General features: G+C 70.0%; 17 protein-coding genes (2 of these 17 cut by a window edge). 4 read left to right on the top strand and 13 right to left on the bottom strand.

Annotated features, from left to right (window positions below; translation table 11 throughout):
• The 7 genes in view from F0U60_RS24315 to F0U60_RS24285 are tightly spaced (at most 37 nt apart) and all read right to left on the bottom strand, a layout consistent with a single transcriptional unit that may run on beyond the window.
• Nucleotides 1-7052, bottom strand: partial view of a type I polyketide synthase gene (locus F0U60_RS24315; RefSeq protein ID WP_395823785.1) — the 5' portion only. It extends 1663 nt beyond the left edge of the window; only the first 7052 of its 8715 coding nucleotides appear in the window; the start codon lies at nucleotides 7050-7052; the stop codon falls past the left edge of the window.
• A 6-nt stretch (nucleotides 7053-7058) separates the two neighbouring features.
• Nucleotides 7059-11711, bottom strand: a complete 4653-nt coding sequence (locus F0U60_RS24310) for a type I polyketide synthase (protein ID WP_395823783.1) — start codon at nucleotides 11709-11711, stop codon at nucleotides 7059-7061.
• Between the two features lie 9 nt (nucleotides 11712-11720).
• Nucleotides 11721-18218, bottom strand: coding sequence for an SDR family NAD(P)-dependent oxidoreductase (locus F0U60_RS24305; protein WP_395823781.1), 6498 nt, complete (start codon nucleotides 18216-18218; stop codon nucleotides 11721-11723).
• 37 nt (nucleotides 18219-18255) lie between these two features.
• A complete protein-coding gene (locus tag F0U60_RS24300; protein WP_395823779.1) occupies nucleotides 18256-22467 on the bottom strand; it encodes an amino acid adenylation domain-containing protein in 4212 nt (1403 codons plus the stop codon).
• On the bottom strand, nucleotides 22464-29066 hold the full coding sequence (locus tag F0U60_RS24295) for an SDR family NAD(P)-dependent oxidoreductase (RefSeq protein WP_395823777.1): 6603 nt from the start codon (nucleotides 29064-29066) through the stop codon (nucleotides 22464-22466). The genes F0U60_RS24300 and F0U60_RS24295 overlap by 4 nt, the downstream gene beginning before the upstream one ends.
• A gap of 15 nt (nucleotides 29067-29081) precedes the next feature.
• Nucleotides 29082-39209 (bottom strand): SDR family NAD(P)-dependent oxidoreductase, encoded by a 10128-nt coding sequence (locus tag F0U60_RS24290; protein ID WP_395823775.1) that lies wholly within the window; start codon nucleotides 39207-39209, stop codon nucleotides 29082-29084.
• A gap of 31 nt (nucleotides 39210-39240) precedes the next feature.
• Nucleotides 39241-45717, bottom strand: a complete 6477-nt coding sequence (locus F0U60_RS24285; protein ID WP_395823773.1) for an SDR family NAD(P)-dependent oxidoreductase — start codon at nucleotides 45715-45717, stop codon at nucleotides 39241-39243.
• Between the two features lie 205 nt (nucleotides 45718-45922).
• Between F0U60_RS24285 and F0U60_RS24280 the strand changes: the two genes are divergently transcribed.
• Nucleotides 45923-47290 carry a cytochrome P450 gene (locus F0U60_RS24280; protein ID WP_395823771.1) on the top strand — a complete coding sequence of 456 codons (1368 nt, stop codon included), beginning with the start codon at nucleotides 45923-45925 and terminating at the stop codon, nucleotides 47288-47290.
• Nucleotides 47291-47300: 10 nt separating this feature from the next.
• Here the strand turns inward: F0U60_RS24280 and F0U60_RS24275 are convergent, their stop codons facing one another.
• Nucleotides 47301-48410 carry a hypothetical protein gene (locus F0U60_RS24275; protein ID WP_395823769.1) on the bottom strand — a complete coding sequence of 370 codons (1110 nt, stop codon included), beginning with the start codon at nucleotides 48408-48410 and terminating at the stop codon, nucleotides 47301-47303.
• Between the two features lie 393 nt (nucleotides 48411-48803).
• On the opposite strand from F0U60_RS24275, the gene F0U60_RS24270 reads away from it, so the two are divergent.
• The 3 genes from F0U60_RS24270 to F0U60_RS24260 are packed head-to-tail and all read left to right on the top strand — an operon-like array spanning nucleotide 48804 to nucleotide 51332.
• The gene (locus F0U60_RS24270) at nucleotides 48804-49646 is read left to right on the top strand and encodes a hypothetical protein (protein ID WP_395823767.1); all 843 of its coding nucleotides are present in this window, start codon (nucleotides 48804-48806) and stop codon (nucleotides 49644-49646) included.
• 6 nt (nucleotides 49647-49652) lie between these two features.
• Nucleotides 49653-50564, top strand: a complete 912-nt coding sequence (locus tag F0U60_RS24265) for a type VI immunity family protein (RefSeq protein ID WP_395823765.1) — start codon at nucleotides 49653-49655, stop codon at nucleotides 50562-50564.
• A 6-nt stretch (nucleotides 50565-50570) separates the two neighbouring features.
• Nucleotides 50571-51332, top strand: coding sequence for an alpha/beta fold hydrolase (locus tag F0U60_RS24260; protein ID WP_395823763.1), 762 nt, complete (start codon nucleotides 50571-50573; stop codon nucleotides 51330-51332).
• Nucleotides 51333-51344: 12 nt separating this feature from the next.
• Here the strand turns inward: F0U60_RS24260 and F0U60_RS24255 are convergent, their stop codons facing one another.
• The 5 genes from F0U60_RS24255 to F0U60_RS24235 all read right to left on the bottom strand — a co-directional run.
• Nucleotides 51345-51806, bottom strand: coding sequence for a hypothetical protein (locus tag F0U60_RS24255; protein ID WP_395823761.1), 462 nt, complete (start codon nucleotides 51804-51806; stop codon nucleotides 51345-51347).
• A gap of 92 nt (nucleotides 51807-51898) precedes the next feature.
• The gene (locus F0U60_RS24250; RefSeq protein WP_395823759.1) at nucleotides 51899-53050 is read right to left on the bottom strand and encodes a VWA domain-containing protein; all 1152 of its coding nucleotides are present in this window, start codon (nucleotides 53048-53050) and stop codon (nucleotides 51899-51901) included.
• On the bottom strand, nucleotides 53037-55298 hold the full coding sequence (locus F0U60_RS24245; RefSeq protein WP_395823757.1) for a DUF5682 family protein: 2262 nt from the start codon (nucleotides 55296-55298) through the stop codon (nucleotides 53037-53039). Before F0U60_RS24245 ends, F0U60_RS24250 begins: the two co-directional genes overlap by 14 nt.
• Nucleotides 55295-56380, bottom strand: coding sequence for an AAA family ATPase (locus tag F0U60_RS24240; protein WP_395823755.1), 1086 nt, complete (start codon nucleotides 56378-56380; stop codon nucleotides 55295-55297). Before F0U60_RS24240 ends, F0U60_RS24245 begins: the two co-directional genes overlap by 4 nt.
• On the bottom strand, nucleotides 56377-57671 hold the 3' portion of the coding sequence (locus tag F0U60_RS24235; protein ID WP_395823753.1) for a DUF5691 domain-containing protein. 214 nt of this gene lie beyond the right edge of the window; only the last 1295 of its 1509 coding nucleotides appear in the window; its start codon lies off the right edge, out of view; its stop codon occupies nucleotides 56377-56379. Before F0U60_RS24235 ends, F0U60_RS24240 begins: the two co-directional genes overlap by 4 nt.

Genomic DNA, 57671 nt, shown 5'->3' with positions numbered 1-57671 from the left:
GTGGCTCCATCCGCCTCGGGCGCATCCAGGCTCCACAGGTGCACGATGCCGCGCAGCTCCGGCCCTGCCTGAGACAACAACCACTCGAGGTCCTCCCGCTTCGTGGGCGATACCGCCCACCGACCTTCGCCTCGTACCTCGCGCTCCGCGGAGGTCCAGGCCCACAACACCTGCTCGCCCCGTGCCTCCAACCGCGCCGCCAGCGCCTCGGCGGTGCCGCCCTTGTCCGCCAGCAGCAGCCACCGGCCCCGTCCGGACACGCGCGGCACTGCCACCGAGCGCGGCTTCGACTGCCAGGCCAGCTCGTACATCCACCCGTCCAGCCGCTGGCGCACGGCCAGCCGCAGCAGCCCGCGATCCACAGGGAGCAGGTGCACCCCCGCGATCTCCACCAGCACCCGGCCGGACTCGTCCAGCAGGCGCACGTCGCCCACCACTTCCTCGTTGCCACCCCGCAGCACCGCGTGAGCCCACACCGCCTCGCTCGGCTTCGAGAGGACGCGGACGGTATCGACCCGCTCCGGCAGCAAGGGCACCTCCTGCACTCCCGGCAGCGCCAGGGACAGCAGCCGCAGGGCCTGCTCCAGCAGGGCCGGGTGCACGTGGAAGGCTCCAGCTCCGGCCACCTCCGCCTCGGGGAGACGGATCAGCCCGAGCACCTCGCCCACCCGCCGCCAGAGGGACACCACCCCTCCGAGCTGCACGCCCGACTGGCGCAGCCGCTCCTCGTGCTCTCGGGCACTCAGCTCCTCCCGGCAACGCGCGCGAATGGCGGTGAGCGAGGCGGCCTCGTTCGGCGAACCACCCCGAGGCGCCTTGATGAGCCGCCCGGCGGCATGCCGCTTCCAGGGTCCCTCTTCCGCCCCGGCACTGAGGAGCTGGAAGGAGAGCCGCCCCTCGCCCTCCGGCGTGAGCACGAGCTGCGTCGGATGGCGGCCTTCCTCGGGGAGGACCCAAGGCTCGTAGAGCGTCCCCGCCTCCAGCACACTCGCCGCCCCCTTCCACAGCGAGGTCGCGGCGGAGAGGGCCAGCTCGAACCCGACGGACGCCGGCACGAGCCGCAGGCCGCGCACCGCCGACTCCTTCAGCAGCGGAAGCTCCTCCGGCTCCATCACCACGTCCCAGATGTGCTCCCGGCTCCGAGCCACCGTGAGGTGCACCCCCAGCAGCGGATGCTCCGCGCGTCCCCGGCTCCGGCCCGAGTCGGACCGAGTCGTGGACACGGCTCGCCGAGGAGGATCCGCCCAGTAGCGCTGACGCTGCCATGGGTACGAAGGCAGCTCGACGAACCGTCCTCCCTCCGGGTGCAGCCGCGGCCAGTCCACGTCGCCGCCCAGCGCGTACAGCGCGCCGAGTGACTCGAGGAGGTTCTCCCTCTCGCCCTCGTTGGAGCGCAGGGACGGAAGCGTGGTGGCCTCGCGGCCCAGGTGGGCCAGCCCCTGCTCCAGCGGGTGCAGCAACACCGGGTGAGGGCTCACCTCCAGGAAGACGTCATGGCCCTCGGCGACCAGCCGCTCGACGGTGGGCCAGAAGAGCACCGGCGCACGGAGGTTCCTCGACCAGTACACCGCGTCGAAACTCGCGCCATCACAGGGCTCGGCCGTCACCGTGGAGTAGAAGGGCACCGACGCCGGCTTCGGCGAGACGCCCTCCAGCAGCCGCAGCAGCTCGGGCTCTAGCGCGTCCATGTGCGGGCTGTGCGAGGCGTAGTCCACCTTCACCCAACGGCAGAAGATGCCCCGGGCCTCCAGCTCCGCGAGGATCCGCGCAAGCGGCTCCCGGTCTCCCGACAGCACCGTCGAGCGCGGGCCATTGCTGGCGCCCACCGCCACGCGCCCCTCGAGGCCTCGCAGCAGCGCCTCCGCCTCGTCGCGCGGCAGGTCCACGACCACCATGCCTCCGCTCTGGCTCGAGCGCGCCACCAGCCGGCTGCGCTCGCAGATGATCCTCGCCGCATCCTCCAACCCGAGTGCGCCCGCCACGTGCGCCGCGGCCACCTCGCCCATGCTGTGCCCGATGACAGCATCCGGCTCCACGCCCCAGCTCCGCCACAGCGCCGCCAGCGACACCTGCATGGCGAACAGCGTGGGCTGCACCACGTCCACGCGCTGGAGCAGCTCGGCGTCCGCCTTCTCCAGCACCTCCTTCAGCGACCACTCCACGTGCCGCCGCAGCGCCGCCTCGCAGGCCTCGATAGACGCGCGGAACACCGGCTCCGTCGCCATCAGCTCGCGGCCCATGCCCGGCCACTGCGAACCCTGTCCCGGGAAGACGAAGACGCGCCTGCGCGGGCCTGCATTGCCCTCCGGGCGCCGCACGGACAGGAAGTCCTCCAGCTTCCCGGCGAGCTCCTCGCGCGTCCGGCCCACCACCGCCGTCCGGTGTGCATGGTGCGTGCGGCGGGTGGCCGCGGAGAAGCAGAGGTCCACGACCGAGCCCGCTTGCTCGTCCGACAGGAAGGAGCGCCACGAGGTGGCCAGCTCGCGCAGCGCCTCGGGGCTTCTTGCCGAGAGCGGCAGCAGGTGGGGACGGGGTGTCTCCTCGCGTTGACTCGCGGGGCGCTCGGCAGGCGGAGGCGCCTCCTCCACCACGAGGTGCGCGTTGGTGCCGCTCATGCCAAAGGAGCTCAGTCCGGCGATACGCGGGCCTTCTGTCTCCCAGGGAGTCAACGCGGTGGGCACCTTCACCGGCAGCCGCTCCCACGGAATGTGAGGGCTGGGGGTCTTCAGGTGGAGGTGCGGCGGAATCTCCCGGTGCCGCAGCGCCAGCACCACCTTCATCAACCCCGCCACTCCCGCGGCGGCCTCCAGGTGGCCGATGTTCGTCTTCGCCGAGCCCACCCATACCGGAGCCTCAGCCGGGCGAGCCTCACCCAACACCGCCCCGAGCGCCTGCAGTTCGATCGGATCTCCCAGCGGCGTGCCCGTGCCGTGCGCCTCCACGTACCCCACTCGCGAGGGCTCCACCCCCGCGCTGGCCAGAGCCTGACGGATGACGGCCTGCTGCGACTGCCCATTGGGCACCGTGAGCCCGCTGCTCCGCCCGTCGTGGTTCACCGCTGAGCCCCGGATGACGGCGAGCACCTCGTCACCGTCCCGCAGCGCGTCCGACAGGCGCTTGAGCACCACCACGCCACAGCCCTCGCCCCGAGCGTAGCCATCCGCCGACGCGTCGAACGTCTTGCACCGCCCGTCTGCCGACAGTGCCCTCGCCTTGGAGAAGAGGACGTGCGCGTCCGGCGTGAGCATCAGGTTGACGCCTCCGGCCAGCGCCAGATCGGCTTCGCCCTCGTGCAGCGCCTGACAGGCCAGGTGCGTGGCAACCAGTGACGACGAGCACGCCGTGTCCACCGGCAGGCAGGGGCCCTGCAACCCCAACACGAAGGACAGGCGACCCGCGGCCACGCTGAAGGCGTTGCCGGTGACGAAGTAGATGTCCGCCTGCTCGATGCCTCCCGCTTTGTTCAGCACCTGGGCGTAGTCGTTGCTCGCGAGCCCCACCATCACCGCCGTCCGGCTGTCGGTGAGCCGCTCCAGGGGCTGCCCGGCCCGCTCCAGCGCCTCCCAGCCCACCTCCAGCAGCAAGCGCTGCTGTGGGTCCATGCTCGTGGCCTCGCGCGCGGAGACGCCAAAGAACCCGGCATCGAAGCGATCCACCGCCACTCCGCGCAGGAAGCCGCCTCGCCGCGTGTTCATCTTCCCGGGCGCGTCCGGATCCGCGTCGTAGTACGCGTCCGCATCCCACCGCTCCCGAGGCACCTCCGCCGTCGCGTCCACGCCGTCGTGCAGCAGCTTCCAGTAGGTCTCCGGATCGTTCGCGCCGCCAGGGAAGCGGCAAGCCATGCCGATGATGGCGATGGGCTCGCCCGGCGCGGCCTTGGATGGCGCCGCACGGCGCTGCTGGCTCGCGGGTCCCTCCAACTGGAGCACGTCCCGGATGAGGTGCTCGACCAGTGCGCCGATGTTCGGGTGATCGAACGCCAGCGTCGTCGACAGCGTCCGCCCCAGCCCCGTCTCCAGGCGCTTGCGCAGCTCCACCGCCATGAGGGAGTCCATCCCCATGTCGAAGAAACCCTGCGAGGGATCGGAGAGCTGCGCGGCCTCCATCTCCATGATTCGGGAGATGGAGCCCCGGACGTAGTCCATCAACAGAGTTCGGCGCCGCGAAGGCGCGGCCTGGTGCAGCTGGCGGACGAGCTCCGGCTCATCCTCCCTTGGCGCGGAGTTCGTCCGAGAAGGCATGGACTCGGAGGGCACGGGCGCTCGGGCCTCGTTCTCCACGGGGACGTCCTGTTGCTGCCGGACATCCACCCAGTGACGCTGACGCTGCCATGGATAGGTGGGCAGCTCGACGCGGCGCCGTGCCACTCCGGACTCCAGTGTGGCCCAGTCCACTTCCGCGCCCTGGACCCAGAGGGCCCCGAGCGCCGAGAGCAGTTGCTTCCACTCGCCCTGCCCCTCCCTCAGCGAGGCCACCCACTCCGGGCCTCCCTCCGCCACGCACTGCTTACCCATCCCCAGCAGCGTCGCCTTCGGGCCCACCTCCACCACCACGTCCACCCCGGCTTCCACCAGGGCCTTCACTCCTTGAGCGAAGCGCACCGGCTCCCTCACGTGCCGTCGCCAGTACTCCCCTCTCGTCACCTCCCCGGCCTCCGCCACCCTCCCCGTCACGTTCGCCACCAGCTTCAGCTTCGGCTCCGCGTACGCCACGCCTCCCGCCACTCTCCCGAAGGCCTCCAGCACCGGCTCCATCAGCGGCGAGTGGAACGCGTGCGACACCACCAGCCGCTTCGCCTTCACTCCCTCCGCTGACAGCTTCGCCAGTACCGCCTCCACGCCCTCGGCACTTCCGGAGACGACTGTCTCTCCGGGACCGTTGAAGGCCGCCAGCGACACCCGCGTCTCCTGGCCCGCGAGCGCCTCCCTCACCTTCTCCTCGGACGCGAACACCGCCGCCATGGCTCCACCTGCTGGCAGCGACTGCATCAGCCGTCCGCGCTCGGCGATCAGCTTCAGCCCATCCTCCAGGCTGAACACTCCCGCCACGCATGCCGCCGCCACCTCTCCGACGCTGTGGCCCAGCACCACCTGCGGCTCCACGCCCCAGGCCTTCCACTGTTGCGTCAGCGCGTACTCCAGCGCGAACAGCGCCGGCTGCGTGTATTGCGTCCGCGACAGCAGCTCGCCGTCTCCTGCCTCCAGCCCGAACATCACCGACAGCAGCGGCCGGGGCAGCAGCGGGCGCAGGATTTCCTGGCACCTCTCCAGCGCCTCTCGGAACACGGGCGCCGTCTCATACAGCTCGCGGCCCATGCCCACGTACTGGCTGCCCTGTCCCGTGAACAAGAACCCCACGCGTGGCTTCTTTCCCCTCGCCGCCTGCCCTCGCACCACTCCAGCGCGCTCTTCCCCTCCCGCCACCGCGGCCAGCTTCTCGCGCAGCTCCTCGGCCGAGCCCGCTACCACCGCGGCCCGCTGCGTGAGCTGCGTGCGCGCCACCGCCGCCGTGAAGCACACGTCCGCCAGGGACTCGGAGGGGTTTGCTTCCAGGTGCTTCCCGTGGCGCTCGGCCTGCGCGGCCAACGCCTCCGAGCTCCGCGCCGACAGCGGCAGCAGGAACACCGAACGCTTGCTCGTCTCCGAGCGGCGAGCATCCGCCGGAGCCTCCTCCAGCACCACGTGCGCGTTCGTCCCGCTCAGGCCAAAGGAGCTCACCCCCGCCACGCGCGGGCCTTCTCCCACCGGCCAGGGGGTCAGCTCGGTGGGCACCTTCACCGGCAGCTCGGCCCACGGAATGAGCGGATTGGGGCGCTTCAGGTGCAGCGTCGCGGGCACCTCGCGGTAGCGCAGCATCTGCACCGTCTTGATGAGCCCCGCCACACCGGCCCCCGCCTCCAGGTGACCGACGTTCGTCTTCACCGCGCCGATGAGCAGCGGCCGATCCTTGGGCCGTCCCTCGCCCATCACCTCCGCCAGGGCCTCTACCTCGATCGGGTCTCCCAGCGAGGTGCCCGTGCCGTGCGCCTCCACGTAGCCCACCTGCGCGGGCGTCACCTCCGCGTTGGCCAGCGCGGCGCGGATGACCGTCTTCTGTGCCAGACCGTTGGGCACCGTGAAGCCGCTGCTCGCGCCGTCGTGGTTCACCGCCGAGCCCCGGACCACCGCGTAGATGGTGTTCCCGTCCGCGAGCGCGTCCGACAGGCGCTTGAGCACCACCACGCCACAGCCCTCGCCCCGGGCATAGCCATCCGCCGACGCATCGAACGTCTTGCACCGCCCGTCCGGCGCCAGCGCGCGCGTGCGACTCAGGAAGATGTACGGCAGCGGGGAGATCATCAGCTGCACGCCCGCCGCGAGCGCCAGCCGGCACTCGCCCGCGCGCAGGCTCATGGCGGCCAGGTGCACCGCCACCAGCGAGGACGAGCACGCCGTGTCCAGCGACAGCGACGGGCCCTGCAAGCCGAGCAGGTATGACAGGCGCCCGGCGGCGAAGCAGAAGCCGTTGCCCGTGCCCGAGTAGGCGTCAATCCGCTCCAGCGCGCCAGGGTCCATCTGGAGTTGCGCGTAGTCGTTGACGCCGATGCCCACGTAGACGCCCGTCCGGGTGCCCAGGAGCTTCTCCGCCGGCTCGCCCGCTCGCTCCAGCGCTTCCCAGCTCACCTCCAGCAACAGGCGCTGCTGGGGATCCATCCTCGCCGCCTCGCGCGGAGAGATGCCGAAGAAGCGCGCGTCGAAGCGGTCCACCTCCGGCAGAAAGCTCCCGTGCCGCGTGTACATCCGCCCCGGCCTGTCCGGGTCCGGGTCGTAGTACGCGTCCACGTCGAAGCGATCCTTCGGAATCTCCCGGACGGCCTCACGGCCCTCGCGCAGCAGCCGCCAATAGGCCTCCGGATCCTCGCCACCCGGGAAGCGGCAGGACATGCCGACGATCGCGATGGGCTCCTTCTGCGCGCGCTCGAGCGAGCTCACCTTGGCCTGCAACTTCTTGAGGGCCAGCAGCGCGCGTTTCTCGGCGGAGAGGTCCGCCAACCGTTCGTTGATGTCGGTCATCGCGGATCACTCCTCGAGGAGCTGGTTGGCGAGTTCCGCCAGCTCGGACGAGACCTCGTCGTCGGACAGGCCCTCCACCTCGGCGAGGAGGGCGGCGTCCCGAGCCACCTCCTCGGCGGGCGTGGCGGCGGGTTGTGGCTCCGGAGCCAGCAGTGCGGCCAGATGCCGGGAGAGGGACTCCACGGTCGGGTAGTTGAAAACGAGCGTGGCTGGCAGTGTGCGGCCGAGCGAGGCCTGGAGCCGCTTACGCAGCTCGATGGCCATGAGCGAGTCCATGCCCATCTCGAAGAAGCCCTGCCGGGGCTGAGGCGCGCGCGATGCGTCCAGACCGAGCACCGTGGACACCTCCGTGCGCACGTGCGTGGCCAGCAGTTCCTCGCGCTCGGCTGCTGCGGCGGCCATCAGCCCCTGGAGCAACACCGAGGGCCCGGCCTCCTTCGCCGAGGCCTCCCCGGAGGACCTCGAACCGCCTGCGAGCTCGGACAACAGCGGGGGCACGGAAGGCATCGTGCCGAGGAACACCGGCCAGTTGATGGGGAACACCCCCACCTCCGCGGCCTCGGACGCGAGCCACCGGCCCAACGCCTTCACGCCCTGCTCGGGTGACAAGGGCGACACGCCCATCGAGGTCCACCGGCCCGCCGCGGTCCGCTCGGCCATGCCACCTTCGGACCACGGACCCCAGTGAATGCTCAGCGCCGGTTGTCCGAGCGCCCGCCGGTGATGTGCCAGCGCGTCCAGGAAGGCGTTGGCCGCCGCGTAGTTGCCCTGCCCCGGACCTCCCAGCAACGACACGCTCGACGAGAAGAGGACGAAGAAGTCCAGCGACAGGCCCGTCGTCAGCGCGTGAAGGTTCCAAGCCCCCGCCACCTTGGGCGCCATCACGCGAGCCAGCCGCTCCGGGTCCAGGCGCAGCAGGATGCCGTCATCCAGGGCACCCGCGGAGTGAACGATGCCCTTCAGCGGAGGCATTCCCGTCCGAATCCGCTCCAGCACCCGCTCCACGTCCGCGCGCACTGAGACGTCGCCAGCCACCACCTCCACCCGAGCACCCGCGGACTCCAGTGAGCGCAGGGCCGCCTGGGCCTCGACCGTGGCGCCACGACGCCCCATCAGCACCAGGTGTCGGGCACCCCGAGTCACCAGCCACCGCGCCACGTGCAGGCCGATGGCTCCCAGTCCACCCGTGACGAGGTACGTGGCGTCCGCCTTCGGAGCCAGCTCCTTCGCCGGAGCCTCCGCGGTGGGAACAAGGCGAGCCGCGAGCCGCTGTCCACGCAGCGCCACCTGCTCCTCTCCATCTGGCTCCAACAGCTCCGCCGCGAGCCGCTCCTCCTCCCCGGCGGGCGAGGACGGATCGAGATCGATCAATCCACCCCACACCTCCGGCTGCTCCAGTGCGAGGACCCGGCCCAGGCCCCACAGCGGCGCCTGAGCCACGGAAGGAGCCTCGGACTTCCCGGTAGCCTGCGCTCCACGCGTCACCAGCCACAGCCGAGGAGGCGTCCCCTGCGCCGCCGCCTCCATCGCTTGGAGGATCGTGATGACACTGCCGCAGCCCACCGTCCGGGCCTGCTCCAGCACCGAGGCATCCTCGGAAGTGGGCGCCGAAAGATCCAGGCTCCACAGGTGCACGATGCCGCGCACCGGTCCACCCGCGAGCACCTCGCGCACGAGCCGCCGCACGCCCTCCGAGTCCGCGCTCACGCTCCCCAGCGGGGCCCGCACCACCTTGCCGCCGCGCGCCTCCAGCAGTGACGCCAGCCGCTCGCCCACGCCTCGCGCATCCGTCAGGACCAACCACCGACCCTCGGCCCTCGCACCCGAGACCTGTCGCTCGCGAGGACGCCACTCCAGCGAGTGGAAGCCCTCATCGCGGGCCTCGGGCTCTCTGGCCGTGCCGTCCACGGTCGGGCGTCTCACGCCATCGAGCCAGTAGCGCTGCCGCTGGAAGGGGTACGTCGGCACCGGCACCCGGCGCCTCGGACCCTGGTTGAAGACCACCGGGTCGATGCCCACTCCGCGCGTGTACAGCGTGCCCACCGCCGCGAGCACCTGCCGCACGTCGTCACGCCCCTTGCGCAACGACGGCACCCAGGCGGAAGCGTCCTCGGGCACACAGCGCTGACCCAGGCCCAGCAGCGTCGGAGAGGGACCCACCTCCACGAAGAGGCGCACCCCACGCGCGTGCAGCGCCCGCATTCCCGCCTCGAAGCGCACGGGCTCGCGCGCATGTCGGCGCCAGTACGCGGCCGACACAGACCGCTGCGTATCGCCCGTGAGATTGGAGATGAGCTCGAGCTTCGGAGCTTGATACGAGAACCGCGCCGCGAAGCCCTCGAAGGCATCCATCGCGGGATCCATCAGCGCCGAGTGGAAGGCGTGCGAGACCGGCAGCTCGCGGGTCTTCACGCCCTCGGACTGGAGACGTTCCAGCAGCGCCAGCACTGCCTCACGCCGGCCGGACACGGTGGTGTCCGTGGGTCCGTTGATGGCGGCGATGGAGACCTCCGAGCCCGTGCCCAACATCGCGGCCACGCGCTCCGGCTCCGCGAAGACGGCGGCCATGGCCCCGCCCCTCGGGAGCGACTGCATCAGCCTCGCGCGCTCGGCGGTCAGCTTCAACCCGTCCTCCAGGCTGAGCACCCCCGCCACGCAGGCCGCGGCCAGCTCACCCACGCTGTGCCCCATCACCACCCGAGGCACCACGCCCCACGAGCGCCACAGCTCAGTCAGCGCGTACTCCAGCGCGAACAGCGCCGGCTGCGTGTATTGAGTCTCGTCCAGCAGCGCGGCCTCGGGGCTCCCCTCCTTCGCGTGCATCACGGAGAGCAGGGGCCGCTCCAGCAACGGGCGCAGCACCTCAGCACACCGGTCCAGTGCCTGACGGAACACAGGCTGCGACTCGTACAGGCCGCGCCCCATGCCCACGTACTGACTGCCCTGGCCCGTGAAGAGGAATGCCACCGCGGGCGCGCCGCCCTCCTCCACCTGTCCCCGGCTCAGCCCCACGGCCTCGCCACCCTCCGCGAGCGCGGTGAGGCTCTCGCGCAACTCCGCGACGGTGGCGCCCACCACGGCAGCACGGTGCTCGAAGTGCGCCCGGCCCGTGTACGCGCTGAAGCACACGTCCGCCACGGACGGCTCGGGAGCGCGCGCGAGGTGCTCCGCGTACCGGCCCGCCAGTGCTCGCAGCGACTCCGGACGCCGGGCCGACAGGGTGAGCACGTGAGTGGGACGCTCGACACCGGTCGCCGCGGGCTGCGGCAACACCGGGGCCTCCTCCAGCACAACGTGCGCGTTGGTGCCCCCGAAACCAAACGAGCTCACCGCCGCGAGGCGCCGCCCCACCGGGCCCGGCTCCCACGCTCTCGGCGCGGTGGGGATGTAGAAGGACGAGCCCGCCAGCGGGACATTCGGGTTCAGCTCACGGAAGTGCAGGTGCGGAGGGATCGTCTGGTGCCGCAGGCTGAGCACCGTCTTGATGAACCCCGCGATGCCAGCCGCCGCCTCCAGGTGGCCGATGTTCGTCTTCACCGAGCCCAGCGCGCACGTCGCCTCGGACCGCGTGCCGCCGTACACCTGCCGGAGCGCGTCCACCTCGATGGGGTCTCCCAGCGAGGTGCCAGTGCCATGGGCCTCGATGAGGGACACCTCCTCGGGTCGCACCTGGGCATTGGCCAAGGCCTGACGGAGCAGCGCCTGCTGCGCGAGCAGGTTGGGCGCGGTCAGCCCGTTGCTGCGTCCATCCTGGTTCACCGCCGAGCCACGGATGACGGCGAGGATGCGGTCCTTGTCCGTCAGCGCATCGGAGAGCAGCTTGAGCACCACCACGCCGCAGCCCTCGCCGCGCACGTAGCCATCCGCCCGGGCGTCGAACGTCTTGCAGCGCCCGTCCGCCGAGAGCATCCGCGACCGGCACAGGGCGACGGTGATCTCCGGGGACAGCATCACGTTCACGCCGCCCGCGAGGGCCACGCGGCACTCGCCACTGCGCAGGCTCTGCACCGCCGAGTGCACGGCCACCAGTGACGACGAGCACGCGGTGTCCAGCGCCATGCTGGGGCCACGCAGGTCCAACAGATACGAGAGCCGGTTGGCGACGATGCAGTTGGCCGAGCCGGAGCCGGCATAGGCGCTGAGCTGGCGCGGGTCCGCGAACTGGAGGCTCGAGTAGTCATTGAGGCTGACGCCCACGAAGACGCCCGTGGCGCTCCCGGCGAGCGAGGGCGCCGGCATGCCTGCGTCCTCCAGAGCCTCCCAGGCCACCTCCAGCAGCAGGCGCTGCTGCGGGTCCATGTGCTGGGCCTCGCGCGGCGAGATGCCGAAGAACTCGGGATCGAAGCGATCCACCTGGTCCAGGAAGCCGCCCCAGCGCGTGTACATGCGGCCGGGCGTCTCCGGATCCGGATCAAACCAGGCGTCGATGTCCCAGCGATCGCGAGGCACCTCAACGATGGCATCGCGGCCCTCGGACAGCAGGCGCCAGAAGTCCTCGGGCGAGCCGGCGCCGCCGGGCAGGCGGCAGCCGAGCCCCACCACGGCGACGGGCTCGGAGCGCAGCAGCTCCACGCCTTCGATCTTCGAGCGCATCTGACGCGCCAGCAGCGCGAGCTTGACGGCGGAGAGGGATTCCCTGGGAGGGGTGGATTGGCTCATGGGTCGGCTTCAGCCCTGACCGGCGAGCAGCGCCTGGAGGGCATCGTCCTCGGAGAGTGTGGAGACCTCGCGCATCGCCTCGTCGAGGGCGCCCCGATCCTTCTGCTCCTGGGGCGCGGCCTCGGCGGCCGGGGCGAGCGGCACCTGCATGCGGACCGCCAGATGGGGCGCGAGCGCGGCGATCGTCGGGTAGCCCCAGACGACCGTCACGGACAGGGTGAGGCCCAGGCTCTCCTCCAAGCGGTTGCGCAGCGCGAGCGCCATGAGGGAGTCCAGACCCAGGGTGTTGAACGGTGTCTGCCGGTCGATCCGCGATGGATCCAACCGGAGCACGCGGGCGATCTGCTCGCGCAGGTGGGACTCGAGCAGGGGCAGACGCGCAGGAGGCTCGGCGGCGAGCAGCGCCGCACGGAAGGCGCCGGCTTGGGCTCCAGCGGAGGCACCCTGCTCCGCCACCAGCTCGGCGAGCAGCGGTGAGGCGGCAGCGCGTGGGAAGGACTGAATCCAACGCCGCAGGTGGAAGGGCATCACCACTGGCCTCGGAGCCCCACCGAGCAGAGTGCGCAGGAAGGCCTCGGCACCGGCCTCGGGAGGGATGCTGGACATGCCGTGCGAGGCCGCTCGGGCACCGCGGTTCTCCTGCGCAGCGGCGAGGCCCACCTCGGCCCACGGGCCCCAGTTGATGCTCTGTCCTGGCAGCCCACGGGAACGCCGCTCGGAGACGAGCGTGTCCAGGAAGGCGTTGGCCGCCGCGTAGTTGGCCTGGCCCGGAGAGCCCAGCACCGACACCACCGAGGAGAGCATCACGAAGAAGTCCAGCGGCTCGTTCCGGGTGAGCCGGTGCAGGTTCCACGCACCGTCCACCTTGGGCGCCAGGGCCGTGCGGAAGCGCTCCGGCGTCTGCTGGAGCACAACGCCGTCATCCAGCACCACCGCGCCATGGAGGATGCCTCGCAGAGGAGGCAGCTCCGCTCGGATGCGAGCCAGGGCCTCGCCAAGCTGCGCGGCATCCGCCACGTCCGCGCGCAGCACGAGCACCCGCGCCCCCGCCGCTTCCATCGAGGCCACCGCCTCACGCGCCGCCGGAGTGGTGGCTCCCCCGCGCCCCAGCAGGGCCAGGTGCTTCGCGCCGCGGGCCACCAGCGCTCGGGCCAGCACCGAACCCACGCCGCCCAAGCCACCGGTAATGAGGTAGCTGGCATCCGGCCGGATCCGCACGGCCTCGGCAGGAGGGGCGATCCGCACGTCTGGCACGTCCAGCGACAACACCAGCTTGCCGATGTGCTTTGCCTGCGCCATGCGCCGGAAGGCCTCGGCGGCCTCGGTGATGGGCAGACACGTCACCGGCAGCGGCTCCAGCTCGCGTCGCGCGAAGCGCTCCATCACCTCGCGCAGCAGTCCGGAGAAGCGCTCGGGACGGTCCAACGCCATCCGAGACAGATCGATGGCGTGGTAGGCGAGGTTGCGCCGGAAGGGCAGCAACCCCACCCGCGAGTTCTCGTAGATGGGGCGCTTGCCGATCTCCAGAAAGCGGCCATAGGGCGCGAGTGACTCCAAGCCCTTCTGGATGGCCGCGCCCGCGAGCGAGTTGAGCACCACGTCCACGCCCGCGCCGCCCGTGAGGCCTTGAATCTCCTCGGCGAAGGCGAGCGAGCGCGAGTCCATCACGTGCCGGATGCCCAGCGAGCGTAGGTACGCGCGCTTCTCCTCGCTGCCCGCGGTGGCGAAGACCTCGGCGCCGGCCCGCTGAGCAATCCGTACCGCGGCGAGACCCGTACCACCGGAAGCCGCGTGGATGAGCACCCGCTCACCTGGCTCGACGTGGCCTAGACGGTGAAGCGCGTAGTGCGCCGTCATGAAGGCCACGGGCAACCCCGCGGCCTCTTCGAAGGACAGGTGCGCTGGCTTGCGCACCGCGAAAGCCGCGAGCGTCGTCACGTGCGTGCCGAAACAGTGGCTCGCGATGGCGACAACCTCGTCCCCTGGCTTCAGAGCCGAGACACCCTCGCCCACCGACACCACCACGCCCGCGCACTCGCCACCGAGCCTCGGAGACTCACCCGGCGCAGCACCCGGGAGCGCCCCGAGCGCCGACAGCACGTCCAGGAAGTTGAGGCTGGCCGCTCGGACCCGGATCTCCACCTCGCCGGGACCGGGCTCACGGCGCTGCACCTCGCGCAGCACGAGGCTGTCCAGCACGCCTGGGCTCGCCACCTCCAACCGGTACGGACGATCCCCCGCCGGGCGCTGGGCCTCGGAGGAAGAAGAGACCTCCGCCGAGCCACGAACGAGCCGAGCCGCATAACGTGCCTCGCCCCGAAGGGCGACCTGGTCCTCCTTGTCGGCGGAGCGAAGCTCCTCGGCCAGGATGGCAGCGTCACGCGCGTCGGGCACCGGCGCCAGATCCACGGCTGTGCAGCGCAGCTCCGGATGCTCATGGGCCACGGAGCGAGCCAGACCCCACAGCGGAGCCTGCACGGGAGACAGCGGCGCCCGCTCAGACTCCAGCACCGCCTGGGCTCCGCGCGTCACCAACCACACGCGCGGCGCATCACGCCAGCCCGCCTGGAGCACCGCCTGGACGAGGTGCAGCGCGCCCACCGTCCCCACCGCCTCGACGGCCGGGAGCACCTCCGGACCCGCGTCCTCGGGCAGCTCGGCGCCGAGTGCCCACAGGTTCACCACGCCAGCCGGGGCCTCGTTCCCGAAGGCCTCGGTGAAGAGCTGACGGAACGACTCCTTGCGCGCCGGATCCAACCGGTAGCGCTCCGGTCCGATCCGCTCATGCCCGGAGGCGAGCCCCGGCGCCGCCTGCACGAGCACCGCACGGGCCCCGAGCATCGGAGCCAGCTGCTCGGCGAGTCCGTGGGGATCCGCCAGGAACAACCACGCGCCGCGAGGCTCCACGACAGTCGCGGCCGGACGCGACACGGGCCGCCAGGCGAGCGAATAGAACCATGAGTCCACGTCATTGCCCTGGCTCCCGGTCTCGAGCCGCCGAGCCCGAAGGCCGAGGATCTCGATGACAGCGCGCCCCTGCTCGTCGAGGAGGAGGATGTCTCCCTCGAGCTCGTCAGCAGACTGCGAGGTCCGCAGCGTGGCGTGGCTGTAGAGCGGCCCCGAGGGTGAGGCATGGAGGCGCAGTCGCTCGATGCCGACGGGGAGGAACGTGTCCGAGGTCTGGCCCGAATCGCCGCGAGGCGCGGCTGCCGCGAGGACCTGGAGGCCCGCGTCCAACAGCGCGGGGTGGGCCCGATAGGAGGAAGCCTCCGGAGCGAGGGTGGCGGAGAGCTGAACGCGGGCCAGCGCCTCGCCATCCCGCCGCCACAGCCGCGTGATGCCCTGGAAGGACGGGCCGTACTCGAGCCCACGCGCACGCAGGGCCTCGTAGTGCGCGCCCACCGGGACCTCAGCGCAGCGGCTGACGATGGAGTCGATCAGCTCCACCACCTCGGCGCTCCGGCCACGCCGCAGCGAGCCCTCGGCATGGAGGATCCACGGGCTGCCGTCGGCCTGCCCCCGGCTGTGCACCGAGAAGGAAGCCACATCATCCGCGTCCCGAGAGACGGAGACCTGGAGTCGCACCGAGCCTTCGGGCAGGGCAAGCGCCTTCTTGAACTCGACCTTCTCCAGGACGAGGCCCCCGGCACCGAGCACCTCCGCGGCAGCAGCGAGCCCCATCTCCAGGTACGCGGTACCCGGAACCACCACCGTCCCGTCCACCTTGTGGTCATCGAGATACAACAACGCGCGGACGTCGAGCTCTCCCTCCCAGATCGACGAGCGGGCATCCGCCGCGAGCTCCAGCCGATGCTGCAACAGAGGATGCGCGCCACTCGCGAGGCGGGCCATTCGCCGGGGCTGCTCGGCGCTCGGCTCGATCCAGTAGCGTTGGCGCTGCCAGGGGTAGGTGGGCAGGGCCACGAACCAGCCGCCCTGGGGATGCTGCTTCGTCCAGTCCACCTCGTGGCCCGCCGCGTACAGCGCGCCCAGCGAGTCCAGCAGCGCCGCCCGCTCCGGCTCTCCACGACGCAGCGACGGCAGCGCGATCACACCGCCCTCGGCGCTGCCTTCCACCTCATTCTTGAGGATGGGGTGCGGGCTCATCTCCACGAAGAGTCCGTGTCCCTCCTCCTTCAGCTTCTTCACCACCTCCGCGAAGCGCACCCGCTCCCGGAGATTCCTCACCCAGTAGCCCGCGTCGAAGTCGGCCCCATTGCCCGCCTTCATGCTCACCGTCGAGTAGATGGGCACGGAGCCGGCCTTGGGCCTCACGCTGCCCAGCACCCGCATCAACTCTGGCTTCAGCGCCTCCATCTGCCCTGAGTGCGAGGCGTAATCCACCTTCACCCACCGGCAGAACTTCCCCTCCCCCTCCAGCTCCTTGAGCACCTCCCCCACCGCCTCCTTCTCTCCCGCCAACACCGTGCTTCTCGGCCCGTTGCTCGCCGCCACGGAGACTCGCCCACCCTTGCTCGCTATCCGCTTCTCCGCCTCCTCCGCCCCCAGCTCCACCACCGCCATCCCGCCCTTGCCACTCGTGCTCGCCACCAGCCGACTGCGCTCGCAGATGACCCGCGCCGCGTCCTCCAGGCTCAGCGCCCCGGCCACATGTGCCGCCGCCACCTCTCCCATGCTGTGGCCCACCACCGCGTCCGGCTCTACTCCCCAGCTCCTCCACAGCGCCGCCAGCGCTACCTCCACCGCGAACAGCGCCGGCTGGATGACCTCCACCTTCTCCAGCCCCTGCCCCTTCTCCAGCACCTCCTTCAGGCTCCACTTCACGTGCCGCTTCAACGCCGCGTCGCACGCCTCTATCGCCTGCCGGAATACCGCCTCCTTCCCCATCAGCTCCCGGCCCATTCCCTCCCACTGCGAGCCCTGGCCCGGGAACACGAACACCACCTTGCCCCGCCTTCCCTCCTCCACCTTCCCCGCCGTCAGCCCGGGTCGCTCCTCTCCCCTCAGCCACGCCCTCAGCTTCTCCGTCCACTCCTCTCGGCTCGCTCCCACCACCGCCAGCCGCTGCTCGTGGTGCGCTCGCCGCACCGCCGCCGTGTACCCCGCCTCCTCCACTCCCGGCGCGCCCTGCTCCTCCAGCGCCTTCACGTACTCGCCCGCCAGCGCCTTCAGCGCCTCCTCGCTCTTCGCTGACAGCGGCAGCACCACCTCTCGCGCTACCTGCGCCCTCACCGGCGCCTTGCGCTCCGGCGCCTCCTCCAGCACCACGTGCGCGTTCGTGCCACCGATGCCGAACGAGCTCACTCCGGCTCGACGTGGCGTGGCACCTCTCTTCCACTCCGCGAGCCGCGTGTTCACGAAGAAGGGGCTGTTGTCGAAGTCGATCTGCGGATTGGGCTTCGCGAAGTTCAGGCTCGGGGGAAGCTGCCGGTGCTCCAACGCGAGCACCGTCTTGATGAGCCCCGCGATGCCCGCCGCCGCCTCCAGGTGACCGATGCTGGCCTTCACCGCCCCGAGCGCACAGAAGCGCTTCGCTTTCGTCGCGTTCCCGAAGATCTCGGACAGCGCGTCCACTTCAATCGGGTCGCCCAGCGGTGTGCCCGTGCCGTGCGCCTCGATGTAACCAATCGTCTCCGGAGCCACCTGGGCCACGCCAAGGGCCGCGGAGATGACCTCCACCTGGCCATCAATGCCCGGCGCGGTAAACCCCGCCTTGCGCGAGCCATCGTTGTTGATGGCCGAGCCCTTGATGACCGCGTGAATCCGATCGCCATCGGCAAGCGCATCTTCCAGCTTCTTCAGCACCACCACGCCCGCGCCACTGCCAAACACCGTGCCCTTCGCATCGGCGTCGAAGGGCCGGCAGTGCCCATCGGGGGAGAAGAGGCCACCCTCCTGGTACACGTACCCCGCGTGGTGCGGCAGACGGACAGTGACGCCGCCGGCCAGCGCGAGCTCGCACTCGCCATCGAGCAGCGCCTGACAGGCCAGGTGCACGGCCACCAGCGACGTGGAGCACGCCGTCTGCACGGTGAGCACGGGCCCGCGGAGGTCCAGCTTGTAGGCCACCTGCGTGGCCAGGTAGTCCTTGTCATTGCCGAGGAGCGTCTGGAGGTTCTCCACGGACATCGTCAGGTCCCGCTCACCGGCGAGGTTGCCGAGCAGGTACGTGCTGATGCTCGCGCCGGCGTAGAGGCCGATGGAGCCCGGGAAGCGCCTCGGGTCGTAGCCCGCGCGCTCCAGAGCCTCCCAGGTGCACTCCAGGAACAGCCGCTGCTGCGGATCCAACTGCTCGGCCTCGCGAGGGTTGAAGCCGAAGAAGCCCGCGTCGAAGCGGTCCACGTCCTCGAGCACCGGCGCGGCACGCACGTAGCGCGGGTTCGAGCGCAGCGCCGGGTTCACGCCCGAGGCAGCCAGCTCCTCCTCGGTGAAATGGCGGATGGACTCCACCCCGTCGCGCAGGTTGCGCCAGAACTGCTCCAGGTCCTTCGCGCCGGGGAAGCGGCCCGCCATGCCGATGATGGCGATGTCCATGTTGCTGCTCATCTCTTCGTCCGTCCTTGCCGTTCCGTGCTGCGGGATTTCAGCCCTGCCTGCGGCTGCGCGACGCGAGTCGTGCCTCGGCCCGATTCCGCCCCTTCTGCGTCACCGACTCCCCCTGGGGCGCTTGACCCAGGTGGGCCGCCAGCGCGCGGATGGAGGGATAGCGGAAGGCATCCGTCACCTTGATGTCCATCCCGAGCGCCTGCCTCAGCTTGCCGTGGATCTGCACCACGTGCCGCGAGTTAGCGCCCAGGTCGAAGAAGTTCCGCGTGACGCTCACCTGCTCCAGTCCGAGCACCTGCTGGACGATCTCCGCCAGCACGCTCTCGAGGTTGCCCGTGGGGGCCTCGTAGACCTCCTCGACGGTCGAGACCACCGCCTCGGCCAGCAGCGCCTTGCGATCCACCTTGCCGTTGGGCGTGAGGGGCAGCGCGTCCTTGAGCACGAGCCGCGGCACCATGTGTCCAGGCAGCCGGGCACGCAGGAAGTCCCGCAGCTCCTCCGCGAGCGAGCGAGGCGCACCGCCCCCCTCCTCCGCCGGAGGCTTCAGCACGTTGGACACCTCCACGCCACCGCCGAGGAGCGAGTGCACCAGCACGTCCTCCGCACCCAGGCCGAGCCGGTTCCGGACGGCCTCTGCGTCCACCAGGCCCAGACCACACAGGCCGATGCCGCACGAGGCAGACTCCGTCATCAGGAGCTGGCCCATGTAGCCGGCCTCCAGCAGACAGAAGTCCTTCGCCATCGGACCGTACATGGGGGCGATGGCCTCCAGGTGGCCCACCAGGAAGACGGTGAACGCGGCCTGGGCCGCCATCGCCTTGTTCGCGGGCGCGTGGATCTCCTGCCCCAGCGCCTCTCCGGACACGCGGACGAGTCGATGCTGCACCGGGTGGTGGTAGTAGACGCCGCCCGGCAGTCCCTCGACGCGACCCGGCTCCACGGACACGTAGAGCCGCACCGGATACAGGCCGCCCGCCGACGGGTAACGGTACTTGGACAGCCCTCCGGCCTCGATGGACACCAGGCTCTGCAACAGCCGCCCGAGCTGCTCCACCGTCACTGGCTTCGGGAACTCGCGGTGGCTGCGGCGCAGCGCGTAGAGCGACTCGTCGATGGCTGGCGGAGGCAGCTCCACCACCTCCTCGCCCGGCTCCACCTTCCGCACGCCACGCTTCGCCAGCTTGAACTCGAGCCGCTGCACGGGATCCGTCAACATGCTCGGGCCCATGCCGCCGCCCTGGGCCGGATCGAGCGCCGCGGGCGTCTCCGCCTTCTCCGGCTCCTTCGGCTGCTCGTCGGCGACGACATACGCCACCAGGTGCTTCTTGCCCTGCTCCCCGCCCGCGACCAACGCAATGGCGTTGCGCACACGTGGGTGCTGGGTGAGCGTGGTCTCGATCTCCCCCAGCTCAATGCGCTGGCCGTTGATCTTCACCTGGAAGTCCACGCGGCCGAGGAACTCGATGTTCCCATCCGGCAGCCAGCGGCCCAGGTCTCCGCTCTTGTAGAGGCGCTCACCGGTGCGCGGGTGGGTGATGAAGCTGGCGCGCGTCTTCTCCGCGTCCCGCCAGTAGCCGCGAGCCAGTCCCACGCCGCCAATGTAGAGCTGTCCGGGCACCCACACCGGGCACGGCTCCAGCAACTCGTTGAGGACGTGGTAGCGCGCGTTCGCCAGCGGCTTGCCGTAGGGGATGCTCGGCCACGCCGGGTCCACGGCCCCCACCTCGTACCAGATGTCCCAGACAGTGGTCTCCGTGGGGCCGCCCGAGGCGATGATGCGCACCTCGGGCACCTTCGCGCGCAGGCGCTCCGGCAACGTCACCGGGATCCAGTCACCCGCGAGGATCACCTTGCGCAGCGCGCTCGGCACGGCCGCGTCAGGCGACTGCTCCAGATGATCCACCAGCATCTCCAGGAAGGCCGGCACCGAGTTCCAGAAGGTGACGCCCTCACGCGCCATCCACTCGGCCTGGTGCGACGGGTCCTTCACCTTGTCGGCGTCCGGGATGACAAGCGTGGCGCCCGCGGCCAGCACGCCGAAGAGATCGTAGACAGACAGGTCGTGGTGCAGCGCCGTGAGCCCGAGCGCCTTGTCCTCCGGACCCACCGAGAAGCGCGTGTTGATGTCGAGGATGCGGTTGACCACGCTCCGGTGCTCGATCATCACGCCTTTGGGCAGACCGGTGGAGCCCGAGGTGTAGAGCACATAGGCCAGGTCGTTGGAGCGCGGGAGCGCGGCAGGAGCCACAGGCTCGGGAACGGGACCGTCCTCCACGAGCAGACGCTGCACGCCCTCGGGCCACGAGAGCCGGGCGTCCAGCTGAGGTTGCGTGAGCACCAGACGCACCTCGCCCTGCTGGAGCAGATAGCGCAGACGCTCGGGCGGCACCTCCGGATCCACTGGCAAGTAGGGCGCGCCCGCCGAGTGGATGGCGTACACGGCGACCACCTGCTCCCAGCCCTTCTCCATCACCACCGCCACGGGCGCATCCGTGCGGGCACCGAGCGAGGCCAGACGCTGGCCCAGGTGGAAGGCCCGGCGGGTGAGCTCCTCATAGGTGAGCACCTTCGAGGAGGACACCACGGCGCGGTGTTGGGGCCGCAGTGCGGCCTGCTCGGCGAGGAGCTGGGGCAGTGACTTGTCCGGGATGGGCGCGGAGGTGGCGTTGAGGGCCTCGCGGGCGGAGAGCTGCTCGGACGGAGGCAGCACGCGCTGGGCTCGGAGCTCACTCCACGCCTCCTCGCGAGTGGCCAGCCGCAGCAGCAGCTCGTTCCACGCGGCAAACATGGCGTCCAGCATCCCCGGAGGGAAGAGCGCCTCCACCGCGTCCCAGTGGTAGACGAGCGCGCCCTCCTCCTCGAAGACCTGGTTGTCCAGCCACACCTGCGGCGTCTGCGTCAGGCTGAAGGCCACCTCGCCCAGCGCCTTCCACGAGGTGACGGGCGGGCGGTACCCCTGCGCGCCCAGGCTGAGCAAACTCGTGAAGACGACGGGCATGCCGCCCGCCTCCGTCCCGTTGTACCGAGCCAGCTCGCGCAGTACCTGTACGCCGCTCACGTAGCGGTGCTCCAGGTCCGTCCAGAGCTGCTCCTGCAGGCGCTGCACGCGCGAGACGAGCGGCTCCGACACCGAGCCATCCACCCCGAGGAGGATCATCGAGGTGAAGTCACCCAGCAGGGAGTTCACCTGCGGGTGCAGCGGCAGACGGTTGAAGAGGGTGACGTTGAGCGTCAGCCGGGGGTTGCGGCTCCAGGCGGCGAGCACCTCGGCATAGGCGGCCATCAGCACCGCGGACGGAGTGAGGCCGAGCGCGGTGCAGCGAGCCATCACCCGACTCCACAGCTCGGGAGACAGGCGGCCGTCGCGGCGGGTGAAGCGGGTGCTCCCGTGCGAGCCCGGTTTCTTCGCCAGCGGCAGCTCCGGCGCGGGAGGCAGCGCCTTCACGCGCTCGCGCCAGTAGTCCATCGAGCGCCGGTACAGCTCCGTCTCGTGCAGCGCCTGCTCCGCCAACACGTAGTCGCGGTAGGACAGCTCCAGTGGTGGCAGCGCCTTGTCCGGGTTCAGGTAGAGCTGGATCCAATCCTGGTTGAGCAGCAGCAGGCTTCCGCCGTCAACGTGGAGCAGATCCACGCTCACGTGCACGCGGATGCGATCGCCGTCCATCCGCGTGGCGCTCACCTCGAAGGTGGGCCACTGATCCGCCTGGAAGACCTGGTGCGACAGCCGCTCGCGGGCCTCCGCCAGCTCCGCCTCAACCTCGGACGCAGCCCGCCCACGCAGATCCTTCACGGCGATGGAGTACCGAGGCACCTCCGGGAGGATCTGCTGACGGCCGTCCGGCAGGATGACGGCGCGCAGCATGTCGTGCCGGGCAACGGCCGCGTTCCACGCGCGCTCCAGCCGCTCCAGGTCCAACCCCACGGCATCCAGCTCGGTGTAGAGGTGGATGGAGATGTCGCCCAGGTCGTACGCGGCGCTGCGGCCAATCCAGTAGGCCTGCTGAATGTCCGTGAGCGGGAAGGGCTCGTAGCGGTGGGCCGGATCCGGAACGAGCTGCGGGAGCTGGCGCTCGCCACCCCCTGCGCGAGCGCGCATGACGGCCAGGAGTTCCTCCTTGCCGCGGGCCAGCTCGTTGCGCAGTTCGGGCGTGAGGGCCCCCTTGGGCGCGCGTACGTCGATCTGCCCCTCGACAAGGGAGAGCTGGATGCCACGGCGAGCCAGCTCGGACAGCAACACCTGGATACTCATAGACGTACGATCTCCCACTCTCCGTCATCCGCGGCCGGGGTGGCGGCCGTGGGCACCAGGACGGCCTCGAGCGCGTCTCCGGTGGCGATGTGCTCCAGCAGCTCTCCGGCCAGCTCGGAGATGCTGGGGCCCTTCAGGAAACGAACCACGGGGAGCGATACCCCGAGGCTGGCCTCGACACGCTTCTTCAGCTCCATGGCCATGAGCGAGTCGAGCCCCATGCGATTGAGCGCCTGTCCCAGCGACAGCTTCTCGGGATCCATTCGAAGCGTGCGGGCCACCTGCTCCTGGAGGTGCGACTCGAGGAGCGAACGGCGCTCGGGCGGCGGCGCGGAGCGGAGGGTGCGCAGGATGGCGGCGGCATCGAGCCGGACACCGTCTGAATCTCCCTCTCCCTCCAGAAGCTCGGCCAACAGGGGACGGGACACGACCACCTGAGGGGAGCGCCGCAAGCGCGCGACGTTCAAGGACAGCACCATCACCTGCTCACGATCCTCTCGCAGCAGCCGCTCGAGGATCTCCATGCCTTGGGTGGGGCTGATGCTGTTCAGGCCGTACGACTCCAGACGGGCGCCCCGCTCGGGCCGTGCTGCGGCGAGACCCACCTCGGACCAGGGACCCCAGTTGATGCTCTGGGCCGGCAGCCCCCGAGACCGCCGGTACCAGGCCAGCGCATCAAGGAAGGCATTGGCGGCGGCGTAGTTGGACTGGGCCTCCGCACCGAGCACTGAAGCCGCCGAGGAGAAGAGAACGAAGAAGTCCAGGGGCAGGTCACTCGTCAGGGTGTGCAGGTTCCACGCCCCCTCCACCTTCGGTGCCATCACCCGGTGCAAGCGCTCGCGCTCGAGGTGCAGCATGATGCCGTCGTCCAACACCGCCGCACAGTGGAAGATGCCACGCAGCGGCGGTCCACTCCGAGAGATGTCCGCGAGGAGCACAGCCAGGGATTCTGGCTGGGTGACATCCGCCGAAGCCACCACGACCCGCGCCCCCGTCGCAGACAACCGGGCGAGTGTCTCCTGGGCCTGCTGCGATGTAGGCCGGCTGCGCCCCACCAGAACAAGCTGGCGTGCCCCCTGCTCCACGAGCCAGCGAGCGAGCACCAGCCCGAGCCCCCCCAGGCCGCCGGTGATGAGGTACGTGCCATCCGACCGGACAGCGGCGGCGAGCGGCGCGATGCGGACCTCGGGGGAGGCCTCCGGGCAGAGGACGATCTTCCCGATGTGTCGCGCCTGGGCCATGTGGTGGAAGGCCTCCTCCGCATGGGACAGCGGGAAGGCTCGCACCGGCGGAGACGAGAGCGTGCGGTCCGCGAACAGGGCCACGACCTGGCGCAGCAGCGAACCCGCGAGCGCGGGCCGCTCGCGCAGCATGCGCGCCAAATCGATGGCCGAGTACGTCAGGTTGCGCTGGAACGGGGCCAGGCCCAGCCGCCGGTCCTCGTAGATGTCCCGCTTGCCGATCTCCAGGAAGCGGCCGTAGGGCGCCAGCACCGAGAGACTCGTGGAGACGGCCTCGCCGCTGAGCGAGTTGAGCACCACGTCCACGCCCTGACCTCCCGTGAGGCCACGGATCTCCTCGGCGAAGGCCAGCGAGCGCGAATCCATCACGTGATGGAGACCCAGGAAGCGCAAGTACGCGCGCTTCTCCTCGCTGCCCGCAGTGGCGAAGATCTCCGCGCCCGCGAGCCGGGCCAGCGCCACGGCAGCGAGCCCCGTGCCACCCGAGGCCGAGTGGATGAGCACCCGCTCCCCGCGCTGCAACCGGCCCACGTGGTTCAGCGCGTAGTGAGCCGTCATGAAGGTGATGGGGATGCCCGCTGCCTCTTCGAAGGACAGGTGCGGCGGCTTGGGCGCCACGAAGGTCGCCAGCGTGGTGACGTGGGTGCTGAAGCTGAAGGGCGCCAGAGCGATGACCGCGTCCCCTGGGCGCACTTCGGTGACACCCTCGCCCACCGCCACCACCACGCCCGAGCACTCGCCACCCGGCTTCACCACCCCGTCCGGCTCCACATCCGGGCGCATGCCCAGCGCGGACAGCACGTCCAGGAAGTTGAGGCCCGCGGCACGCACCTCGATCTCCACCTCGCCCGCGCCCGGAGCACGGCGCACGATCTCTCGCAGCGTCAGGTTCTCCAGCAAGCCAGGTTGAGAGACCTCCAGCCGGTACGGGCGACCCGCCGCCGCGACCCGGGCACCCGCCGCGCCGGAACGAGGCTCGGATGCACGAACGAGCCGCGCCACCGATCGCTCCGTGCCCCGCAGGACCACCTGGGGCTCGGTGTCATCCGCGTCCAACTCGTCGAGCAGACTCGCGGCCTGGGTGGAGACTTCTCCCTCCGTGTCGAGATCCACCACGGAGCAGCGCCACTCAGGGCTCTCGAGCTCCAGGGTGCGAGCCATGCCCCACAGAGAGGATCCACCCGGGAGCACCGGCCTCGAGCCCACCGGCTGCGAGCCCCGGGTGACGAGCCACAACCGGGGTGCCTTGTTCCACCCCGCTCCAGCCAACGCCTGGGACAGGTGCAGCACGCTCGTGGGGTTGAGCATTTCGGACTCGCGCAGCCACGCCGCGCTGTCCAGGCCGGGCGAGGCCACATCGAGGCTCCACAGGTGCACCACCCCCACGGGCGGCTTCGCCCCGAAGGCCTCGGCCAGGAGCTGACGGAAGGAGGCGGGGTTCCTCGGATCGATCTTGTAGCGATCGGGCGATTCAAGGACGCAACCCTCCGCACCCGACGAGGCCGTCACCAGCACGGCACGCTCGCCCCGGGCCTGGAGCCGAATCGCGAGCCAGGCTCCAACGCCGCTGTGATCGGCGAGCACGAGCCAGCCCGACCTTCCGGCCTCGGCTGGACGCTCGGTGCGCACGGGGCGCGCGCGGGGCACCCAGCTCACCTCGTACAGCCAGTCCGCCAACGAGTCGCCGTTCTTCGTGGCGTCCAGCCGCTGTGCACGGATGCCGTGGATCTCCCCGACGAGCCGGCCCTCGGCGTCGTGGATGAGCACGTCGCCTACGAAGCCATTGCCATCCTCGGCGGGGCGCAAGGTGGCGTGGCTCCACAGCGCGCCCCGGGTCGGCGCGAGGATTCGGAAGGACGCCATGCCCACGGGCAGGTACGTCTCATCCTGACCCATGGCATCCGCAGGCACGGCGGCCGTCACCACCTGGAAGCAGGCGTCCAGCAGCGCGGGGTGGATGCGATAGGCGCCCGCGGTCTGCGCCACTGGCGCGGGAAGCTGGATGCGACCGAGCGCCTCTCCATCGCGGCGCCAGAGCGCCTCGACGCCCTGGAAGCCGGGGCCATAGTCGAGCCCGCGCGCCCTTGAGTCCTCGTAGTGCCGAGCCCCGGACACCTGCTCCGAGCAGCGAGCCCGCACCTGTGCCTCATCCAGGCCAGCGGCGTCCTTCGATTGCGCAGCCGCCAGGCGCAGCGTGCCCGAGGCGTGCAGCGTCCATGTGTGCTCGTCCGGCGAGGCACTGGACACCTGGAAGGACACGACCCCGCCCGGCTCCGGAGTGAGCGCGAGCTGCACGCGGCGCGTCCCTTCGTCCGGCAGGAAGAGGGCTCGGGAGAAGCGCACGCCTTCGACGCGTGGCGACTCAGCGCCAAAGCCCTCGATGGCGGCTGAGGTGGCCATCTCCAGGTATGCGGCCGCGGGCAGGATGATCGCGCCCTGCACACGGTGATCCGCGAGGAAGGGCAGCCGCTCCAGGCCGAGATCGAGCTCCCAGAAGCGAGTGCCCGGCCCCACCGACGCATGCAGCGAATCACCCAGCAGGGGGTGACGTGAGGTGGCCCGGCTGCGCGCGCTCCTGTTTCCACCCGCGTCGAGTCCCTCCAACCAGTGGCGCTGGCGCTGCCACGGGTAGTTGGGAAGAGCCACGAACCGGCCACCCTGGGGATGCTGCTTCGTCCAGTCCACCTCGTGGCCCGCCGCGTACAGCGCGCCCAGCGAGCCCAGCAGCGCCGCCTTCTCCGGCTCTCCGCGACGCAGCGACGGCAGCGCGATCACACCGCCCTCGGCGCTGCCTTCCACCTCATTCTTGAGGATGGGGTGCGGGCTCATCTCCACGAAGAGTCCGTGCCCCTCTTCCTTCAGCTTCTTCACCACCTCCGCGAAGCGCACCCGCTCCCGGAGATTCCTCACCCAGTAGCTCGCATCAAAGTCCGCGCCGTCTCCAGCGGTGACGGTCACCGTCGAGTAGATGGGCACGGTGCCCGCCTTGGGCCTCACGCTACCCAGCACCCGCATCAACTCCGGCTTGAGCGGCTCCATCTGCCCCGAGTGCGAGGCGTAATCCACCTTCACCCACCGGCAGAACTTCCCCTCCCCCTCCAGCTCCTTCAGTACCTCCCCCACCACCTCCTTCTCTCCCGCCAGCACCGTGCTTCTCGGCCCGTTGCTCGCCGCCACGGAGACTCGCCCACCCTTGCTGGCAACGCGCTTCTCCGCCTCCTCCGCCCCCAGCTCCACCACCGCCATCCCGCCCTTGCCACTCGTGCTCGCCACCAGCCGACTGCGCTCGCAGATGACCCGCGCCGCGTCCTCCAGGCTCAGCGCCCCGGCCACATGTGCCGCCGCCACCTCTCCCATGCTGTGGCCCACCACCGCGTCCGGCTCTACTCCCCAGCTCCTCCACAGCGCCGCCAGCGCCACCTCCACCGCGAACAGTGCCGGTTGGATGACCTCCACCTTCTCCAGCACCTGCCCCCTCTCCAGCACCTCCTTCAGGCTCCACTTCACGTGCCGCTTCAACGCCGCGTCGCACGCCTCTATCGCCTGCCGGAATACCGGCTCCTTCCCCATCAGCTCCCGGCCCATTCCCTCCCACTGCGAGCCCTGGCCCGGGAACACAAACACCACCTTGCCCCGCCTTCCCTCCTCCACCTTCCCCGCCGTCAGCCCGGGTCGCTCCTCCACCTTCCCCGCCGTCAGCCCGGGTCGCTCCTCTCCCCTCAGCCACGCCCTCAGCTTCTCCGTCCACTCCTCTCGGCTCGCTCCCACCACCGCCAGCCGCTGCTCATGGTGCGCTCGCCGCACCGCCGCCGTGTACCCCGCCTCCTCCACTCCCGGCGCGCCCTGCTCCTCCAGCGCCTTCACGTACTCGCCCGCCAGCGCCTTCAGCGCCTCCTCGCTCTTCGCTGACAGCGGCAGCACTACCTCTCGCGCCACCTGCGCCCTCACCGGCTCCTTGCGCTCCGGTGCCTCCTCCAGCACCACGTGCGCGTTGATGCCGCTCAGACCGAAGGAGCTGACGCCACCGATGCGCGTCTCTCCGGAAGGCACCTCCCACGCCGCGAGCTGCCTCGGGATGTCGATGGGCATCCGGTCCCAATCGATATACGGATTGGGATTCTTCAGGTGCAGGTGCGCGGGGAGCTGCTTGTGCCGCAACGAGAGCGCCAGCTTGATGAGCCCCGAGATGCCCGCGGCGCCCTCCAGGTGGCCGAAGTTCGTCTTCACCGAGCCCACCGTCAGCCGCCGCTCCGCGGGCCGCCCCTGCCCGAGCACCGCCCACATGGCGCGCAGCTCGATCGGATCTCCCAGCGACGTGCCGGTGCCATGGGCCTCCAGGTAGCTCACCTGGTGCGGTGCCACCTTGCCGTTGGCCAGCGCCCGACGAATGACGTCCTGCTGAGCCGCTCCGTTGGGAATGGTGAGACCACCGCTCGGCCCGTCGTGGTTGGTGGCCGTGCCTCGAATGACAGCGAGGATCTCATCCCCCGCGGCGATCGCATCCGACAGGCGCTTGAGCACCACCACGCCGCAGCCCTCGCCCCGCCCGTACCCGTCCGCCGAGGCATCGAACGTCTTGCACCGCCCGTCCTTCGCCAGCGCCTTGAGCTGGCACATGATGACGTTCGACTCGGGCGCGAGGATGAGGCTCACTCCGGCGGCGATGGCCAGGTTGCACTCGCCGCTGCGCAGGCTCCGCACCGCCAGATGCACGGCCACCAGGGACGAGGAGCACGCGGTGTCCACCACCATGCTCGGCCCTTGTAGCCCTAACAGGAACGACAGCCGCCCGGCGAGGAAGCTCCACGCATACCCGGTGCCAGTGTACGGATCGATCCGCGCCGGATCATCCATGCGCATCTGGAGCCGCGAGTAGTCGTTCCCCATCACGCCCACGAACACGCCCGTGGGGCTGTTCGCGAGCCGCGTGGGCACCTGCCCGGCGTTCTCCAGCGCCTCCCAGGCCACCTCCAGCAGCAGGCGCTGCTGCGGATCCATCGCCGCGGCCTCGCGGGGCGTAATCCCGAAGAAGCCCGCGTCGAAGCGATCCACCTGGTCCACGAAGCCGCCCTCGCGGACGTACATCTTCCCAGGCGCATCCGGGTTGGCGTCGTACCAGGCATCGAGGTCCCAGCGGTCCTTCGGCACCTCGCGCATGGCATCCACGCCGTCGCGCAGCAGCCGCCAGAAGCCGGCTGGGCCATTGGCTCCGCCGGGGAAGCGGCAACCCATACCAACGATGGCGATGGGCTCCGTCTTCTCGCGCTCGGCGGACTCCAGCTTGCCGCGCATCTTGTTGAGGGCGACGACGGCTTCGCGCAGGCGGGCGGTGGTGTCGTTCGTCTCGGGAGTGCTCATGGCGGTGGGTTCCGTTCAGGACTCGATGAGGTCAGTGGCGGCCGCGAGCTCCGCGTCGAGCAGCTTGCGCAGCTCGGCTTCGGAGAGGGTGTCCAGGTTCTCGGGCAGCTCGGGACCCTGGCGCATGGAGGGACTCGCCAGGGTGGCGGGCACGGGCTCGGGAGTGGTCGCCGTGAACACCTGGCCGAGGATCAGCTCGACGATTGCGTCGACGGTGGGGTTCTCGAAGACGAGCGTGGGCGGCAGGCTGACGCCCACCGCGCGCTGGAGGCGGTTGCGCAGATCCACGGCCATCAGCGAGTCCAGCCCCAGCTCGAAGAGCGGCTTGCGCGTATCGATGGACTGGAGGCCAAGCACCTCGGCGCTCCACTTTTCCACGCCCTGGCGGAGCAGCTCGCGGCGGCGCTTGGGCTGGGACTGCTCGAGCTGCGCGAGGAAGTCACTCTTCTCCGAGGTCTCGCTTCGGGCTGGCGAGGCGTCCCTCATCACGGGCCGCACCTCGCGAGCGAGGGCGGAAAGCACCCTCGGCTCCTCGCCCGGGGCGAAGCGCTCGAGGACACGGGCCCAGCGCGCCGACATCACCCCGAGCCGCGGCACGTCCCTCCGGCCGAGCAGCGCCTGGAAGAGCTGTGCACCTTGCGTGGGAGTGATGAGGTCCACGCCCCGCTCGGCCCAGCGCCGGCTGGCCACCTCCGCGGCCATGCCCGAGCCAGACCACGGGCCCCAGTTGATGCTGAGCGCGGGCAGGCCCTCGGAGCGCCGCAGGTGCGCGAGCGCATCCAGGAAGGCATTGGCGGCGGCGTAGTTGGCCTGCCCCGCCGATCCCACCAGCGACGCCGCCGAGGAGAAGAGGACGAAGAAGTCCAGCGGCAGGTCCCGGGTGAGCACGTGCAGGTTCCACGCGCCCTCCACCTTGGCGGGAAAGACCTCGGCGAAGCGCGGCCACGCCTGCTCCAGCAGCACGCCGTCCGCGAGCACCCCCGCCGCGTGCACCACGCCTCGCAGCGGAGGCAGGGCCTCGCGGATGCGTGCCAGCACTCGCTCCACGTCCTCGCGCCGGGCGACATCCGCCGCCATCACCTCGACCCGAGCGCCAGAGGACTCCAGCGCGTTCACGGCCTCGCGTGTCTGCTCAGCCGGGGCGGTACGTCCCAGCAGCACAAGGTGGCGCGCACCCTGCTGCATCAGCGTCCGAGCCACCTGCAAGCCCAGCGCTCCGAGGCCTCCCGTCACCAGGTACGTGGCGTGGGCCTCCACTGCCGGAGACTCCGGGCCCGTGTCCCTCTTCCGGCTGCGCGCCAGCCGAGCCACATGGCGCCGGCCTCCGCGGAAGGCGATCTGATCCGCCGCCGGATGCGCCAGCTCCGTGAGCAGCCCCGCCGCCCCGTCGCCGGACGCAGTGGGCTCCAGGTCGATCAACCCACCCCAGTGCTCGGGCAGCTCCAGCGCCGCGACGGGACCGATTCCCCACAGCGGCGACTGCGCCACCGAGGAGGACGTCCCGCCCACGGCCTGGGCGCCGCGCGTCACCACCCACAGCTTCGCTCGGGCACCGCCGCTCTCTCCTCGTGCGAGCTGCTGGAGCGCATGCAGGGCAGAAGCCACGGACCGCTCGCGAACGGACCTGAGCACCTCGAGGGTGAGGTTCGCGTTCGCCGGGGCGTCCAGGCTCCACAGGTGCACCACGCCGCGCGGGGACCCACCGGAGCTTCGCAGCGCCTCGAAGAGCCGAGTGAAGTGCTCCGGCCGCGAGGGCGAGACGGTGTAGTGCCCGTTGCTGGAGACGCTCCAGTCCTCGCCCGCGAAGGCAAGCACCGGAGTGGCCCCGGCTGCCGTGAGCTTGTCGGCCAGCGCGGCCCCCGTGCCTCCACGATCCGCGAGGATCAACCACTGTCCCTCCAGGCGACCACCGGCCGGGGCCTCCGAGGGCTGCCACTCCAGCTCGTAGTACCAGTCGGAGAGGCCCTCGAGCGTGGCGCGCACGCGCATCAGCGCCTCGCGGCGAGCGCGCTTGAAGATGAGGTCCCTCCCCCAGGCCACCAAGGCCCCCGACTCGTTGAACAGCCGGAGCTGCCCGCGCACGGTCTCCTTGCCGCTGGAGCCGTCGTCCTCCACCGACACGTGGCACCACAACCGCCCGCCTCGGAAGTCGTGGAAGCGCAGGTGCGGCATGCCGAAGGGCACCCACCCGTCTCCCGTCTCCATGCCCGTCGCCACACCGAAGCGCGCCGCGATGAAGAGCTGGAAGCACGCATCGAGCATGCTCGGGTAGATGCGGTAGTTCGAGGCCTCGTCCCCCGACACCACCTCGGGCAGCTTCATCCAGCACAGCGCCTCGCGCTCCTGGCGCCAGACCTTCTCGATGCACTCGTAGGTGGGGCCGAACTTGAACGCCGCCTTGGGCGAGACGATTCGGTAGAAGTCCTCGCGGGAGATCTCCTCGGTGCAGCGCGCCCGTACCTCCTCGAACGACGGAGAGGCCGCGCCCTCGGTTCCGCCCTCTGGCGCACCGCGCACCTTGCCGCTGACGTGGAGTCGCCAGGCGCTCGCGTCCTGCTCGTCTCCTGCCTTGCAGCTCGAGATGCGGAACGCCGCCTCGCCGGAGCCCTGGGGCGCGAGCACGGTGTGCACCGTGCGCGAGCCCTCGTCCGGGAGGATGAAGGCCTCCTGGATGACCATCTCTTCGATGAGCGAGGGCCCCGGCCCGAGCACCCGCGCCGCCGCGTCCAGGACCATGGAGGCTTCAGTGGGGCCGGACACCACCGCCAGCCCCTGCACACGGTGATCATCGAGCAGCCGAGGCGACTGCACGCTCAGGCAGGACTCGAAGAGAATCTCCTTCATGCCGGGCGAGGACACACGGCGGCCCAGCAGCGGGTGTTCACCCGGACGCGAGGCGGGCGCAGGAGCCGCCGCAGCCTGAGCAACAGGACGAGCAGGAGGTGCGTCGTCGATCCAGCAACGGCGCCGCTGGAACGGGTACGTGGGCAGCGAAATTCGACGCCCCGCCCCGCGCTCCAGGGCCTCCCACCGGGGCTCCACGCCTCGCGCGTAGAGGACCGCGAGGCTCTCTCGCATCTGCTGCCCGTCCTCCTTGCCCTTGCGCAGCGACGGCAGCCACAGGCCATGACCCTCGGGCACGCAGCGCTGCGCCAGTCCGAGCAGCGTCGGCTTCGGGCCAATCTCCACGAAGAGCTCCACCCCCTGCGCGTGCAGGGCACGGATGCTATCGGCGAAGCGCACCGGCTCGCGTGCGTGCCGCCTCCAGTAGTCCGCCGTGAACTCCCGCTGCGCCTGTCCCGTCAGGTTGCTGAGCACCTCCAGCTTCGGCTCCCGGTGCGTCACCTTCGCCGCCACCGCGCCGAACGCCTCCAGCATCGGCTCCATCAGCGGCGAGTGGAACGCGTGCGACACCACCAGCTTCTTCGCCTTGATGCCACCCGCCGCCAGCTTCGCCAACACCGCGTCCACGCCCAGCGCCGTGCCCGAGATGACCGTCTCGCCGGGCCCATTGAGGCCCGCCAATGACACCGCCGTCTCGTGGCCCACCAGCGCGGGCAGCACCTTCTCTTCGGTGGCGAACACCGCGGCCATGGCTCCGCCGCGAGGCAGCTCCTGCATCAGCCGTCCGCGCTCCGCGATGAGCGCCAGGCCCTCCTCCAGGCTGAGCACCCCCGCCACGCACGCCGCGGCAATCTCGCCCACGCTATGGCCCAGCACCACGTGCGGCACCACGCCCCACGAGCGCCACAGCTCAGCCAGCGCATACTCCAGCGAGAACAGCGCCGGCTGCGTGTAGCGCGTCTCGTCCAGCGGCGTGGTCTCTCCGCCCGCTGGGTACAGCACCGACAGCAGCCGCTTCTCCAGCCGGGGACGCAGCAGCTCGTCGCACTTGTCCAGCGCCTCGCGGAAGACGGGCTCTGTCTCGTACAGGCCGCGCCCCATGCCCGCGAACTGCGCCCCCTGCCCCGTGAAGAGGAAGGCCACGCGGCGGCGGCTCGGATCCAGGGCCTCACCCGTGAACACCGCGTCAGGCCGCTCGCCCTCGGAGAACCGCTCCAGCGTCTCCCGCAGCTCGTCTGCCGAGCGCGCCACCACGCCCGCGCGCCGCGCCAGGTGCGAGCGCCCCGTGTTCGCCGATAGGCACACGTCCGTCAGCCGGGCCGCGGGCTCCTGCTCCAGGTACCGCGCATGGCGGCCAGCCAGCTCGCGCAGAGCCTCATCCGTGCGGGCTGACAGCGCCAGCAGGTGCGGCACCTCGTCCTCGGGCGTAACCGCGGTCTCCGCCTCGGCCTGGGCCGGAGCCTCCTCCAGCACCACGTGCGCGTTGGTGCCGATGAACCCGAACGAGCTCACCCCGGCGATGCGCTTTCTCGGCCCCGCGGGCCAGGGCGTGAGCTCGGTAACGACACGCACCGGAATCTCGTCCCAGGAGATGCGCGGGTTGGGCTTCTTGAAGTGGAGGTGCGGAGGAAGCTCCCCGTGCTGCAACGACAACACCACCTTCATCAATCCAGCCACACCCGCGGCCGACTCCAGGTGGCCCACGTTCGTCTTCACCGAGCCCAGCAGGAAGGGCTCCTCGGGCTTACGCCCCTCCGAGAGCACCGCTCCGAGTGCGCGGACCTCGATCGGATCTCCCAGGGAGGTACCAGTGCCATGGGCCTCCACGTAGCCCACCTGCGCGGGCTTCACGCCAGCATTGGCGAGGGCCTCGCGGATGACGGCCTCCTGCGCGGTGCCGTTGGGCGCGGTGAGCCCCACGCTGCGCCCGTCCTGGTTCACCGCCGAGCCTCGGATGACAGCCAGCACCCGCTCCCCCGCCGCGAGCGCGGCCGAGAGCGGCTTGAGCACCAGCAGTCCGCAGCCCTCGCTGCGCACGTAGCCATCCGCAGACGCGTCGAACGTCTTGCAGTGGCCGTCGGACGCCATCATGCGCGCCCGGGACAGGTTGACGTTGGTCTCGGGCAGCAACGTGAGGTTGACGCCACCGGCGAGCGCCACCTCGCACTCACCCGCGCGCAGGCTGCGGCAAGCGGTGTGGAGCGCCACCAGCGAGGACGAGCATGCCGTGTCGATGGCCAGCGCGGGCCCCTGGAATCCGAGCACGTAGGACACGCGGCCCGCCGCCGCGCTCAGCGCGTTGCCCGTGGCGAAGTACGCGTCGATGCGCGAGGGGTCTCCCCGGCGGAGCTGGAGCTGGGCGTAGTCCGTACCGCTGATGCCCACGAAGACACCGGTGCGGCTGCCCGCGAGCCGCGACGGCGCGATCCCCGCGTGCTCCAGCGCCTCCCAGGCCACCTCGAGCAGGAGGCGGTGCTGGGGGTCCATGTTGTTGGCCTCACGAGGAGCGATGCCGAAGAACTCCGGATCGAACTGGTCCACGTCTCGGAGGAAGCCGCCGTGGCGCGTGGACATCTTCCCGGGCGTCTCGGGGTTCGGGTCGTACCAGGCGTCGCGATCCCAGCGCTCCGGAGGCACCTCCACGATGGCGTCGCGGCCCTCGCGCAGCAGTTGCCAGAAGGCCTCGGGGCTGTTCGCGCCACCCGGGAAGCGGCACCCCATGCCCACGATGGCGATGGGCTCGTCCCGCTCAGCGCGGGTCGCCACCGCCGGAGTGGGCGTGGAGGCCGCATCGGGCAGCAGGCGTCCGGACAGGTACGTGGCCAGGGCCTGGATGTTCGGGTGGTTGAAGATGAGCGTGGGAGGCAGGGCCACCTCGCTGCCCACGGCGCGCTGGAGCCGGTTGCGCAGCTCCACCGCCATCAGCGAGTCCAGGCCCATGTCGAACAGGCCCCGGTGCAGCTCGAGAGGCCGCGAGCCATCGAGGCCCAGCACGCGCTCAGTCTCACGACGCACGAAGTCGAGCACCACATCCGCGCGATTGCCGGACGGTGCGGACTCGAGCCGCTTGCGCAGCTCGGACTCCACCACGGGGGCGGGAGCGGGGGCGGCACGCCGCGAGCGCTCGGCCAGTCCCGCAAGCATCGAGGGCACACCGCCCGGCGCGGAGGCGAGGTACTTCTCCCAGTCGATGGGCAGCACCGCCACCTCGGTGGCGCGCCCGGCGGAGAGCAGCCGTCCCAGGAGCGAGAGCCCCTCGGACGGAGCGATCAACGCCATGCCTCGACGGGCCCACCGCTGGAGGCTCCGCTCGTCGAGCGAGGCCGCCATGCCCGCCTCGGCCCACGGACCCCAGGCGATGCTCAGCGCGGGGAGGCCGTTGGCGCGGCGGAGATGCGCCAGCGCATCCAGGAAGGCATTGGCCGCCGCGTAGTTGCCCTGCCCCGGCGAGCCGAGCAGCCCCGCCGCCGAGGAGAACAGCACGAAGAAGTCCAGGGACAGCTCGCGCGTGGCGAGGTGCAGGTTCCAGGCTCCCGCCACCTTGGGCGCGAGCACGCGCTCCACCCGCTCGGGCGTGAGCTGGAGCAGCACACCGTCATCGACCACACCCGCCGCGTGGAGGATGCCCTTGAGCGGCGGCAGCGACCCCTGGATGGAGCCCATGACATGCGCCACGTCCTCGGCACGAGCCACGTCACCCTGGAGCACGGTGACACGAGCGCCCTTCTCTTCCAGCGAGCGCAGCTCGGCAGCGAGCTCCTCGGAGGGGCTCCGCCGTCCCACCAGCACCACGTGACGCGCCCCGCGCTCCACCAGCCAGCGAGCGAGCCGCCGGCCCAGCGCGCCGAGTCCTCCTGTCACGAGGTAGGTTGCCTCGGCCTCGAACCGAGGCGCGGCGGACGGAACCGAGGCACCTGCCTCCAGCCTGGCCGTCCAACGATGACCCTCGCGGAAGGCCACCTGCGGCGCCTCGCGGGAGGAAGTGAGCTCACTGAACAGCGCGGCGAGCTCCGCCTCGGGAGCACCGGGCTCCAGGTCCACCAGCCCGCCCCACAGGTCCGGGTGCTCCGCCGCGACCACACGACCCAGCCCCCACAGAGGGGACTGCGCCACCACCACCGGCGCACCTCGAACAGGCTGAGCGCCCCGGGTAACGAGCCACAGCTTCGAACCCGCCCCCGTCTTCGCGAGCGCCTTCACCACGGCCAGCGCGCCCTGCACCGCCGCGCCAGCCTCCACGGGCACCGCCTGCTCACCGGAGGCGTCCAGGCCATCCAGGTACACCACGCCCCGAGGAGCCGTCCCCTCCGAGCACAACGACGCGAGCTTCCGCTCCAGCTCCTCCGGCGTATGGCTCCCGGCAGGCACCACCGAGCAGGAGGCACCGCCAGCGGTCAGCTTCGCCGCGAGCGCCTCACCCACGCCGCCCCGATCGGTCAGGACGATCCACCGACCCTCCACCGAGCCCGGGGTGTTCGAGACGAGCGTTCCGTCCTCCACCCAGGAGAGCGCATGGAGCCACTCATGCGAGCGCTCGCTCGACGAACGGACCTGCGAACCCTCGCGCCGATCCACCCAGTAGGACTGCCGCTGGAAGGGATACGTGGGCAACGAGACGCGGCGGCGGACAGCTCCGCCCGACAGCCCGCTCCAGTCCACCGGAACGCCCCGGACATAGAGCGCTCCGAGACTGGAGAGCACCTGCCGGAGGTCGTCCTGCCCCTCCCGCAGCGAGGGCACCCAGAGCCCCTCCGCCTCGGGCACGCAGCGCTGCGCCAGCGCGATCAGCGTCGGCTTCGGGCCAATCTCCACGACCACCCGCACGCCCTGAGCGAACAGCGTACGAATGCTGTCGGCGAAACGCACCGGCTCGCGCACGTGCCGCTTCCAGTAGTCCGCCGAAAACTCCCGCTGCGCTTGCCCCGTCAGGTTTCCGAGCACCTCCAGCTTCGGCGCCTGGTGCGTCACCTTCGCGGCCACCGCGCCGAACGCCTCCAGCATCGGCTCCATGAGTGGCGAGTGGAACGCATGCGATACGACCAGCTTCTTCCCCTTCACGCCCTCTGCCGCCAGCTTCGCCAGCACCGCGTCCACGCCGTCGGCGCTGCCCGAGATGACCGTCTCGCCCGGGCCGTTGAGGCCCGCCAGCGACACCGCAGCCTCATGGCCCACCAGCGCCGCCTTCACCTGAGCTTCGGGCGCGAACACCGCCGCCATGGCTCCACCCGACGGCAGCGCCTGCATCAACCGCGCGCGCTCGACGATCAGCTTCAGCCCGTCCTCCAGGCTGAACACTCCCGCCACGCACGCCGCGGCGATCTCGCCCACGCTGTGCCCTAGCACCACGTGCGGCACCACGCCCCACGAGCGCCACAGCTCCGCCAGTGCGTACTCCAGCGCGAACAGCGCCGGCTGCGTGTACTGCGTCCGCGACAGCAGCTCTCCGTCGCCGGGCTCCAGCCCGAACATCACCGACAGCAGCGGCCTGGGCAGCAGCGGGCGCAACAACTCCTGGCACCGGTCCAGCGCCGCGCGGAACACAGGCTCCGACTCGTACAGGCCGCGCCCCATGCCCACGTACTGGCTGCCCTGTCCCGTGAAGAGGAACGCCACCTCGGGCGCCTCGGACTTCTCCAGGCCGCCGCTCTGGACACCCGCGGGCTGCTCGCCGGCAGCGAAGGCCGCGAGCTTTTCGCGCAGCTCCCCGGTGCTCCCGGCCACCACCGCCAGCCGAGTCCCCAGGTGCGCGCGCCCCGTATTCGCCGAGGCGCACACGTCCGCCAACGCCAGCGAGGGCTCTTCCGCGAGGCGCTCGGAATGACGTCCGGCCAGCTCCACCAGCGCCTTCTCATCTCGGGCCGAGAGCGCCAGCAGGTGCGCAGGTCGTCCAGCGGACGCCGGCACCGAGGCGGGCGCGGGCGGCTCCTCCACGATGACGTGCGCGTTGGTGCCACTGAAACCGAACGAGCTCACTCCAGCGACGCGCTTCCCACCGGACCACGGCGTCAACGCCGTGGGCACCGACACCGGCAGCTCGTTCCAGGGAATGTGCGGGCTGGGCTGGTGGAAGTTCAGATGCGGAGGAATCTCCCCGTGCCGCACCGCCAGCACCGCCTTGATGAGCCCGGCCACACCGGCTGCCGACTCCAGGTGGCCGATGTTCGTCTTCAACGAACCGACGAGACACGCCTTGCCCGCCTCACGGCCCTCGCGGAGCACCGAGCCGAGCGCCCGCACCTCGATGGGATCCCCCAGCGAGGTTCCCGTGCCATGGGCCTCCACATACCCCACGTCGGAGGGCTTGAGCCCCGCGTCAGACAGGGCCTCGCGGATGACGGCCTCCTGAGAAGGACCATTGGGCGCGGTCAACCCGGCGCTGCGCCCGTCCTGGTTCACCGCCGAGCCGCGAATGACGGCCAGCACGGTGTCACCACTGGCCAGCGCGTCCGCCAGGCGCTTGAGCACCACCACGCCGCAGCCCTCGCCGCGCACGTAGCCATCCGCCGCCGCGTCGAACGTCTTGCACTTCCCGTCCGGCGCGAGCATCCGCGCCTTGGAGAAGTTGATAGACACCTCGGGAGACAGGATGAGGTTCACCCCGGCGCCGAGCGCCACATCGCACTCGCGGCGGCGCAGGCTCTGACACGCCAGGTGCACCGCCACCAGCGAGGACGAGCACGCAGTGTCCACGGAGAGGCTCGGACCCTTCAGCCCCAGCAGATACGACAACCGCCCGGAGGCCACGCTGTCCGCGTTGCCCGTGCCCACGTAGGCGTCGATCCGCTCGGGGTCCGCGAAGAGGAAGCGCAGGTAGTCGTTGCTGCTGATGCCCACAAAGACGCCGGTGCGGCTGCCCGCGAGCCGATCCGGGGCAAGACCCGCGTGCTCCAGCGCCTCCCAGCTCACCTCCAGCAGCAGACGCTGCTGAGGATCCATGCTCTGGGCCTCGCGCGGCGACACGCCGAAGAAGCGCGCGTCGAAGCGATCCACGTCCTCCACGAAGGCGCCATGTCGCGAGGAGATCTTCCCCGGCGCGTCCGGATCCGGATCGTACAGGGCATCCACGTCCCAGCGACTCAGGGGGACCTCGGTGACGGCCTCGCGCCCCTCGCGCAACAGCCTCCAGAAGGCCTCGGGCCCGCTCACGCCACCCGGGAAGCGGCAACCCAGGCCCACCACGGCGATCGGCTCGGTGCGAGCACGCTCCATGGCCTCCAAGCGGGCGCGCATGTCCTGGACGGCCAGCAGTGCTCGCTTGAGCGCGGGGCTCGCCTCTCCCGTTCCTGATCCGGTGCTCATGTGCTCGTTCTCTCTTCCGGGCCTGGACTCGCTAGTACTTGAGGCGCTCCAGCTCCTCGAGGAGCAGGGCCTCCACCTGTGCTTCCGTGAGTCCGTCCAACGAGGACGGCGTCGCTTCCGCTGGAGCCGCCGGCGTCGTCTCAGGCGGCGTCGTCACGGGTGCATCCGCGGGGACCATGCCCAACAGCAGCTCCGCGAGCGCGTCCAGCGTGGGGTGGTCGAACAACAGCGTAACGGGCAGCGTGCGGCCCACGGCCTTGCCCAACGCGTTGCGCAGCTCCACGGCCATGAGCGAGTCCAGCCCCAGCTCGCGCAGCGGCTGCTTCGGATCCACCGGGCCTCCAAGCTGCAACACCCGCCGCACCTGTTCCTGCAGTTGGGCGACAGCCACACCACGTCGCCGCGAAGGCACCGCCTCCGTGAGCGTCTCCAGCAGCGAGGGCCCCGAGGAGACCGCCGCCGGCGCCTCCACTGTGCGGGAGGAGCGAGAGACGAGCCCGGACAGCGCGGGCGGGACGGCGCCCTGGACGAAGGTGTCCCAGTGCACGGGGAGCACGCCCAGCTGCGGAGACGGCTGACGCATCAGCGCCCCGAGCAGCCGCATGCCCTCGCTCGGAGGGATGAGCCCCATGCCCCGGGCCACCCAGCGCTCGAGCGTCACTCGCGAGGCCATGCCCCCCTCGGCCCACGGGCCCCAGTTGATGCTGAGCGCCGGCAGACCCCGCGCGCGGCGGAAGTGAGCCAGAGCATCGAGGAAGGCGTTGCCCGCGGCGTAGTTGCCCTGCCCCGCCGAGCCCAACATCGAGGCACCCGAGGAGAACAGCACGAAGAAGTCCAAGGGCCGCTCGCACGTGGCGAGGTGCAGGTTCCACGACCCCCGCACCTTGGGAGCAAGAACCCGCTGGAAGCGCTCCCAACCCTGTTGCACCAGCATGCCGTCATCGAGCACGCCAGCCAGGTGGAACACGCCTCGCAGCGGTGGCAGGGAGCGATCGATGTCCGCCAGGACACGGGCCAGACTTGCGGCATCCGCCACATCTCCGGACACCACGCGCACCCGAGCCCCCGCGGCCTCCAGCTCACCGAGCACGGCGCGGGCCTCTTCCGAAGGAGCGCTGCGCCCCATGAGCACCAGGTGCCGAGCCCCCTCCTCGACCAACCACCGGGCGACCGCGAGGCCCAGTCCGCCCAGGCCACCGGTCACGAGGTACGATGCCTCCGCTCGTACCACCGCCTCCGCCGGCTGCGTCAGCACCACCTTCCCAATGTGCCGAGCCTGCGCCATGTAGCGGAAGGCGTCCGGGGCCTGCTCGAGCGGGAAGACACGATGAGGCAGCGGCTTTAGCTCTCCGGACTCCACGCGCGGCATCAGCTCGCGGAAGGCCTCGGCCACCCGGGCCGGCTCGCTGGCGGTGAGCGCATCGAGCGCGAAGACGGCATAGGACACATCCCCGCGCAGCCGAGCCACCTGCTCGGGGCTCCAGATGCCCGTCTTGCCGATCTCCACGAAGCGCCCGCCCGGGGCCAGCACCTCGATGCTGCGTGGGATGAAGTCCCCGGCCAGCGAGTTGAGGACGATGTCCACCCCGCGCCCACCCGTGCGAGCCCGGACTTCATCAGCGAAGCCAAGCGAGCGCGAGTCCATCACGTGCCGGACGCCGAGCGACTCGAGGAAACGACGCTTCTCGGAGCTGCCAGCGGTGGCGAAGATCTCCGCACCGGCGCGCTGCGCGAGCTGCACGGCGGCCAGGCCCACGCCACCGGCCGCGGCATGAATGAGCACCCGATCTCCCGCCTTCATCCGAGCGATACGAGCGAGCGCGAAGTCGGCGGTGAGGAACGCGATGGGCAGCGTCGCCGCCTCCGCATCACTCATCCACGAGGGCCGCCGAGCGACGAAGTCCGCACGCAAGGTGGCATGGGTGGCGAAGCACCCCGGAGGCATGGCGATGACTGCGTCCCCAGGCGCGAAGCCCTGAACGCCCTCGCCCACCGCCACCACCTCACCGGCACACTCCAGTCCGAGCGGCCCAGCATCCCCGGGGTACATGCCGAGGGCGTTGAGCACGTCACGAAAGTTGAGGCCGGTAGCGTGCACGCGGACTTCCACCTCACCGGGACCCGGTGGGCGGCGGGTGATGGGCTCCAGCCGAAGGCCCTCGAGTGTGCCGCGAGACGCCACCTGGAGCCGGACCGGCGCGGGCTCGGCGACGGGGTGGGCGCTCTCGGGACGAGCCACCAGCCGCGCCACGAAACGCTCCGGACCGCGCAAGGCCACGCGATCCTCGACACCTCCCGCGAGCAGCACGTCGGCAAGCGCCCGAGCGGACTCTTCCTCGGAGCCCGCAGGATCCAGGTCCACCAGCGAGGAGCGCCACTCGGGGTGCTCGGCCGCGAGCGCCATCCCCATGCCCCACAGAGGCGCCTGCGCCACCGCCACGCCCGAGCCCTCCACGGGCTGAGCTCCGCGCGTCACCAACCACACGCGAGAACGCACCGCGCTGCGAGCCAGCGCCTGTACCAGACGCAGCGTGCCGCCACAGAGCCGCGCCTCGGCCGCATCCAAAGCCTCGGCCGAGAGTGACTCGGACGAGGGCATGTCCAGCGCCTCCAGGGAGACCACTCCCCACGACGCTGTGCCGGAGCGCAGCGGCTCCAGGACCTCTTGCTCAGGAGGAACGAGCACCACCCGCTCGCCTCGCGCCTGGAGTGCCTCGGCCAACCAGGTGCCGAGCCCCTGTGGATCGCCGACGATGAGCCAGCCTCCGAGCTTCTCCTCGAGAGCGGGAGCCGGAAGCGTGGCGCGTTGCCACTCCAGCGCGTACAGCCACTGCTCGCGGCTCGACGGCATGAGCGCCTCGCGAGGCGCCCGCTTCGCGCTGAGCCCCACGAGCTCGGCCACCACACGTCCGCCCTCGTCGAGGACCACCACATCGCCCGTGAAGCGCTCCTTCGAGGGCGAGCTTCCCGGACGCAGCACGGCCCGGGCCTTCAGGACCGGGCTCGGAGGCGCGTGGAAGTGGAAGGCCTCGAGGCCGAGCGGCACATAGGCCGTGGAGTCGAAACCATCCACGAGCCAGGTAGCCCCGAAGAGCTGGATGCACGCGTCGATGAGCGTCGGGTGCAGCGAGTAGTGCCGCGCATCCGTGATGGAGGGAGGACAGTGCAGCTCGCCCCAGGCCTCGCCCTCGCGGCACTGGATGCGTTTCAGCCACTGGAAGCCCGGCCCGAGCGCGATGCCTCGCTCCAGGACGTTCTGGTAGAAGCCCTCGGGCGAGATGTCCTTCAGCTCCGGAGTGCTGGCACCAGGCACCTCGGCCACGCGAGTGACACGGCGGGCAGTCCCCGTGGCATGGAGCACCCACGCCGGCTCCTCAGCGTTCCCTGCCTCACGACTGTAGACGCGGCAACCCGCGCCCGACCCCTCGGGGCTCCATACGAGTTGCAGGGCCCGCGTCTCGCTGTCCCCCAAGCTCAACGCCCGCGGGAACGTCACGTCCTCGATCGAGCACGGCCCAGGCCCCAGCACCTGAGCCGCCGCGCAGAGCATCATCGCAACGTGACTCGCACCGGGGACGACGACGGTGCCGTAGATGCGGTGATCATCCAGGAAGGGCAGCGAGTCGACGGAGATCTCGCTCTCGAAGATCTGCTCCTTGAGCGCGGGCGAGCGCACCCGGCGACCGAGCAGCGGATGCAGTCCAGAGGTCCGCGTGGACAAACGGCTCGCACGAGGCGGCTTCACCCAGTGCGTCTGCCGCTGCCACGGGTAGGTGGGCAGCTGAACGCGGCGCCGTGCCGCTCCGGACTCCAGCGCGACCAGGTCCACTTCCGCGCCCTGGACCCAGAGGGCCCCGAGCGCCGACAGCAGTTGCTTCCACTCGCCCTGCCCCTCCCTCAGCGAGGCCACCCACTCCGGGCCCCCCTCCGCCACGCACTGCTTGCCCATCCCCAGCAGCGTCGCCTTCGGGCCCACCTCCACCACCACGTCCACCCCGGCTTCCACCAGGGCCTTCACTCCTTGAGCGAAGCGCACCGGCTCCCTCACGTGCCGTCGCCAGTACTCCCCTCTCGTCACCTCCCCGGCCTCCGCCACCTTCCCCGTCACGTTCGCCACCAGCTTCAGCTTCGGCTCCGCGTACGCCACGCCTCCCGCCACTCTCCCGAAGGCCTCCAGCACCGGCTCCATCAGCGGCGAGTGGAACGCATGTGACACCACCAGCCGCTTCGCCTTCACCCCCTCCGCTGACAGCTTCGCCAGCACCGCGTCCACACCCTCGCCACTTCCCGAAATCACCGTCTCGCCCGGCCCGTTGAAGGCCGCCAGCGACACCCGCGTTTCCTGGCCCGCGAGCGCCGCCTTCACCTGCGCCTCGGGCGCGAACACCGCCGCCATGGCTCCACCAGCAGGCAGCCCCTGCATCAACCGCCCGCGCTCGGCGATCAGCTTCAGCCCATCCTCCAGGCTGAACACTCCCGCCACGCACGCCGCGGCGATCTCGCCCACGCTGTGCCCCAACACCACCTGCGGCTCCACGCCCCACGAGCGCCACAGCTCCGCCAGCGCGTACTCCAGCGCGAACAGCGCCGGCTGCGTGTATTGCGTCTGCGACAGCAGCTCCCCGTCTCCTGCCTCCCTCCCAAACATCACCGACAGCAGCGGCCTGGGCAGCAGCGGGCGCAATACCTCCTGGCATCGGTCCAGCGCCGCGCGGAACACGGGCGCCGTCTCATACAGCTCGCGGCCCATGCCCACGTACTGGCTGCCCTGTCCCGTGAACAGGAACCCCACGCGTGGCTTCTTCCCCCGCGCGACCTGCCCTCGCACGACGCCAGCGCGCTCTTCCCCTCCGGCCACCGCCTCCAGTTTCTCGCGCAGCTCCTCATGGGATGCCGCGACGATCGCCGCCCGGTGCACGAAGCGCGCGCGCCCGGTATTCGCGGTGAAGCACACGTCCGCGATGGATCGCTCCGGGTGGGCGGCCACATCGCGCGCATACCGCTCGGCTATCCGACGCAGCGCACCCTCGTCTCGCGCGGACAGGGTCAGCAGGTGCTGCGGACGGGGTGTGGCCTCTACCGGTAGCGGCTCGGTGGGTGGCGCCTCTTCCAACAGCACGTGCGCGTTCGTCCCACTCAGGCCAAAGGAGCTCACCCCCGCGACGCGCAGCCCTTCCCCAGCCGGCCACGGCGTCAGGGCGGTGGGAACCTTCACGGGCAGCTCGCTCCACGGAATGAGCGGGTTGGGCGTGTGCAGGTGCAGGTTGGGAGGAACCTCCCCATACCGCACCGCCTGCGCGGCCTTGATGACACCCGCCATGCCGGCCGCGGTCTCCAGGTGCCCAATGTTTGTCTTCACCGCGCCAACGAGCAATGGGCGCTCCTGGGAACGCCCAGCCCCCAGCACTCCCGCGAGCGCCTCCACCTCGATGGGATCTCCCAGCGAGGTGCCAGTGCCATGGGCCTCGACATAACCCACGCGAGACGGCTCCAGCCCGGCGTTCTCCAGCGCCGCGCGGATGACGGCCTGCTGGGCCGGGCCATTGGGCACCGTGAGCCCGCTGCTCGCGCCGTCGTGGTTCACCGCCGAGCCGCGGATGACGGCCAGGATGGTGTCACCATCGGCCTGGGCATCGGACAGGCGCTTGAGCACCAGCATTCCGCAGCCCTCGCCGCGCACGTAGCCATCGGCCGCCGCGTCGAACGTCTTGCACCGCCCGTCCGGAGAGATCGCCCGTGACCGGGACAGGTAGACGTTCACCTCGGGCGAGAGGATGACGTTCACGCCACCCGCCAGGGCCATGCGGCAGTCCCCCGCGCGCAGGCTCTGACAAGCCAGGTGCAACGCCACCAGCGAGGACGAGCACGCCGTGTCCACCGTGAGGCTCGGCCCCTGCAACCCGAGGACGAACGACAGACGCCCCGCCGTGAAGCACAGGCCCGCGCCGGTGCCGCTGTAGACATCCAGGGACTCCACATCCCCGGCGCGCAGGTGCAGTTGCGAGAAGTCGTCCAGCCCCACGCCCACGAACACCCCGGTCCGGCTCCCGCCGAGTCGATCCGGTGCCACGCCCGCGCGCTCGAGCGCCTCCCAGCCCACCTCCAGCACCAGCCGCTGCTGCGGATCCATCGCCGCGGCCTCTCGAGGCGAGATGCCGAAGAAGCCCGGATCGAACTCCTGCAGCCCGTCCACGAACCCACCGCGGCGCGTCAGGATCTTCCCCCGAGCCTCCGGATCCGGGTCGTACCAAGCGTCGAGGTCCCAGCGGTCCTTAGGCACCTCGCGGATGGCATCCAGGCCCTCGCGCAGCTGCCGCCAGAAGGTCTCGGGGTCCTCGGCGCCGCCGGGGAAGCGGCAGGACATGCCGATGAGGGCGATGGGCTCGCGCCGGGAACGCCCAGCGGCTTCGAGCTCTCCCTGTAGCTTCTTGATCGCAAGCAACGCGTTCGTCAGTCGGGCGCGATGATCCATGTCGGGGAGAGTGGGCGAGCGAGTCAGGAGTTTCACTCCCTACGCATCTGTGCAGTTTAGGTCAATTGGAGACCCGGTGTCCGGTGTGACGCTTGCGTTCCCCCAACTTTGGGCTGCAGGCGAGGAAGCTGGCGACTGCCTCTCGCAGAGGGGAAACCCTCACCCACGGTACGCCATCAGGAGAGGGGATGTCCTTGGTCCCCCCAGTGACTTCACCGCTGGAAGCCAGTAGTCATCACCCATGCTCCCACCTGGCCCCGGACTGCCGAGCCCGTTGCAGATGTCGCTGTACATGGCCGACCCGCTGTCCTTCCTGAGGAAGCAGCGGAAGCGCCACGGAGACACCTTCACCCTACGTATGTCCGGCATGGGCGAGTTCGTCTTCGTGAGTGCGCCCGAGGACATCAAGCGCATCTTCAACGCCCCACCGGACGCGCTGCACGCAGGAGAGGGCAACGATGTGATTCTGCCGCTGGTGGGCTCGAGCTCCCTGGTGATGCAGGACGGGGCGGAGCACATCCGGCTGCGGCGCCTGCTGCTGCCGCCATTCCAGGGAGAGCGGCTCAACACCTATGCCGGCCCGATGCGAGAGGTCGCCCACGCATCGCTGGAGCAGTGGCCCGTGGGCAAGCCCTTCCCGCTGCTGCCGCGCATGATGTCGCTCACCATTGAGATCCTGCTGCGCAGCGTCTTCGGTATCGAGGGCCAGGAGGAGCTGGCGCTCTTCGCCAGGCGCTTCCCGCGGCTCGTGGACAGCATCGCCTCGCCGCTGTACCTGCTTCCAGCGCTCAGCGGCGTGGACGTGTTCCAGAAGGTGCCCTGGCTGCGAGCCTCGAAGATGAAGCGGGAGGTGGACGAGGCCCTCTACGCGCTCATCGCCCACCGGCGCGCGCAGCCGGCGGATCCCCGACGCCAGGACATGCTCAGCCTGCTGTTGGAGAGCCGGGACGAGGCGGGCCAACCCCTCACCGACAGGGAGCTGCGCGACGCGCTCTTCACCGTGATTGTGGCGGGCTATGAGACCACGGCGATCGGCATGTGCTTCACCGTGGAGCGGCTGCTCTGCACGCCCGAGGCCCTGGCCCGAGTGCACGAGGAGCTGGAGCGGGTGGTGGGAGGCGAGGAGATCCAGGCCGAACACCTCGGCCAGCTCGAGTACCTGGACGCGGTCATCAAGGAGGCACTGCGGCTGAGGCCGGTGGTGCCGCTCGTGTCGCGCCGCACGAAGGTGCCGTTCGAGCTGTCCAAATACACGCTGCCCCCCGAGACGATGCTGGTACCAGGCATCGCGCTCACCCACCTGCGCGAGGATCTCTACCCGGAGCCGGACCGCTTCCTGCCGGAGCGCTTCCTCGGGAAGAAGCCGGACCCGTACGCGTGGTTGCCCTTCGGGGGAGGCTCGCGCCGGTGCCTGGGCATGGCGCTCTCGCTGTTCGAAATGAAGGTCGTCCTGGCCACGGTGCTGCGCCGGGCGAAGCTGCGGATGGCCTCGAAGCGCCCCATCCACATGGTGCGCCGGAGCATCATGTTCGCGCCGTCAGGGGGAATGCCCGTAGTGCTGGATGAAGTACGGCCCCGGAGCAGCCAACCCCAGAAGCAGGTAGCCTGAAACACATCACTCAAGGCAGCGCGCCCTTGCCGGCGAAGGCTTGCATCCACGCAAGCTCATCTCGGGCCCGGGGCGCGCAAGACTCCTCCACCAACGGAGCCAGCGGCCAGCGGTAGTAGGCCGCCTGTTTCACGGCCTCCTCCCACTTCCCCAACTCAACCCATAGGGCGATGCATTGCTCCCGGCTCGGAACGTGTTGCGTCAACTCGGAGCCAAACATCTGGAGTCGCAGCCCCGTCTCCCATTCCAGACGTGAGTGCTGATCAAGCAGGCGCGCCCCCACTTCCCAGAACAGCCGCCCCATCCACCGCTGCTCGTCCTCGGAGAGGTGCGCCTTGCTGACCCTGGCCCGCCGCAAGAGCGACGAGCCCAGGGACGCCCCCTGGGCCAGGGTTGCCATTGCCAGAGCATGGTGGCCGGGCGCGTACATCATGCTGACCAGCGCTCGCATCTCCAGGAAGAATTGCTCGCTCGGAGGCTGCTTCCACTCGGGCAGCGCAACAAGCTTCTCGAGTGTCTCCAAATCCTGTCGCGTCAAGGGCGCCGAAGGTGGGCCGCCGGCCAGAAAGGAGGCCAGGGCGAGCTGGAGGGTCCGTGGGGAAGGACCTGCGAGCTGCCCCAGCCGCTCCTCCACCGTGGAGAGCAGGAACCGTCGCAGCGGTGCTTGTTCCTCGAAGGAATACAGCTGCTCTCGCAGCGCCATGAGAAGTGGCACGGAGGGGCTGACTCGAACCTGCTCGAGCGCCCACTGTTGGTCCTGCTCCAGCGATCCCAGATGCAGCACCGCCAGAGGAAAGCGCCACGACTCGTCATCCGGCGACCGGGTGAACCCTGTTGAGATCAGGTGATTCCACTCCAGCGGCACGGGAAGCAAGGTGCTCTTGCGGAAGTCGGGCCGCCCGAGCGCCGTCCACGCATCGAAGAAGGCATGGCGCCAATCGGGAGCACGGGGCTGACGTTCGGCGAGCTCCAGCAACAGGCGGCCCTCCGGGGTGTCTTTGATGGTGGAGACCGAGAGATCCTCCCGCACCAGGTCCCACCGGCCTTCCTGCATGAACCAGCACGCGCTCACCAATCGGGCCGGCGCATAGGAGGGAGCGGCCTTGATTGCCAAATCCAACAGAGGGCTCGCGCTCGAGTCACCCGCGATGCTGAACTAGGCGGCTTCCTGGGTCAGCTCCATGGCCCAGACATCATTCCCTTTTCTTTCCTTGGAGGGTCCTCCTCTCGCTCGCCCCCCTTCCGCTTCCCATCCATCCTCCGGCCCCTCGTCTTCCTCGTCCGCGACGTCCCGCTCGTGTTCTGCGAACCGCTTGAAGGCAGCCCAACCACCGCCCGCCATGGCGGGCAGCAGTCCCAGGGCCCAGCGCAAGACCCGGCGGCGCGGCCAGCGTTGACTCCGCCCTCCGGACTCCTGTTGTTGCACCTCGCCACCCGAGCCCATTTCCTCTGTCTCCCTGCTCATCGCGACCCTATTCTGCATTCCATGCTTCATACCTCGAAGAGCCGGCCCGTGTGGTCGCTGGTGATTCTCACCGTGCTCCAGGCAGGGTGCCTGTTGGAGGCAGAGCTCGCCGAGGTAACGGGGGAATGCGGGCCACGGGATCTGACACCCGAGTGCTGCCTCAAACAACACCCCGGCCAGTGGGAGCGTTGTACCGGCTCGTCCGAGATGGTCGAAGTGACGGGGCGCTCAACCTCCCTGGGAATGAAGGCCCTGGCCACGGGCATGGCAGTGGCCACGGTGGCGATGAAGCCGCAGATCAACTCGGCCGAGCGCCGGGGTGTTGAGCTGGCCGCGGATCTGCTCGCGAAAGTCGAAAAGGCCATCACAAAGTGTGTCCGCCAGGCGGACCAATATGTCAACGATTACCACTTCAACGGCAAGAGCCCGGACCGGGAAATCTGCGAACAGATCAAGGTTGGCGAAAAGACGACATGGGCCGCGTACCTGGGACTCTTCAAGCATGAGCAAGCCTGGCCGTGCCTTCGCGAAGCTCTGAACAAGTTGATACCGCCGGACCGTTACCGACTCTACCCTCGTTTCCAGTTCAACGAAAAGAAGGGACAATGGGAGTACATGGATGAAAACACGGTAAGCCAGATCGTGTCGGCTCAGGGATGGAAAGGACTGACTGGCACCATCGAGCCGGACATCATCCTCTTAGACAAGAATGGCGTCATCGTCCGTGTGTACGATCTCAAGTTCCCATGCCCGGAGACCAACTCAGCCTATTGGAGTCGGTACACAAAAGGGCGCTGGATGGACCAATCACAGGGAGATCTATACTTCCATGCTCTTCAGGTGAAACCCATACTTGTCTCTCCACGACAGGGAATAATACGCGAGGACTAAGAAGAAATGCCCACCATTCGATACCCGCAGCTGAAACAGCATGACGAGCGCGACGGACTGATTGCAAACGATGCCTTACTCATGTGCTTCTACATGCAGCGTCCTAACGAGCAGATTGCACCTGCCATCATACGTGCCCTGGAACTCTTCCGTGAACGGATACATCCCTATCAACTCGCCTGGTACAACGCAGGTGATGGACAGGCCAAACCGCTCGATGACTCCGCATGGGAAGCAATCCGCAAGGAAACGCTGGATCCAGGGCCCGAAACGGCTGCATTCATACAAATGTGGGATGACCCCATCAGGCTCGGTGGGCTGCACGTGGACTACAGGGGTTTGGACATCATCCCCCTGCCCTGGCCAGATCGGAAAGATGATGTGAGCGTCCTCTACCTGCGCCTGCCCACGGAATACCTGGAAGAGCAGGGTCCGGGCCAGGTTCGTGCACTAGCCCTCGATCTAGCAGCGGAGCTCCCCTTCAACTCGGGGTATGTGGACTTCGTCCTCTGCTCGAACATTTGGGATCTGGGTAAAGCCCTCAAGCTCATCCAACCGCGCTACCCGGGAGTGCACCTCGCATCGAGCGGGGCCAACCTCCGGATGAACACCTGGGTGGACGGGGTTCACTGGATGAACTTCCTCGGGCAACCGGTGCTCGGCCAGCTCGGCGGTGTGGCCAGCCTGCGTGAGCGTTTGTCTCTCCCGGGCATTTCCCTCCAGGAAATGAGCGGAGACCGAGTGCTCATCACCCTTGGCGAGCAGCCAGTGACAGGGGACCAGGAGGCGGGTCAGATGCTTCCCCTGCACCGTGCACTTGCCCGAGTCCTCGAGCCCCACCTTCATCATTGGAAACGACCTTACGTCTCCCTGGACCCGGAGGAGATACTCCGCTGGGAGCGCCGCTTCCTGGACTGAGTTCACATGAATCCTATTCCTCCGAAGCAGAAAGCCAGCATCCATGGGCAGGCCCTGGAGTACATCATTGCAGGTCAGGGCTCCCCCACCGTCGTTCTCGTCAACGGTTCCGGCGGCCCCATCGAGGGATGGCTCAGGGTGTTGGAGCCGCTGTCCGCACTGGGGACCGTCTTTGCGTACAACCGCCCAGGTCTCGGCGGCAGCGGGAAGCCGGTTGTCCCGCAGACCGGAGAGGTCATCGTCGAGTCGCTCCGTGCGCTCCTGCTTCACGCCAACCTACCTCCGCCCTACCTCCTGGTGGGTCATTCGCTCGGCGGCCTTGCCGTCAATCTTTTCGCCCGGACATTCCCAGCCGAGGTTTCAGGCGTGGTGCTGCTCGATGCCACCGCTCCCGAAGACGTCAGTGTCATGGCAGAGCATCAAAACGGCTTTCAGCGTTTTGCCCAGCGCACGCTCGATACGATCTTCGGAAAGGATGAATTCGGAGAGACTGAACACGTTTCACGTACCGTCGACCTCATCCAGCGCGCAGGCCCCTTCCCTGACGTCCCACTCGTCGTCGTGACGGGGGGTAAACCCGCCATGGCATGGGCCACCCCAGCGCAAGCCCTCGCCGCACGAGCAGAACACCAGCGGGCCCTGGCTGCACTGTCGCCCCAAGGAAAGCAGCTCATCGCCAGCCGAAGCGGACACTTCCCCCAGCTCACAGAGCCGGAGGTCGTGGTGGAAGCCGTGCGCCTGGTCAATGCTCGCCAGACCCTGTCCTGACACCCCTACGGGTCAGCACGGAATGGGTGTGCATTCAAAGGTGCTGCACACGACGCACGTGTGCCATACGAAATTGCAGAGGGTAAACCCCTCATCCTCTTTGCACTGGACGCGCACGCCGGTGGGATCGGGATTGAGGGGCTTCAGATACTGCAACCCGTTGAGTAGAGCGCCGTCGTAGGTGGTGTTGCACGCCACGGCTCCACCGGCGGCGTCGAGGCCACAGGCAGCAACCCGCGCGTCGTCCGCCACGGGAGCTCCGGCGGTGTAGATCGAGAAAGGGGCCCGACGCTCGGAAGTGGAGACGTACAGGACCTCGCCCGTGTCCAGGTTGACCGGGATGCGTCCCTGCGAGTCACCGTAGTAGCTCGCGAGGCCGCGAAGCCTCACGGCCAGCGTGGGCGCCACCTGGGCGACGGCGGTCCCGACCGCCAGCACGACGATGAGTCCGACAACACAACGGGAGGTCTTCATGGCGTTCGTTTTTCTTTCTGAACCGGGATGGTTCCCTCGTCCAGACGCACGTGCCTTCAAGTATTCCCGCGCCTCATCGCGATTGCGGTGCATCACCCCGAGCGCGCGAGCTGGATGTCGTTGCGCGCCGCCCAAGCGCGGAGATCCTGTTTCTGGATGGCCGCGGCCATCAGCTCCGGGAACAGATCCGGCGTGCAGGCGAAGGTCGGGATGCCCAAGGCCGTCAGCTGCGCGGCGTTGTGGCTGTCATAGGCCGGAGTCCCCTGGTCGCTCAGTGACAACAGGCAGATGACCTTCACGCCGCTCTGGACCAGCGACGCGGCCCTCTGGAGCATCCGCTGCGCGTTGCCTCCCTCGTACAAGTCCGTGATGAGCACGAGGATCGTCTGCGCCGGCCGAGTGACAACCTGCTGGCAGTACGCGAGCGCCCGATCGATGTCCGTGCCTCCTCCGAGCTGCGTGCCGAACAGCAGGTCCACCGGATCCGACAACTGCTCGCTCAGGTCCACCACCGAGGTGTCGAAGAGCACCATCCGCGTGGACACCGCGCGCAGCGAGGCGAGCACCGCCCCGAAGATGCTCGAGTAGACGACCGAGGCCGCCATGGAGCCGCTCTGGTCGATGCACAGCACCACGTCCCGCAGGCTCGAGCGCTTGCGTCCGTGTCCCACCAGCTTCTCCACCACCACGGACTTCCGCTCCGGCTGGTAGTTGCCGAGGTTCGCCCGCAGCGTCCGCTCCCAGTCGATCTCCGCGGCCCTCGGCCGGCGCGTGCGCGAGGTCCTCGACAGTGCTCCTCGCACGGCCCGCTCCGTAGGGGCCCGCAGCCGCCGCTCCAGGTCCTCGACCACCTTGCGCACCACCCGGCGCGCCGTCTCCTTCGTCTTCTGGGGGATGACCTTGCGCAGCGACAGCAGCGTCGCCACCAGCGACACGTCCGGCTCCACCGCCTCGAGCATCTCCGGCTGTAGCAACATCTCCGTGAGCCCGAGCCGCGTCATCGCATCGCCCTGCATGACGCGCACGACGGAGGCGGGGAAGTACTCGCGGATGTCGCCCAGCCAGCGCGCCACGTGGGGCGAGGAGGCTCCCAGTCCTGCCTTGCGCTCGGAGTCGTACAGCGCCGCGAGCGCACGATCCATGCGCAGCTCGGACTCGCCGAGTGGCACGCCCAAGGTCTCTTGGACAGGCTCGCCCAGGACGAGCCGCCAGCGCTCCAGGCGCTCTTCTTCAGACTGCTTCATGGATCCTCACCCCCAGCAGGGTGGACAGCACCGGCAGCACCTTCGCCACGCGCTCCGGGTCCAGGTCCTCCGTGGCCCCCGCCGTACTCCCCGCCGCCTGAGCGGTGGCGAGCTGTTTGACCCGCTCCCCCATGGCGCGCCGCTCGGCCGTGCTGAAACCAGCGAACGCGCGCCGTACCAGGGGGAGATGCTCGACAAAGGCCTCCCGCGCGAGCCCCGAGAGCCACCCATCGAGCGCCGCCCACAGCTCCTGCCGGTGCAGCAGCAGGAGCGCGCTTCCCGACACGAGTCCTTCCAGCCAGGCCGCCGCCTCGTTGGGAGGCACGGCCGCGGACAGGGCCCTGCGGGCGAGCGTCCCCAGCTCCTCGTCCCCGACCCGCCCGAGCTCCACCCGCAGCCGCAGCGCGGCCCCTCGGACGAGTCCGTGCACAGAGTCCCGATGCACGAGCTGGCCCAGGGCCTCGGCCCACTCCTCCGTGCGCTCCCCACCCTCCAGCAGCGCCACCGCGGCATGCATGGCGCGCAGCTGGTCGCGGCGCTGGTGCGCGGCCTCGTCATCGAGCGAGACGCACGCGCCGGGCAGCCCGATGATGATGCGCTCGAAGAGCCCGTCGGCGATGGCGAGGATGGGCGCGGTCGGTGTCTCGCGGACGCTGCCATAGCGGACCGCGTGGGCCAGGGCTGGGAAGGCCTCGAGCAGCTTCGGGACATCCGCCGAGCGCGTCGAGAGCGCCTGCACGTGGCGGAGCACGGTGTCGATGGCGGCGGACAGCTCCGCGAGCAGGGAGGCCTCGAGCAGGGCCGTCAGCGTGCCGAGCTCGGTCGCATCCGACGCTCGCGCCACCACGCGCCCCGTGGCGGCCGACTCCACCGTGTTCCCGAAGAGGCTCGCCTCGACGATGCGCACGGACAGCTCGGGCTCCCACTTCAAGCGCCACGTCTCGCGGAAGGTGCCCGTCGTGTTCCGCGGATCCGCCTCCGGCGTGCCCCAGGGGATGTCGAGCAGCCGCAGCCGGTGCAGCAGCCGACTCCGGTCCCGGTCCAGGTCCTTGCGGAGATCCAACTCCTGCAACTTGCTCTCGGACGAGGGCGGCAGGCGCAGCGACTTCTGCAGCGAGGTCAGATCGCGGGCGAGCGGGACCGAGGGCACCTCGGAGGGGACCGAGCCCAGCCCGGTGCCGACCTCCAGCCTCTCGTGGACGAGGACCAGCGGCGTCGCATCCCCGCCACACATCACGGAGAGCGCGGCGTCTCGCAGCTCCCCCAACCCCACCGTGGAGAGGCCTCGCAGGGCCGCGAGCGCCTCGGCGAGCCGCACCGTCTCGATGACATTCGCGGAGGAGGCATCCAGTCCCTCCTCGCGCAGCAGGTGCGCGATACGCGCCGCCCAGGACGTCACCGGGCGCTGAGGCGTGAGCCACAGGTGCGCGTACCACCCTGGCGACTCCACGCCCGCGCCGTACCCGCTGCGCCAGCCGAGCCGGTCATACGTCCAGGGAATCCACGTGGCCGCCACCTTCGTCTTCGGCAGGCCCTTCAGCAGGGCGTCGTCCTCCCGGGCCGGCCGCTGCTGGACGAGCGCCGGTGCGTGCCATGCCCCGCACACGACGGCGATCCGCTGGAAGCCGTCCTTCTTCGCCTGACGGATGCCGCGCCGCATGTGGGCCTCGCGTCGGGCCTCTCGCGGAGACAGCTCGCCCTCGCCCTCGCGCAGGGCGCTCATCGCCTCCAGCACGGCCTCGAACACGCCCTCGGGCTCCTGGCGCTGCTCAATGAGGTGATCCCACCACAGCTCGCCGTCTTCGTAACCCGCGGTACGAGCGAGCGCACCGAGAGGATCTCCCCGGGGGGTCCTGGCCTCCGCTTCGTCCTTGGGCTCCGGCTCCCTGCCCTCCTGGGTGCCCTCGTCCTCGGGCGCCATCTGGTGGGTCTGCGGGAGATCAATGAAGCGCACCGGGAGCGTGCGCTCCAAGGCGTACTGGAGCGCCTGCCACTCGGGAGAGAAGACGGCGAACGGGTAGAAGACAGCCTGGGCTGGCCGATCGATGGCGTAGACGAGCAGCGCCACCGGAGGCTTCATCTCCGCATGAGCCGCCAGGGGGATGAGCGCGTCCGCGTCCGGAGGGCCCTCGATGAGCACCACGTCCGGCTGGAGCTTCTCGAGAGCCGCCCGCACGCTGCGCGCACTGCCCGGGCCGTGGTGCCGCACACCGAGCACGTGCACCGATGCGTCCCCCTCCCGGCTCACAGCACCTCCATGCACGCGCGGTAGAGGTCCTTCCAGCCCTCGCGCTCCTTCACCACCGTCTTCAGGTACTCCAACCACACCACCCGGTCCTGCACGGGATCCTTTACGATGGCGCCCGTCAGGCCCGCGGCCATGTCCGGTGCTCGGAGCACACCGTCACCGTAGTAGCCCGCCATGGCCAGGCCCCCGTTCACCACGGAGATGATCTCCGCCGTGGACAGCGAGCCCGAGGGCGACTTGAGCTTCGTCGCTCCGTCGGTTGTCGCGCCGCTCCGCAGCTCGCGGAAGAGCGTCACTACCCGGCGGATCTCCTCCAGCGCCGGCTTCTCCGCGGGCAACGCCAGGGCCTGGCCGAGCTCGGCCACGCGCTTCTCGACGATCTCGACTTCCTGCTCCAGCGAGTCGGGCACGGGCAGCACCACCGTGTTGAAGCGGCGCAGCAGAGCGCTCGACAGCTCGTTCACGCCGCGGTCGCGGTTGTTCGCCGTGGCGATGACGTTGAAGCCGGCGCGGGCCTGCACCTCGGAGGACAGCTCCGAGATGGGCAGCGTCTTCTCGCTGAGCAGGGTGATGAGGGCGTCCTGCACCTCGCCCGGCATGCGCGTCAGCTCCTCGATGCGCGCCAGCTTCCCCTCGCGCATGGCCCGCATCACCGGGCTCGGCACCAGCGCCCCCTCCGACGGACCCTCCGCCAGCAGCCGCGCGTAGTTCCAGCCATACCGCAGGGCCGCCTCGTCCGTGCCGGCGGTGCCCTGCACCAGCAACGTCGAGTCCCCGGAAATCGCCGCGGCGAGGTGCTCGCTCAGCCACGACTTCGCAGTGCCCGGAACGCCGTAGAGCAACAGGGCCCGATCGGTGGCCAGGGTCGCCACGGCGATCTCCACCAGCCGCGCGTTGCCGATGTACTTGGCGCTCACCTTGAATCCATCCGGGAGCTGGCCTCCAAGCAGGTAGGTGCGCACGGCCCAGGGCGAGAGCTTCCAGCCCTGGGGTTTCGGCCGATCATCGGCCCGGGCGAGTGCGGCCAGCTCCTCGGCGTACTGCTGTTCGGCGTGCTGGCGGAGAAGAGCGGTGGCGGTCACGGTTTCAACTCCTCGTGAAGGATGCGGCGCAGGGAAACGGTCTGCTGAAAGCGTTGGAGCTCCGGGTTCCAGCGGTTCAGCGGAGCAGGAAGCGCGAAGGGCTCGGCGGCGGTCGGGAGGCACTCCGGTGGCAGAGCGATGGCCGCCTGCCGGAAGACGCCGAGGAGCGCCACGGCCCGGGTGGTCGGATCGTACAGCTCGCGCAACAACTGGAGCCAGGTGTAGCCGAGCTTTGCCGGCCATGGCGCGGGCGTCAGCGCGAGGGCACGGTCGAGCGAAGGCAAGGTCTCGGCGCGCTGGAGGATGCGCAGAGTCCGCGCGGCGCGCTCGTCAGGAGGGAGCTGCTCGAGCACGGAGACGGCCAGCGACTGGGCCCGTTCGGCGTCGAGCACCTTGGACTCACAGCGCGTCCAGAAGCCGAGCAGGGTTGAGCCCCAGGACGAAGAGGCACCCAGCCGAAGCGCTAAAGCCCAGCCCTCCGAGAGCGCGACACCGTGGTCCGTCCGCGCGGCGGCGGTGACGATCTGCGCCGGGGTGGCCTCGAACCAGTTCTCCCAATCCCGAAGGGGAATGGCCTCCAAGAGCCGGATGAGCCAGTGCTCGCTCTGGCCGACACCAGGGGGGGGCTTGTCCAGACCATCGCGCTCGGCTTCGGTGTCCCACCGGGCCGGGAGTTGGACGCGAAGCGTGTCCGGCTTCTCCCAGACGAGCACGGTGCGCGCCCGCTCGGCCATGCGCTGTGCGAAGGCAGACCCGGGCAACCGGGCCAGCAGGTAGCGCGCCACCTCGCGCACCGAGGCCGCTCGGTCCTTCCGGCCCAGCTCCAGCAGGGCCTCGTCCTCCGGGGAGAGCCCCGCGTCGAGGCAGGCCAGGAAACGAGCGCGGTGCTCGGCCTTCTCCTGGGCCCAGGTGCCCTGCAGCCAGGCGCGGGCCCGCGCCGGGTCGACGCTCCGGGCCTGGGTGAGCGCCGCGCGCCGCTCCTCGGGATTTCCTTCCGTCCACACGCGCTCGGCCTCTGCAAGGTCGGCGGAGGGAGAGGCCGAGGCCAGGCGCCATTCCGGATTCAGACGGGAGAGCCACTGGCCCCGCTCGCCGAGCACCGGCTCCGCTGCCGCGCGCAACGCGCTGTCCTTCAGCCCAAGCACGCGGGGAAGCAGCTCCGGCGGGAGGCGACGGCGAGCAAGGGCCATAAGCGCGAAGGCCTCGCGCAGGACCTCGCCGTCGTTCGACACGAGGAGCTCCGAGAGGACGGAGCGTACTCGCGGCGAGCACACCTCGAGTGTGTCAGGGG

This window comes from Archangium minus, assembly GCF_044360475.1.
GTDB classification, from domain to species: Bacteria; Myxococcota; Myxococcia; order Myxococcales; family Myxococcaceae; genus Archangium; species Archangium minus.
The sequence above is the reverse complement of the archived record's forward strand: the minus strand, read 5'-3'. Positions and strand labels throughout refer to the sequence as shown.

What these genes read in the sequence shown, in the direction of transcription:
- F0U60_RS24310 (WP_395823783.1), bottom strand. Translation starts at nt 11,711, where the DNA reads ATGAGCCAATCCACCCCTCCCAGGGAATCCCTCTCCGCCGTCAAGCTC.
- F0U60_RS24305 (WP_395823781.1), bottom strand. Translation starts at nt 18,218, where the DNA reads ATGAGCAGCAACATGGACATCGCCATCATCGGCATGGCGGGCCGCTTC.
- F0U60_RS24300 (WP_395823779.1), bottom strand. Translation starts at nt 22,467, where the DNA reads ATGAGTATCCAGGTGTTGCTGTCCGAGCTGGCTCGCCGTGGCATCCAG.
- F0U60_RS24295 (WP_395823777.1), bottom strand. Translation starts at nt 29,066, where the DNA reads ATGAGCACTCCCGAGACGAACGACACCACCGCCCGCCTGCGCGAAGCC.
- F0U60_RS24290 (WP_395823775.1), bottom strand. Translation starts at nt 39,209, where the DNA reads ATGAGCACCGGATCAGGAACGGGAGAGGCGAGCCCCGCGCTCAAGCGA.
- F0U60_RS24280 (WP_395823771.1), top strand. Translation starts at nt 45,923, where the DNA reads ATGCTCCCACCTGGCCCCGGACTGCCGAGCCCGTTGCAGATGTCGCTG.
- F0U60_RS24265 (WP_395823765.1), top strand. Translation starts at nt 49,653, where the DNA reads ATGCCCACCATTCGATACCCGCAGCTGAAACAGCATGACGAGCGCGAC.
- F0U60_RS24260 (WP_395823763.1), top strand. Translation starts at nt 50,571, where the DNA reads ATGAATCCTATTCCTCCGAAGCAGAAAGCCAGCATCCATGGGCAGGCC.
- F0U60_RS24255 (WP_395823761.1), bottom strand. Translation starts at nt 51,806, where the DNA reads ATGAAGACCTCCCGTTGTGTTGTCGGACTCATCGTCGTGCTGGCGGTC.
- F0U60_RS24250 (WP_395823759.1), bottom strand. Translation starts at nt 53,050, where the DNA reads ATGAAGCAGTCTGAAGAAGAGCGCCTGGAGCGCTGGCGGCTCGTCCTG.